The organism is Stenotrophomonas sp. STEN083 (assembly GCF_056759195.1).
Genome location: NZ_JBRRCU010000016.1, coordinates 1 through 57,671, shown reverse-complemented (window position 1 = coordinate 57,671; position 57,671 = coordinate 1). Strand labels below are relative to the sequence as shown.

Below are 57,671 nucleotides of genomic sequence, written 5' to 3'. Positions count from 1 at the left end.
TCAGGTTCAGGTCGTTGGAGGACTGCGAAATCATGTGCACGCGCTCCTTGCCGAACGTGGCCCACACGTCGGAGAGCTTGTACAGCAGCGAGCGCATGCCGCGACCAACCAAGGTGATGGCTGCGCACGGCACGATCACCTTGACCTTGCAGATCTGCGACAGGTCGGCCGACAACGCGGCCAGCACATCGGTGTTGACCAGATTCTCGGACGGGTCCAGCGACACGGTGACGTTGGTCTCGGCCGAACCGATCAGGTCCACCGACAGGCCATGCTTCTTGAACAGGTTGAACACGTCGGACAGGAAGCCGACCTGCTGCCACATGCCGATGCCTTCCATCGAGATCAGCACGATGCCGTTGCGACGGCTGATTGCCTTGACGCCCGGCACCGGCTCGGCGGCACCGTCGATGCTGGTGCCCGGCATGTGCGGGCGCTCGGTATCGAGGATGGCCATCGGCACGCCGGCATCGCGGCAGGGCTTGATCGAGCGCGGGTGCAGCACCTTGGCGCCGGTGGTGGCGATTTCCTGCGCCTCGTAATAGTCCAGGCGGGTCAGCAGGCGTGCGTCCGGCACGTCCTTGGGATTGGCGCTGAACATGCCCGGCACGTCGGTCCAGATTTCAACGCGGCTGGCGCCGAGCAGCGCGCCAAAATAGGCGGCCGAAGTATCCGAGCCGCCGCGGCCGAGGATGGCGGTGCCACCGTCGCCGTGGCGGGCAATGAAGCCCTGGCTGATCAGCATGCGGGTGGGCTGCGCCGAGAAGCGCTGCTTGAAGTCACCGCCGCCCTGCCACTGGCAGTTCACCGACAGGCGTTGCGACCACTCGGTCTGGTTGGGTGCGGGCGGCAGGGCGTTCAGCCATTCGCGCGCGTCCATCCAGCCGAAATCCAGGCCGTTGCTGCGCAGGTAGGCGGCACCGACGCTGGAGGACAGCAGTTCGCCCTGGCCCAGCACTTCGGCCTGCCAGTCCAGCGGACGGCTGGCCGCGCGCGGGTCGTCGAGCAGCGCCTGCAGCGCGGCCAGGCGTTCAGCCAGCACTTCGCTGCCCAGTTCCAGCTCGGCGAGGAATTCATTGTGGCGGGTGACCAGCGCGGCCACGCGCTCGCGGCTGTCGACGGCGCCGTCGGCAATCGCGGTCAATTCGTTGGTGACGCCTGACAAGGCCGACACCACCACCAGCACCCTGCCACCGGTCTCGTCCGCACGTTTTTTCGCCAACTGACCGATCGTGTTCCAGCGATGACGACGCGACACCGAGGTGCCACCGAACTTCAGGACGATCCAGCGATCAGCAATTGGGGAAGCAGACATTGGCTTTGAGGATTCACAAGTGGGAGAAAGACCCGGCAATGCGGGCGGAACCCCCGATTCTATGCCAAGGCCGTTGTGCCGGGACGGCTGAGTTACCAGCGATACCATCGCCGCCCGGCCTCCCCTCCCGGGATGCAGAAAGTAGCATTTGCAACGATTCGGGTCATCTTTGGGTGAATGGGGCCGGGTTGAGGGCTATGGCTATGGCTATGGCTATGGCTTTGGCTGCGGCTCCCGCTTTGGCTCCTGCCTTTAAAGGCCGTCATTCCCGCGCAGGCGGGAATCGCTCCTGCTCCTGATCTGGCTCTGGCTCTGGTCTTGGCAAAGGGCAAAAGCACAGAGCGATTACCGCCAACGCGGGAATGACGATTCACTATGTTGAGGAATGCCCCAAAAGCCTTGCCACCTCTAGCACTTTCACCCCACGCCCCTAAGCTGAATCCAGCCCCGCCACACCCCACACCCCACACCCCAAAATCAAAACCCAAAGCCAAAGCCACCCCAAAACCCATGCCTCCACGCCGTTATCTGCAACTGGACGTCTTCGCCGCCCGCCCCGGCAGCGGCAACCCGCTGGGTGTCATCCTCGACAGCGATGGCCTGGATACCGCCGCCATGCAGGCCCTCGCCGCCTGGCTGAACCACTCCGAGACGGTCTTCTTCCTGCCGCCGGACGAGGGCGCCAGCTACCGCATCCGCATCTTCACCCCCAGCAGCGAGTTCCCCTTTGCCGGCCACCCCAGCGTCGGCGCGGCGTGGGCCGCAGTCACTTCGGGCTTGGCAATACCAATTGGCGGCCAGTTGATACAGCAATGCGCTGCGGGTCTGCTGCCAGCGCAGGTAAGCGGACCTGAAGACGCTCCCACCATCCTGTTGGCCAGCCCTCCCGCCAAGCAGCTGCAGACCACGCCGGGCGCTGTACCAGGTCAACTGCAGGCATTGCTCGCTCCCGGCAACACCCCCGAGCTCTGGGACAACGGCCCACGCTGGTGGCTGTTGCCAGCCCGCGATGCCGCCAGCCTCCGTGCACTGGTTCCAGACATGCCCGCAATCCGTGCCTGGAGCATCGCCACCGGTGCGACCGGCGTTGCGGTGTTTGCGGCCGAAGCCGGCCCAGACCACGCCTTGGTGGTCCGTGTATTCTGCCCGGCAGATTCGGCGAGCGTGCCCGAGGACCCAGTCACCGGCAGTGCCAACGCGCTGATCGCCGCGTGGCTGCAGCAGCGCGGGCAGTTACCGGGAAATAGCGGCAACTACGTGGCCAGCCAAAGCCGCGAAGTGGGGCGCGATGGTCGCGTCCAGATATCAATCGACGCGCAAGGTACGGTCTGGATCGGCGGTCAGGTACAACCGGTTATCGCCGGACAGGTGCACTGGTAAGCTGCCCAGCCGTCGCTCGGAACTGATCCGTAATGTCTGTTCGTCGCTATCTGCAGTTGGACGTGTTCGCCGCCCGCCCGGGCACCGGCAACCCGCTGGGTGTCATCGTCGACAGCGAAGGTCTGGATGATGGCGCCCTGCAGGCCATCGCCGCCTGGCTGAACCTGTCCGAGACCATCTTCTTCCTGCCGCCCGACGAAGGCGCCAGCTATCACATCCGCATTTTCACTCCCAAGGGTGAACTTCCATTCGCCGGCCATCCCAGCGTCGGTGCCGCCTGGGCCGCCGTGGAGCTGGGTTTGGCCACGCCCGACGACAATGGCCAGCTGATCCAGCAATGCAAAGCCGGTCTGCTGCCGGTACGGGTACAGGGCGGCCGCTGGTTCCGCCAGATCCACGTGCGCAGCCCGCAGGCAGAGCGCCGCGATACCACCCTCGATGCCCTGCCCGAAGGCCTGGCGGCGTTGGCCAAACCCGGCCACAGCCCGGAACTCTGGAACAACGGCCCAGACTGGTGGCTGCTGGAAGCCGGCAGCGAGGCCGCCCTGCGCCGCTACAAGCCGGAGCTGGCCGCCATCGGCGCCATGCCAGGCCGCGGCAAGCTGGCGGTATATGCGCCGGCTGACCGACCGGATGTGGGCTACCAGTACGTGGTGCGTGCCTTTGCACCCGGCGTTGGGGTCAACGAAGACCCGGTAACCGGCAGTGCGAATGCACTGGTTGCCGCGCAGTTGTTGGCGCAGGGCCGGATCAAACCCTTCCAGCAGTACCAGGCTAGCCAGGGCCGCGAACTCGGCCGCAATGGTGAGGTGCGGGTGGAAGTGGATGCAGAGTCCAACATCTGGATTGGTGGTGAGGTGCAGCAGGTTATTGCTGGGCAGATTGAGTGGTGACGGGCATCCAACAGGACGCAGCGATCCGCTTTTTCTTCTCCCGCCTGCGGGAGAACAAAGGGCCCGCCCCCGCGAAGGCGGGGGTGCCCCGTAGGGGCGGATGAGGGGAAGCGTGCGAAGCACGCATGCCTTTGCTGTTTTTCTTTGTGATCCCTCAACCGCGCAAAAGCCAGAGCAAGCGGACTTCGTCCGCCCCCCTCACCCCAACCCCTCTCCCGCAAGCGGGAGAGGGGCTAAGGCAAAAGCCAACTGCAACTGCCAAAGCAACGGCCACGGCCAAAGCAACAGCAACAGCAACAGCCTCACAGCATCCGGACATCCCATGACCACCCGCCGCTTCCTGCAACTCGACGTCTTCGCCCCCCGCCCCGGCACCGGCAATCCACTGGCTGTGGTACTCGATGCCGATGGCCTGGACGATGCCGCCATGCAGGCCATCGCCCGCTGGACCCGTCTGCCTGAAACCACCTTCATCTTCGCCCCGACCAAACCCGGCACCAGCTACGGCATCCGCATGTTCGCGCCGCAGAAGGAGGTGCCGTTTGCCGGCCATCCCAGCGTCGGCAGCGCGCATGCCGTGCTTGAAAGCGGCGTAGCAACAGCCATCGACGGACAACTGGTACAGGACGGCATTGCTGGCCAGTTGCCTTTGCAGATCAACGAACACGACGGCATCCGCACCATCGCCATCCGCACCCCGCGCGCCTCGGTGGCCGAGATCGTCACTGCGGACGATCCACGCCTGCAGCCTGCCATCACCGGCTGGTCGCTGGGCATGCTGCCGCCGGCCTTGATGGATGGCGGCCGCCGTTGGTGGGTTGTCGAAGTCGCTGATGAAGCCGAACTTCGCGCAATCAAACCGAATTGGGAGGCGATCGCCACGCTCGCTGAATCCACCGGCGCGATGGGCGTGTTCGCCTATGCACGCGCTGCTGGCGACAACTACCAACTGGTGGTCCGCGCCTTCGTAGGCAACGGCCGTCGTTTTGAAGATGCTGCTTCCGGTGCCGCCAATGCGGTGTTGGCCGCCTGGCTGGACGAGCGCGACGCCCTGCCCGGCGTGGACAAGCGCTATACCGCCAGCCAGGGCCGCGAAGTCGGTCACGATGCCTTGCTGGAATTACGCATCGACGCACACGGCGATGTCTGGTCCGGTGGACAGGTGCAGACGGTGATCCGCGGAACCATCGATTGGTGATGCGGTCAGAGTCTCACCAATAGCCGATCACGACACGGAGTTCGGAATGCGCAGATGGATCTCACTGCTGATGCTGTTGTTCGCCTTCACCGCGTGCGCTGCGCAACCTTCGGCGCAGCCGACAAAAGCGCTATTCGTTGGCAACAGCCTCATCTACGTGGGTAACCTGCCAGCGACCTACGCTGCGCTCAGCGCCGCCAATGGCCATCCGCTGCAGAGCCAGATGATCGTCAAAGGTGGCGCGCTACTCGACGAACGGGTTGCGGATGGCTCGGTTCAACGTGCATTGGCCGAGCATCGCCCGCAACTGTTGGTCCTGCAGGAACAAGGCGGCGCCCTGCTGTGCTGGCCCGACGAAGCCGCCTGTGCAAAATCGCAGGCGGCGATCAGGACGCTGGCAAAAGCCGGTAGCGACGCAGGCGCACGCGTACTGCTGCTGGGCAGCTACCAGGCACACCCGGCAGCATCAGCTCGCCTGATCGCCAAGGAAGCGGCAGCTGCAGAACAGGCCGGTATTACCTATGTGGCAATCTCCGAGGCACTGCGTAGCACCTCGGCCGCAGCCCCCGACCTGCAGTGGTATGACGCCGACGGCATGCATCCCGGCCCGGTGCTGACCTTGCTTGATGCCATCCAGCTGTATCGCGCCCTCCACGGCCGCTTGCCCGAGCATGGCTTCTCGGTGGAAGCACCGATCTACCTACCCAAAAGCGGGCTCGATGCGGGTTTGCGCAATGCCGACGCCAGTGCACCGCTTGCCGACACACCCACCCATATCACCTATCCAGATGCGATGATCCAGCGCATCAACGCTTTGCTCTCACCCACACAGCCCTGACAACGAGTTAGCCATGCCGCATCTCACTATCGAACACAGCAGTAATCTCGCCACCGCGATTACCCCGGCACTGCTGCGCGCCGTCAACCATGCCCTGCTTGGCACTGGCCAGTTCGAAGAGGCGGATATCAAATCGCGCGCAGTGGCGTTTGACTGCTTCGCGGTCGGCACCAGCGGCAGCCCGCGAGGCTTTGTGGCTGCACGACTTGCGATACTCAGTGGCCGCAGTGCGGATATCAAACGCGATGTTGCCAAAGTGCTGCTGTCAGCACTCGAATCACTCATTGCCGCTGGCGAGCTGGAACTGCAGATCAGTGTCGAGATTGTGGATATTGATCGCGACAGCTACGCGAAGACATCGACGGCCTGACACTGCGGAAGCCGCCGCCACAAGACATCATCGCAACTCAGCAACAGCCCCCAAGCGATGCCGAACACGACGCGGATATCCGGCTGATTCAGCCAAACCCCTGAACCTGGAACCCAAACGGACACCTGCCATGACTGCCACACGTTTCCATTCGGTGTCGCCATTCCTCGGTGTTGATGACCTGCCCGCAGCCGTCGCGTTCTACCGCGACAAGCTTGGCTTCTCGTTGGCGTGGGAATGGGGTGAACCCGCTGAAATGGCCTCTGTCTGCCGCGACGAGGTTGAGCTGACCCTGGTCACCCGCAGCGATGCAAAGCCCGGGGGAATCAGCCGCCTGTATCTACATATCGATCAGATCGACAGTTACCACACACTGCTGCAGGAAACGGGCGTGGCCATCACCGTTGCCATAGCCGACCGACCGTATGGCATGCGCGATTTCAACGTCATCGACCCCGCAGGTAATGTGCTGTGTTTCGGGCAGGCGTTGCCTGCGAGCTTGTAGGAGCGGCGTAAGCCGCGAAGCTCGTACTGGGTCTGCCAGCCCATTGCCTGCAATTGCAGGTGGAATGATTGCGGATGGAATTTCAGCTGAGCGGCGTACGCCGATCCTACGACCGCGATTTTCTTGCCAATACGTAACCCAGCCAGGCGAACGGGAGGTAGGCCAGCAGCACGTCCAGCACTTCAAACCAGCGTGGTGCTGGCAACATGAAGCAACTGGCTATGCCGCCTGCCAGAAACAAGAGGCCGATCAGCAAGGCCGGTAGTTTGCTGGTGCGACCGACGATCCAAGTTGCCAGCAATGCTCCGGCCAGTGTGCCCAATGCATGGGCCAGGAAAGGAAACAGGAAATGGCGGGCCTCGAACAAGGGCATTGCGGCCTGCAGACCTTCAGTCGTGCTGGTGTCCGCTCCTGCAGGCGGTGGAACCAGGTGTCCGCCGAGCACGATCAGCCCCATGTTCACCGCGCTGCCAGCGATCAAACCCAGCACTACCGCCAGCAAGCCTTTCAGAAATGCACGCATCACCTGCTCCCCACCCGTCCGATGATGGGCTGAGTATGATCCAAGCCTCGCCTTGCCGCTCGCCTGGAGTTCCACGTGTCCCACCGTCCCCTGCAGACTTACCGGGGCAGCTGCCATTGCGGCGCTGTCAGCTTCCGCATTGAAACCGACTTCCCGGAGCTGACCACCTGCGACTGCTCGATCTGCCGGCGGAAGAATGCGCTGATGGTGAAAGTGCATGAGTCGGCGTTCGAGTTACTGTCCGGGCAGGAGGTTTTGGTGGAGTATCAGTTCCATACCCTGACCGCGCACCACTATTTCTGCGGCACCTGCGGTATCTATCCGTTCCATCGCAAGCGGGTTACCCCGGACTACTACGGGGTGAATGTGTTCTGCCTGGAGGCGTTTGATCCGGCGGGGATTCCGGTTCGGGCGACCGTGGGTGCGGGAATGGCCTGATCAGGTAACTGAAGTTCGCCCTCGCCCTAGCTTTTTGTTTTAGCTTCGGCCTCGGCTTCGGCTTTAACTCTGATTTTAATTCTGGTTTCAGCTTCGGTTTTCGCCTTTTGGCTTTTGGCTTTTGGCTTTTGGCTTTTGGCTTTTGGCTTTTGGCTTTTGGCTTTTGGCTTTTGCTCCAATGCCGTCATTCCCGCGGAGGCGGGAATCGCTCTGCTTTTCGCATTTTGCTCTGGCTCTGGCTCTGGCTCCGGCTCCGGCTCTGGCTCTGGCTCCATCCCTTCTCCCGCCTGCGGGAGAAGGTGCCCCGCAGGGGCGGATGAGGGCAGCATTTGGCTTTGGGCGTATCGCTCCTACCCTAATTGCGGCATGACCGAGGCAAAGCAGAACTGCACGGCGCTCCGCACCGCCCTCTCACCCCAACCCCTCTCCCGCAGGCGGGAGAGGGGCTCAAGCAAAGCCTCAAGCAAAACCAAAACCAAAAGCAAAAGCAAAGCCCAAAGCAAAGCCCAAAGCAAAGCTAAAGCGGCTCAACGCCAGTTGTAGTTGAACGAAACACCAATAATGCGCGGATCGTTGTAGACCGCCGCCATATAGTTCTCGATCACACCCTTGAGGTTCTTCTCGTTGGTGATGTTGCGGGCGAACGCCGCCACTTCCCAGGCACCGTAGCCGCCGGTATAGCCCACGCGCAGACCGCCTTCGAAGTTGCCCTTGGAGTAGAACTCCTTGCTGTCGTACAGCACGAACTGGGTTTCGCCCTGCTTGTTCCAATCGGTGGCGAAGAACACCGCGCCATCATCACCCACCGGGATGTCGTAGCGCGCGGCCAGATTCAAGTTGTACTTGGGCGCGTTCGGCAGTGGGTTGCCGTCGATCTGGGCGTAGACATTGCTGCCGATCTTGATGGTCGGGTCATTGACCGTACACACGACAACCCCATTCAACGCACAGACCTGCGCATACACGCGCTTGTCCTGGATCTCGCTGTGCAGCAGGCTCAGGCCGGCCGTCAGCGACAGGTTCGGGATCGGGCGCCAATCCATGTCGGCTTCCAGACCATATGCACGCGCCTTGTCGGCATTGAACAACACGCCGTTGCCGTTGGAATCGTTGCCGTTGAGCTGGATGTCGTTGACCGTGTAGGTGAAGCCACTGACATTCAAACGCAGGCGGTTGTCGAACAGGCTGCTCTTGATGCCGGCTTCCCAGGACAGGATGGTTTCCGAATCGGCAGTGGTGAAATCGGCATTGAATACCGCCGAGCGGCCCTGGATGGTCGGCCCACGGAAGCCACGTGCCACGCGTGCGTACAGGCTCAGCTCTGGGCTGACTTCGTACATCGCGCTCAGGTCCCAGCTCGGCTGGGTATCCGACATCTCGACGTTGTGGCGGCCCTTGTAGGTCACCAAGCCTGCGGCGGTGTCGGCGGTCTTCAGCAGACGCGTGCTCTTCTCGTCCTTGGTCGCGCGGACACCCGCGGTCAAGGTCAGCGCGTCGGTGGCCTTCCAGCTCACCTGGCCAAAGCCTGCCCACGAGGTATTGATGTTGCGCAGGCGCACCCAGTTGTTCGGATTGCGGGTCGGCGCGTTGAGGAACCAGGCGCGCTGGTAGAAATCGGTGGTATCACGTCCATCGAAGTAGAATGCGCCAACCTGCCACGACAGCGGTTCCGTTTCATTGGAGGCCAGACGCAGTTCCTGGGTGAACTGGTCCAGGTCCTGCACCTGGCCCATCGACTGGCCGTAACCGTTGGGCAGGCCATTGACCGGGTAGTTGGCCGCGGCACCGCCATCGGTATCACCGCGGCTGTAGCCGGAGGTGGTTTCGTAGGCGCTGATCGAGGTCAGCGTGGTGTTGCCGAAATCATAGGTGGCCTTCAGCGAGCCGCCGTGGGTCTTGTAGGCCTGCGGGTTGTTGTCGGCCTCGTCGAAGGCAACCTTGTCGCGCGGCACGTCGGTTCGATTGCTACCCTTCACCAGCGCATTGCGCAGGAACAAGGTCGAGGTGCCTTCATAGTCGCGGGTGTGCACGGAACCGAGCAGCGAGAACTGTTCGTTCGGCTTGTACAGCAGCTGCAGGCGCAGGTTGCGATCGTCGTAGCCGCCCATGGTGTCGTTCTTCGGCGTCAGCGTGCCGTCGGCGCTGGGCCCGCGATAAGTGTTGTCCACCCAATCGTCACGGTGCTGGTACAGGGTGGACACGCGGTAGGACAGCACGTCGTTGATCGCGCCACCCATGCCGCCGTCGATGGCGACGCTGTTGTAGCTGCCGTAGCTTACGTTGACCCGGCCGCTCGGGTCCTGGCTGGGCTTGGCGGTATCGAACTTGACGATGCCAGCGGTGGTGTTACGGCCAAACAAGGAGCCCTGCGGGCCGCGCAGCACTTCCACCTGATCCACGTCGTAGACCGGGTTTGACTTGAGCACCACGTGTTCCAGCACCACGTCGTCCTGGATGATGGAAACCGGCTGCGAGGCACCGAGGTAGAAGTCGATATTGCCCAGTCCACGGATGTAGAAGCGCGGGAAGATGCGCCCGGTGGTGGTTTCGGCATAGAAGCTGGGGACGCGTCCGGACAGCGCCAGCAGCGTGTCGTCGGCACCTTCGGTATAGCTACGCAGGGCTTCGCCCTGCACCACGCCCACCGACACCGGCACGTCCTGCAGGTTCTGCTCGCGGCGCTCGGCGGTGACGGTGATGGTGTCCAGCGCCGTGGCGGCGCTGCGTGCCTCGGCCGGCGCGGCGTCCTGGGCCAGCGCGGTCTGCGCGGCCAGCGGCAGGATCAGCAGCGCGCAGGCCTGGGCCAGCAGCGAGCGACGCGGAAAATCGTGGGTAACGCGGGTAACTGCAGAAGTGGTGCGGTGACGCTGCATGGAATGGCCTTGGTTGGCAGTTGATGATTGCGCACGGCCCGGATAGGGCCGATGGCGCGGCATGAGGCGCGCAGATCATCACCGCACAAGGTTGCAATTCGATGGCATTGCCAAGTTGGAAGCCCATGAAGCAGAACGCCAGCGCAGGAGCAATCGGCTCCCACGCTGGCGATGACACACTTCAATCAGTTCCTGCGCTGCAAGCGCTCAGCGCAGTTGGTCCTTCAGGAACAACCAGGTAATCAAGGTCGCATCCGGCCCCTTCGGGTCGGTGAACGGCAGGCCTGACTGGCTGCCGCTCCAGGCATGCCCCATCCCATGCACGAGATAGTCCTGGACCAGAGTCTTGCCGCCGTAGGTGTAGTTCTTGACCGTATAAGCGCGACCACCCGGCACCTGCCCCGCAACGGTGCTGGTCGGCACGTATTTGACCGAATCATTGTCCAGCCCGTCATCGGCCAGATCATTGGTCTGCAGGAACTGACGCACTGCCTGCTGCCCGTTTACCGGATTGACCGTTGCATCGGCGCTGCCATGGAACACCAGCACCGGCAGCGGGCGCGGCGACGGCGAGCCCGAGCACTGCCAGGCAAGCTTGCCATTGCTCTCCGGCGAATAGATGCTGCCCGCCAACAATGCATAGGCGCTGCCGGATACGGTGGTGGCGCCCTTGTACATGCCGCCGGAATGGATGGCACCGGCTGCGAACACATCCGAATAGCAGGCGAGCATGATCGAGGTCATCGCGCCGCCAGCGGAAATGCCGGTGACGTAGACCCGGCGCGGATCGACGGCGTAGCCGGCCTTCACCGCATCGACGATCCCGGCCAGGATCGAGGCCTCACCACTGCCACGTGCCTGGTTGATCGGCAACTGCCAGTTCCAGCAGCGCGTCGGGTTGGACGTAACGTTCTGCCGCGGATAGACCACGATGAAGCCCTCGACGTCGGCGACATCATTGAAGCCCGAGGCTTCGCCCATCAGGTTGGGCCCATTGACGCAGCCATGCAGCACCAGCAGTACCGGCAGCGGCTTGCTTGCCTCATAGCCAGCCGGAACCCAGACCTGATACTCGCGGCTACCGAAAAGGTTGCCATACAGACCGAAATCCCAATGGCCTGCAGTGCTTTGCGCAAACGCGCTGCCCGTCGCCAGCCAGCTACACAGCAGCAGTAGAACAGCCTTGATTGAAACGATTCCAGATTTCATAGCCAGATCCTCATGCGTGAGTCGTGGATGAAGTCGTACCGGAAGTCCTCGCGAACCAGCCGCCAGGGTGTTGCACCGCCGCCGTCAAACCCAGCCGGTGGCGTAATAGATGCCGATCACCACGAACACCGCCAGCGTCTTGATGATGGTCACAGCGAAAATGTCCTTGTAGGCCTGCCGGTGTGTCAGCCCCGTCACCATCAGCAAGGTGATGACGGCGCCGTTGTGCGGCAGGCTGTCCATGCCGCCGGAGGCCATCGAGGCGACACGGTGCAGCACTTCCATCGGGATGCCTGCCGCCTGCGCGTTCTCGATGAAAGTCTCTGACATCGCTGCCAAGGCGATGCTCATGCCGCCGGAGGCAGAGCCGGTGACGCCGGCCAGGCCGGTCACGGTAACGGCTTCGTGCAGCAACGGGTCCTTGATCGAGCCCAAGGCATTGGCCACCACCATGAAACCGGGCAACGCTGCGATCACTGCGCCAAAACCATACTCCGAGGCAGTGTTCATCGCCGCCAGCAAGGCGCCGCTGATCGCGGTCTTGGTGCCATCGGCAAACTGGGTCACCACCGGGCGCCATGCCAGCACCATCACCGACAGGATGCCCACCAACAACGCGCCCTCTACTGCCCAGATCGCAGCAATTTTGGGGACCTCCTGCACAACCGGCGCGGACTTGCCGAGGATGGACGGCACGAAGCTGTGCTCGGCGCCATACCAATGCGGGATACCCAGTGTGAACAGCTTGTTTGATACGAACACCAGCAACAGCGGCAACACCGCGATGCCCGCATGCGCCAGGTTGGTACCAGTGAACGGCGTCGGCTCATTGACCAACGTCGCCGGATCGCCATAGCCCTCACCCTTACGCACGGCAACACGGCGGCGCCATTCCAGGTAGGCCATGCCCACCGCCAGCACGAAGATGCTGCCGAGGATGCCGAGCACCGGAGCGGCCCAGGTATCGGTGCCGAAGAACGTTGTCGGAATGATGTTCTGGATCTGCGGGGTACCCGGCAGCGCATCCATGGTGAAGCTGAAACCGCCGACCGCCAGCGTCGCTGGAATCAGCCGCTTGGGGATATTGCTCTGGCGGAACATCTCGGCGGCAAACGGATAGACCGCGAACACGACCACGAACAACGACACGCCACCGTAAGTGAGCAGGCCGGACACCAGCACAATCGACAGCATCGCCCGTTGCGGGCCGAACAACCGGATCGCCGCGCCAACAATCGATTTGGAAAACCCGGACAACTCAATCAGCTTGCCGAACACCGCGCCCAGCAGGAACACCGGGAAATACAGCTTCAGGAAACCGACCATCTTGTCCATGAACAAGCCGGTGAACATCGGCGCCACCAGCGACGGGTCGGTCAGCAGCACCGCACCGAGTGCGGCGATGGGCGCGAACAGGATCACGCTGTAACCGCGGTAGGCCACCAGCATGAGGAAGCCCAGCGCTGCAAGTACGATCAGTAACGACATACGGCGCTTCCGAATGAGGAGGCGCTCAGTATCCTGATCTGATCGCCGCTGCCGACTGGACCTAGGTCCACTCGCTGGTACACAGACACCCCGCTAGCCTTGGCTCCGAGGGTGGCATACGGCCATCTACAACGTACTTGCCTGGGGAGGACCGAATGAAGCGGAATTGTTTGAGCCTGATGATCGGCGCGCTGTTGGCCTCCGGGCCGGTATTGGCACAGGAAGCACAACCGGCTGCGGCGATGGAAGGCAAGGCCGCTTCGGCCACCAACCTGGACAGCATCACCGTCACCGCACGCAAGCGCGAGGAAACCCTGCAGGAAGTGCCGGTCGCGGTCACCGCCTTCACCTCCGAAGCGCTGGACAAGTTGAACGTGCAGGACATCGCCGATCTCGACTCGCAGGTACCCAACCTGACCATCTATGCGGCGCGCGGCGCCAGCAGCACGGTCACCGCGTACATCCGCGGCGTCGGCCAGTCCGATCCCACCTGGGGCGCGGACCCGGGCGTTGGCATCTACCTGGATGACGTCTACATCGCGCGACCGCAGGGTGCGCTGCTGGACGTGTTCGACGTCTCCCGCATCGAAGTACTGCGCGGCCCGCAGGGCACGCTATACGGCAAGAACACCATTGGCGGCGCGATCAAGTACATCTCACGCGGCCTGCCGACACAGGTCGAGGGCTATGCCCAGATCACCGCCGGCAACTACAACCAGCTTGATGCCAAGGCGGCGATCGGCGGCCCGCTGGGTGGCGCCGACAGCGGCCTGCGCGGGCGCATCGCGGTGGCCAGCATGAACCGCGACGGCTTCGGCGAAAACACCTTCAATGGCCAGCCGATCAGCGACAAGCAGATCAATGCCGCGCGCTTGAACCTGGGTGCGTACGCAGGTGATGACTTCGATGTGCAGTTCGCCCTGGACTGGATCGACGACCAGTCCGGCATGCGTGGCTCGAAGATGCTGGCACCGAACCCGTTCACCCCGGCCTACCCGCCGATGGATGACCGCTACGACATCCGCTCGGGCATGCAGAACCTCAACAGCGTCGAGACCAAGGGTGCCTCGGCCACGGTCAACTGGCGGCCGAACGACGACATTGCACTGAAGTACGTGGTCGCCAAGCGCGAGTCAGACAGCCACTCCAACATCGACTTCGACACCACGCCGGTCAAGCTGGCCGACGTCGGCGGCTTCTACGAGGACAGCCAGGTCAGCAACGAGCTGCAGTTGAACTACGATGCCGGCGGCCGTGTGCGCGGCGTGGTTGGCTTGTACCAGTTCAGCGGTGAAGCTGGCGGTCAGATCCGCAACAACTTCTTCAACCTGCAGTTCGGCGATACCCGCGGCAAGGTGCTGACCGACAGCATCGCGCTGTACGCGGACTGGACCTTCGACCTGACCAACAAACTCAAGCTCGATGTCGGTGCCCGCTACACCGATGAGGACAAGCGCGCGATCGTGTTGAACCGTTTCTACTCCGATGCGACCTTCACCCGTCCGATCGCGGTTGCCGCGGACTTCGACAAGACCACCAACTTCAAGAACGTCTCGCCGAAGGTGTCGCTGGATTACCAGATCACCCCGGACATCATGGTTTACGGCCTGGCAACACGCGGCTTCAAATCCGGCGGCTACAACATCCGTGCCAATGCCGTGGCCGTACCGCGCTCGGCCGAGCCGTTCGATGACGAGACCGTCGACAGCTTCGAGATCGGCAGCAAGATGGGCTTCCTCGATTCGCGCCTGTTCCTGAACCTGTCGGCCTTCCACAACAAGTACAAGGACATCCAGCTGTCGGTGTTCACCGGCATCGACACCAATGGTGACGGCGTCAACGATGCCTTCTTCGGCGACTTCACCAATGCCGGCAAGGGCACCGTCAATGGTCTGGAAGTCGAATACCAGTTCCTGCCGACCGCCAACTGGCTGATCTCCGGCAACCTGGCCTGGCTGGACACCAAGTACGACGAATACATGGACCGTGGTGTCAACGTTGCCGACCAGATGAAGTTCACCAACGCACCGGATTTCTCGGGTGCGCTGAACGTGGAATACCGCACCGAGCTGGCCAATGGCAGCAACCTGTCCGCACGCGTGGGTTACAGCTACCAGAGCGAAGTGTGGCCGACTACCGACCTGAGCCCGGTGATCCGCCAGGACGGCTACGGGCTGGTCAATGCCGGCGTGATCTGGAAGCTCAATGACGCCTGGACCTTCTCGCTGCAGGGCACCAACCTGGCCGACAAGGAATACCGCACCACCGGCTACAACATCCCGGCGGTCGGCACCCTGATCGGCTTCTATGGCCCGCCGCGCCAGTACAGTCTCAGCGTCCGCTACGATTTCTAGGAAACACCTGCATGACCCAGTCTTACGATGATCTGTACTGGAACAGCAACGATGGCCTGCGCCTACACGCGCGCGACCATGCACCGGCCGCGGGACAATCGCCCCGCGGCACGGTGGTCTGCGTTCCCGGCCTGACCCGCAACGCCGCTGATTTCGATGCGCTGGCCAAAACGCTGACTGATGTCGGCTGGCGCGTGCTTGCGGTCGACCTGCGTGGCCGTGCGGGTTCGGCACGTGCGCCCGACCCGACCAGCTACAACCCGCGCACCTACGCCGATGACATGGTGGCGCTGCTGCGTTCGCAGAACATCGCCAAGGCGGTGTTCATCGGCACCTCGCTGGGCGTGCTGGTCACCATCACCCTGGCCTCGCGCGCACCGGAGCTGATCGCTGCAGCGGTACTCAACGACGCCGGCCCCAAGGTGCCACGCGAAGCTTTGGCGCGGATCGGAAAATATGCAGGCAAGCCCTTGCCACCAATGGATCTGGAGCAGGCAGCCGCCTACGCCGAATCCATCGGCAAGGCATCCTTCCCGCGCTTCACCGCCGAAGACTGGCGGGCGATGGCCTCACGCAGCTTCCGCCAGCGCGACGACGGCCTGCTGGAACTGGACTATGACCCGGCCATCATCCGCACCACCCGGCCGTGGGTGCTGTGGCTGCTGCGGCCGGTATTGTGGCGCGCGGTGCGCGGACTGACCTCACGGGTGCCGGTACTGGTGGTGCGTGGTGCACTGTCCGATATCCTGCCTGCCGATGTTGCCCAGCAGATGGCGGCTACGTCGCCAAACGCCAGCCTGGTCGTCGTGCCGGATGTTGGTCACGCACCGACCTTGTCCGAGCCCGAGGCGCGTGATGCGATCATGGCCCTGCTTGGACGCCTGCAATGAGCGCCGGTGACACGACCAGGGAATTGCCGGAAGCCCTGCAGGCACTGCAGCAATGGGCCGCAGCCGAACGCCTTGGCAAGCCCACCCACATCGCGCAGGCGCGCATCGTTGCCTTCGCCGAGGCCACCGGTGACCACAACTGGATCCACGTTGATCCGGTCCGTGCGCAGGCAGGTCTGCCGGGCGGGACGACCATCGCCCATGGCTTCCTGCTGCTCTCGCTCACGGTCGAAGAAGATGTGGCCGCCCTGGTCGGCTTCCCCGGCATCGCCCACGTACTGAACTACGGTTTGAACAAAGTGCGCTTTCTGGCGCCGGTTCCCAGTGGCTCCGACATCCGCGTGCGCTCACGCTTGGTTTCACTGGAGCCGCGCCAGCCCGGGCAATGGCTGCTGACCCAGCACAAGAGCGTGGAACTGCAGCCCGGCGGCGAGGTGGCATTGGCCGCTGAGCAGCTGTCACTGATCGTGATCGCGCCCTGACGCATACCAGCACAGCAAGCAGCCGGCCGGCATCCAGCACGCCGGCCACGGTTCTCTCTACACTGGAGCGATGTTGACGCCCTCCATCGTCCTGTTCGCCTGCATCGCGTGGACCGTGCTGCTGTTCGGCGTCGCCCTGTGGGGTGAGCGCCAAGGCCATCGTCTCGGCAGGATCTGGCCTGCCATCTACGCATTGTCGTTGGGCGTGCACTGCACCGCGTGGACGTATTACGGAGCCGCCTCGCAGGGCGTGCAATGGGGCTTCCCGATTCCGCCGACCTTGATCGGCATGGCGCTGATCTTCGCCTTGGGTCTGCCCTTCCTCGCGCGCCTGGGCCGGCTGGCAAAACAACACAACAGCGCCACCATCGCCGACTTGGTGGTCGCGCGGCTGCGCACCGATCAGGGCCTGGGCGTGACCATCACCCTGGTTGCGCTGTTCGGCATCGTTCCCTATATCGCGCTGCAACTTAAGGCTGTCAGCCAGGGACTCAGTGCGTTGCTGGGCGACCAGTTCGCCGCCAGCGGCTGGCAGCTGGACATGTCGTTCTGGTTTGCGCTGACGATGGCTGCGTTCACCATGCTGTTCGGCGCGCGCAAGGCCTCGGCCACCGAGCACAACCGCGGCATCGTGGTGGCGCTGGGGCTGGAGTCGCTGCTGAAGCTCGCAGCATTGCTCGCGATTGGCTTGTATGCGGCAATCTCGGTGCATCGCGCCGGCACGCTGCTGCTGGAAAAGATGGCGCATCTGCCGCCACCAGCGGTTATCCCTGATTTCATCACCATGGTCGCGTTGGGCGCGATGGCGGCGTTCACCCTGCCCCATCAGTTCCATGTCGGCGTGGTCGAGCTGCGCCAATCCTCCGACCTGAAAACTGCCCGCTGGTTGTTCCCGCTCTACCTGCTATTGATCGGCCTGCCCTCGGTGCCGATGGCATTGTCTGGTGCCGCGCAGCTCGGAGCCTCGGTATCGCCTGATTTGTACGTACTGGCCTTGCCGCAGCAACGCGGCCATCACCTGCTGGCGCTGCTCGCCTACCTGGGCAGCTTGAGCGCAGCCACCGGCATGATGATCCTGTCCGGCCTGACCTTGTCGATCATGCTCGGCAACCACGGCTTTGGCTCGCATCTGCTCGGCGGGATGAACGGCGGCGGCAACGATGCCGGTGCCGATCTGCGCCCGCGCGTGCTGGCCTTCCGTCGCGCCGGCATCCTCGCCGTGTTCCTGATGTCGTGGCTGTACAGCCGCGCCATGAGCGGCACCGAGGCACTCAGCGATTTCGGGTTGATGTCGTTCACCGCCCTGTCGCAATTGGCGCCGGCGGTGCTGCTTGCGGTGTATCGGCCGCGCACGCCCTCGCCTGCGATCATGGCGGGCATCGTGCTGGGCTCGCTGGTCTGGCTGTGGCTGGTGTTGCTGCCGATGGTGATCCCGGCACCCGATCCAACAACCGGCGGCGAAGGGTTGCACTGGCTGGCGCTGTTCTCGCTGCGCATGCAACCCGGCCACATCGCCATCAGCATGAGCGCCAGCCTGGCGGTCAACCTGATCACCGTTGCGCTGGTGTCACGCGCGATCCGCCCATCGCTGCCACTGCAGAAAGACGCCGTGGCCGCGGCATCCATGCGCAAGACCGCCGGCCGCTTCCTCGGGCCGGAGCGGGCGCGGCAATTGATGGATGGGCATGCCGGGCAGATGCTGGATGACGACCGGGTCACGGCCATCGAACGCGAGCTGACCGCCGTGGTCGGCGCAGGCATGGCGCGGCTGTTGGTCGAGGCCGCGCGTGACGGCGGCGCCGCGCCGCTGGATGCGGTCACCCGTGCCGTCGGTGAAGCAACGCAGGCACTGCGTTTCAACCAGCGCCTGCTGGAAGCCGCATTGGAAAACATGAGCCAGGGCATCAGCGTGGTCGATGCCCAGCTGCAGCTGGTGGCCTGGAACAGCCGCTATGCCGCGCTGTTCAAATTTCCGCCCGAACTGCTGCAGGTCGGGCAGCCGGTCGCCAATCTCACTGCATGGGCCTTGGGCGAACTGAAGATCGGCGAGGCCCCGGGTGACAACGTCGGCAAGGCGCTGAACCGTCGCATCGCGCATATGCGCCGTGGCACGCCGCATCTGTCCGAACGGATCTTCCCCGACAACACCATCGTCGAAATCCGTGGCAACCCGATGCCCGGCGGCGGCTACGTCGCCACCTTCACCGATGTCACCGCCTTCCGCATGGCCGAGGATGCGCTCAAGCGCAGCAACGAGACCCTGGAGCTGCGCGTGCAGGACCGCACCGCGCGACTGGAGCAGGCCGTGCACGAAGCCGAACGTGCGAACGTGGCCAAGACGCGCTTCCTGACCGCGGTCGGCCACGACCTGATCCAGCCGCTGCACGCCGCGCAGCTGCTCACCGATGCGATGTCACAGCACATCGAATCGGAGTTCCTGGACAGCTTCCTGCGCCAGATCCGCGGCGCATTGGACTCGACCGACGACCTGCTGTCGGGCCTGCTGGATATTTCGCGACTGGAAGCGGGTGGGCTGGTCGCCGACCCGCGTCCGTTCGCCTTGTCGACCGTACTTGATCCCTTGGCACAGGAATTCGCCGTGCTGGCAGCCGCGCGCGGCCTGCAGTTCCGCTACGTGCGCAGCCGTGTCTGGGTACACAGCGATCCGCTGTTGCTGCGCCGCGTGCTGCAGAACTTCCTCGCCAACGCCATCCGCTACACCCGCAGCGGTGGCGTGCTGCTCGGCGTGCGTAGCCATGGCGAAAAGCTGGTAATCAGCGTGCACGACAGCGGTCCAGGTATCACGCCCGAGCAGCAGAGCGTCGTGTTCGAGGAATTCCATCGGGGCGACCGCAGCAATGGCCAAGGCCTCGGCCTGGGCCTGGCGATTGCGCACCGTATCGCTGGCCTGCTGCATGCACCGCTGGCACTACACAGCGTGGTCAACCGCGGTTCGGCGTTCTCCATCACGGTGGCACGCGCAAGCCCGCCGCCGGCCACACGCAACGACGCGCCCTCGGGCGGCACCAGCACCATCAAAGGCACCCGCGTGCTGGTGGTCGACAACGATACGGACGCGCTGCAGGCGATGCGGCAGCTGCTGCTTTCATGGGGTTGCGAGGTAAGCGCGTACAGCGACGCCAGCGAGATCGGTGCATCCGCACAGGAGGCGGACCTGTGGTTGTTCGACTACCACCTCGACGACGGTGACACCGGCGTCCAGCTGTGGAAGCGCCTGGACGGCGCACGCAGGCAGCGGCCGACCGTCATCCTCAGCGCAGACACCGGCAGTGATACCCGCGAGGCAGTACGCGAAGTTGGGCTGTCGCTATTGAACAAGCCGTTCAAGCCACTGGCGCTGCGCTGGGCGATCAACCACCTGCTGGCTACGCGCAGCACCGTCGCAAGCTGACCCGAAGCAGGCACCGCGGGATCCGCTGATGGGCCAGCGCCGTATCGCGAATCAGGCGTCCTGCGTCTCTTCAATCTGCCGCGACGGATCGTTCAGACCCATCTCGTGCAGTACGCGGATCGCCTGCGCGCGGTTGCGTACACCGAGCCGGCCCATGATGCGGGTCATATGTGCCTTGATCGTGCGCAGCTGCACGCCAAGTCGATCGGCGATCTGTTTGTTGAGCAGCCCTTCGGCCACCAGGCTCAGTACCTTGTACTGGTGCGCGGACAAGCTGGCCAAGCGCGCCGCCAGATCCGCATCCTTGCTGAAAGGCGCAACCCGCGCCACGGTTTCGCGCAGCATCGCCGGTATCCAGCGCTCACCATCGAGCACGGTCTGCAAGGCCTGCTGCAGGTCCACCAGCCCTGAGCTCTTGGGCAGGTAACCGGCAGCACCCAGATCGATGGCGCGGCGGATCACATGCGGCTCTTCATTGGCCGAGACGATGATGATCGCCAGCCCCGGCTGCAGGGCGCGGATCGTCGCCAGACCGGCAAGGCCGTGGTTGCCCGGCATGTGCAGGTCCAGCAGCATCAGGTCGATCTGCTGGCCCTCGATCGCCTCCAGCACACTGTCCAGCGAATCGGCTTCGCTGATCTGCAGGTCATCAACCGCCTCTTCGGCCGCCCGGTGCAAGGCGGCGCGGAACAAGGGGTGGTCATCGGCAATGAGCAGGGTCGGCATGTCCAGGCGAGGTTAGCAAATTAGCCAGCGACCGGGCACGGGTACCTAGGTACGCTGGCACATACACACTGGCTTGTTAGTGTGTGGCAATGAACATCCCCCGCCCCGTTACCCTGCTTTGCGCCGCGCTGCCGCTGTTGGGCTGCGTTTCCGTCGCCCAGGCCGCCACGCCCGGCCCTGCCGCTGCCGCACCCGTGTTCGAGCAATGGCGCGAAACCGAGCACCGCGGCAGCGATGATCTGCTGACCGCCGGCCTGGGACTCGATGGCCTGCGCGTTGCCACCGCTCCGGCATTCGCCAGCGCGGCCCAGCCGACCGCCGAAGAAGCACGCCGTCGCGCCATCTGGAGCAGCTGGCGCGGCATCGCCGACCTCACCCCCGGCGGTGGCTTCGGCGATGTGTACGGCAACCTGCAGGCTGCGCCGGGCCGGGAGTTCTCGGCCTATGCGCGCATCCCCGGCACCCGCCAGCCGCATCGCGTGCTGGTGCAGGTTCCCGACAATTTCGATCCGGCAAAGCGCTGCCTGGTAGCGGCGGCCTCCTCCGGTTCGCGCGGCATCTACGGCGCGATTTCGGTTGCTGGCAGTTGGGGCCTGGCCCACGGCTGCGCCGTCGCCTATACCGACAAGGGCACCGGCAGCGACTATTACGATCTGGACGCCAGGAGCGGCTTCCAGGCCGACGGCACGCCTGCGACGCATGGCGCACTGGCCTTCGCTCCGACCGATACCAACGCGGCGCATGGCATCGCCTTCAAACACGCCCATTCCGGTGACAGCCCGGAAGCAGACTGGGGCCGGCATCTGCTGCAGGCGCTGCAGTTCGGCCTGCAGGCGCTGGACCGCGCCTATCCGCAATCCGCACCGTTCACCCCTGCCAATACCCGCACGCTGGGCGCAGGTGTTTCCAATGGCGGTGGCGCGGTGCTGCGCGCAGCGGAGATCGCAGGCGACTGGTTCGATGCGATGGTCGCAGGCGAGCCAAATGTCTCGGTGGCCGGCTCACCGCCGCTCTATGACTTCGTCACCCAATCCGCACTGTTGATGCCCTGCGCGCTGCTTGCGCTGGATGATCTGCCGCAGCCGCCGGTGCAGGCACAGGCAGCACCGGCATGGACGCAGCGCTGTGCCATCCTGAAATCGGCCGGGCTGGTGCAAGGCGATGACACCGCCGCACAGGCACAGTCGGCACGCCAGCAACTCGCCGACGCCGGGCTCAGCGATGGCGCGCTGCGCGCCGGTGCATTCTCGACCGGCTTTGACCTGTGGCGCGCAATCGCGGTGACCTATGCATCGGCTTATGGGCGCTACGGCGCGGGCGAACATCCCTGCGCTTACAGCTACTCTGCTGTCGGTGCGGATGGCAAGCCCGTTGCTGCGACCGCCGAGCTGCGCGCAAGCTGGTGGAGCGAAGGCAGCGGCATTCCGCCCGGCAGTGGCGTGGTGCTGGTGGACGGCAATGCCGCCCAGTCGGCGGATGATCCACTGCGCGGGCTGAACTGCCTGCGCACACTCGGCACGGGCGACAGTACCGATGCCAAGCGCGTACGCGCAGGCATCGCCAACGCTGCCGCCAAGGCGCCGCGTCGCGGCCTGCCGATCGTGGTCATCCACGGCACCGACGATGGGCTGGTGCCGATCAGCATGACCAGCGACCGCTATGTGCCACTTGCACGCAAGGCGGGTGCGCAGATCAGCTATTGGCGGGTGAGCAATGGCCAGCACTTCGACTCGCTGCTGGCCTTCCCGGACTACCGCAAGCGCTATGTGCCGCTGCTTCCCTACATGTTCGCGGCGATGGATCAGGTGTGGGATCACCTTGAGAATCCAGCACACGCACTGCCGCAGGATGCCTTGATCCAACCAACGCCGCGTGCGGAAACGCCGTTGCAGCGCGCGCAGCTGTCCGTTCCCGCAACCTCCGGCCGCTGACGCGCTGGCAACCAGGATATACAGATGTCATTTGCAGCCGACGCAAGTTCCGCCGAATCCAGCGCCTACGCCTATCCGCTGCTGATCAAGCAGCTGCTGCACACACCGCTGGCGATCAATCCCGATCAGGAGATCGTCTACGGCGACAGGGTCCGCTACAGCTACCGCACGTTGCAGGCGCGCATCGGCCAGCTGGCTGGGTTGCTGACGTCACTGGGCGTGAAGCCCGGCGACACCGTGGCAGTGATGGACTGGGACAGCAACCGCTACCTGGAGAGCTACTTCGCCGTGCCGATGATCGGCGCGGTGCTGATGACGGTGAACATCCGTCTGGCCCCGGAGCAGATCGCCTATACCCTGAATCACAGCGGTGCGCGGGTGATCCTGGCCAACCGCGAGTTCCTGCCGGTGCTGGAGAGCATTGAAGAGCAGCTGCCGGACCTGCGCACGCGGGTGCTGCTGGACGATGAAGCAGGCCCGCTGCCTGCAGGTTTCGTCACCGAGTACGAAGCAGGTCTGCGCAGCGCCGAGCCGGTCCGCAACTTCCCGGACTTCGACGAAAACACCCGCGCCACCATGTTCTATACGACCGGCACCACCGGTCTTCCCAAGGGCGTGTTCTTCAGCCATCGCCAGCTTGTCCTGCACTCATTGGCGGCGATGGCCGCGCTGGGCAGTGCGCCCAAGCAGGGCCGGCTGCATCGCGACGATGTCTACATGCCGATCACGCCGATGTTCCATGTGCACGCCTGGGGCATGCCATATGTGGCCACGCTGCTGGGCATCAAGCAGGTCTACCCGGGCCGCTACCTGCCGGGCAAGCTGCTGGAACTTATTGCGCGCGAGAAGGTGACGTTCTCGCATTGCGTGCCGACCATCCTGCACATGCTGCTGGGCGATCCTGCCGCAGCAGATACCGATCTACGCAGCTGGAAGGTCATCATCGGCGGTGCCGCACTTCCACGTGCCTTGGCGCAGCAGGCCTTGGCGCGCGGCATCGATATCTTTGGCGGCTACGGCATGTCCGAAACCTGCCCGCTGCTCACCCTCGCCCAGATCGATGTGGATGCCCTGGCTGGCACCGATGAGGAGCTGTCGCTGCGTACCAAGGCCGGTATTCCGGTACCGCTGGTGGAGTTGCGCATCGTCGATGAAGCCATGAACGAAGTCGCCCACGACGGCATCGCTACCGGCGAAGTGGTGGTGCGCGCGCCGTGGCTCACCCAGGGTTACCTAAACAATCCAGAGGCCTCGGAAACCTTGTGGGCAGGCGGCTATCTGCATACCGGCGACATCGGCAACATCGATGGCGGCGGCTACCTGCGCGTCACCGACCGCATCAAGGACGTGATCAAGACCGGCGGCGAATGGATTTCCTCACTCGCGCTGGAGGACATCATCGCCATGCACCCGGCGGTCAACGAAGTCGCGGTGATCGGCATTGCCGATGCCAAATGGGGCGAACGCCCGTTGCCGTTGGTGGTCAGGCACGCAGGCGGTGAGGTCAGCGAAGCCGAGATCATCGAGCTGGTCGCCGCACGCAGCCGCGCAGGCGATATCTCCCGCTACGCAATCCCCGACCGCGTCAGCTTCGTCGATGCGATAGAACGCACCAGCGTCGGCAAGATCAACAAGAAGAAACTGCGCAGCCTGCATGACCTACCTGCCGATACAGGCGGCAGTTGATCCTGGAACAGCACGGACGCCTTTCTGCGATAGATTCAACTACAGCGCGCCGCGGCATGTTTAGTCTTCACAGCTGAGTGGCTACTTTGGGTCACATGGCGCCCACCGGCTAAAAGCTGTCGCTGACATCAGCGATCTTGGCTCGGCCGAGCGGAACCGGATCGCCAGAACCCAAAAAAACAAAGCACCGCGCGCGACAGGCGCTCCAGGGCATGGGAGCTGCGGGTAGACTATTTCTTCGGCGCGCTGAAAATGAAACCGCCCTTGGCGGTACGGGTCACGACGTACCTCTGTCCAACGACGGCCACACTCTTACTCGCAAAATCTCGCAAGGAGTTCTTTTCGGACACGGTTAGCATCCGAGCGTGGGATGAGGTATCGGGCTTCTGATTCGGTGAGGTGCTCGAATCCAAAACCGAAAACCTGCCTCCACCAATTTTCAAGATCATTGTCATGAGTACGTCTCAATTCGGCCAGAGTTGCCGGCTGCAGTGCAAGAATAGCCGAAACAGCCTTGCCCGTAAGTGAAGTGACGCCCAAGACCCGCCCGCCCGCGGCCAACACGTGTCCCCGTAGGTTGGCCAAGGTCGCCCCTTGTCCGATGAAATCGTCGACCAACACGTAGTTCTGGTCCGGGTCAGATATCCCTTCGAACAGAGGCTGGAAGGCCAGCCGGTAGTAGCCATCCTTCTTAGTCCGTCCCACGACGTTGGATTGGATGACACGGGTTTCGATGGGCCAGCCGAGGGCAGCACCGACCTGCTGCGCGAGGACAAGGGGGATGGCATTCGTGCCATGGGCTTCCTCAGCCACCACCGGCAAGAGCACCGGCTGGGCCTGCCCAAAGCCACTCAGTTCGGTGAGGATGACCTGGTTGAGAGTGGCCTGCACGAGCTCGACAGCCGCATCCAGATCGCCCGCCTTAGCATCCGCGTAGCGTGGATGCCCACGCACCTTCATTTCGTCGGATTGATGAATTAGCACGCATGCCTCATCCGCGCCCCATGGGGCGCGGCGAGGACAGAAAGGAGCGACGGGGGGCGGATTCATATGGAAGCTATTGTGCCAGTACAAACCGCATCCGCTGCGTTCAAAACATCAAAACGGATATCCCAACGCAGAGGATCAAGCAGACCACCGAGCTTCCGGCATAGCGGTCCGAGGGACGGGCGACATCCGCTCTGGGTCAGAATGAGACAATTGGCGTGACCGCTAAGCCAGCAAAAGGCATTTGAGTTTCGGGAGTCGATAGATGGATTCGCGAGAACCACAGGTCAGTCCGGTAGACCTCACTTTTTACTACTGTTCTGGTCTTTTGGCACAAGAGTCTCGCTCTATGCCTAGGCCTACAGAGGTCGTGCTCAGCCGCCCTCCGGCGTAGCCGCCTTGTAAACCGGCTCGCCATCAACCCAGGTCGACAGCACCTTCAGGTCATCAAGCTGGTCGGCGGCGACTTTCAACGGGTCGCGATCCAGCACCACGAAGTCCGCTCGCAGCCCGCGCTGCAGCTTGCCGACCTGCGCTTCGTCATGGCCAGCCCAGGCCGCGTCGCTGGTGAAGCCACGCAACGCTTCAGCAGCGCTCAGGCGCTGCTCCGGCTGCCAACCACCCGGCGGCTGGCCATCGCGGTCCTGACGGGTCACTGCCGCATACAGGCCCAGCCGCGGATCGACCTGCTCAACCGGGAAGTCAGAACCCAGCGCCAGACGCGCGCCGCTATGCAGTAAACGCTGCCACGCATAGGCACCGAGGATGCGCTCCGGCCCAACCCGCTGCTCGGCCCAGCCCATGTCCGAGGTGGCATGGGTCGGCTGCATCGAGGCGATCACACCGAGCTTGGCGAAACGCGGGATGTCCTGCAGCGACACCACCTGCGAGTGTTCGATGCGCCAGCGGTGATCCGCGCCCTTGTGCGAGCCCAGCACCTTCTCGTAGGTATCCAGCACGATGCGGTTGCCGCGGTCACCGATGGCGTGGGTGGCGACCTGCACCTTGCAGCCATCGGCCTTGCGCACCGCCACTTCGAATTCCTCCGGCGAGGTCATCAGCAGGCCGTGGTTATGCGGGTCGTCGCTATAAGCGTTGAGCAGGGCTGCGCCACGGCTGCCCAGCGCACCATCCATGTACAGTTTGACCCCGCGCATCTGCAGGCGGCCGCCAGGATGGGCGTACAGGCCGGTCTTGCACAGGTCCTCCAGCGCTTCGTTGTTGCCATCGGCATAGGCGTCGATGCGCAGCGGCAGCTTGCCCTGGTCGGCCAGACGCTTCATCAGCGTCAGGTCCTCGCGCGACACGCCCATGTCATGCACACCGGTCAGACCATTGCTGACTGCCGCCTGCAGCGCAGCCTGCAAGCGCTTTTCGCGCGAAGCGTCATCCAGTGCCGGAATCTGCGAATAGACCAGCGACGCCGCACCATCGACCAGCACGCCGCTCGGCTTGCCAGCGGCATCGCGGAGAATGCGCCCGCCCTCCGGCTGCCAGTCACCGGACAACGACTTGCCCGCCTTCTCGGCGATACCGATGGCGGCGCTGTTGACCCAGCCGGCATGGCCGTCGATGCGCTCCAGATAGACCGGACGCTGCGGGAACGCCGCATCCAGATCGGCGGCGGTGGGGAAATCTGTGTTGTCCCAGCGGTTCTGGTCCCAGCCGCGGCCCAGCAGCCACTCACCGGGCGCCAGGGTCTTCTCGAAAGCCTTCAACCGCTCCAGCACTTCGCCACGATTGCGTGCACCGGTGAGGTCGGCCTGCATCAAGGTGTTGCCCAGGCCCATGATGTGGGCATGGGCATCGATCAGCCCGGGCACCACGGTCGCGTCACCCACATCGATACGCGGTGCCTGCGGATACAACTGCAGCAGCGCATCGGCGCTGCCCACATCCAGTACCTTGCCACTGTCACTTTCCCAGGCGATGGCGCCGACCACCGGCTGCGCTGGGTCGCCGGTGCGGATGGTATCGGCCACCAGCAGCTTGACCTCGGCCTGGGCCGGAATTGCATGCAGGCAAGGGAGCAACAGGGCTACACAGGCAATACGACGCATCAGGCACTCTCCGCAACGGAATGCGTGGACTATGCCGTCATCGGCCAAGCCTGACAAACCGTGCCCCGCACCTCATAAGGGCAGAAACACCCGCTGCGCTCAGTCGGCGCTTACATCGACGCGTACGCGGATCTGCTCGCCCGGGTGGTAATCGCGATGCGTGCGGTATTGCCGGCCAGCGTATTCGTAGGTGACGTTGTAACCGTCCACCCGCTCGCTCTCGCTGCCATAGCCAGTGGGCTCGCACACGCGCACGTCACCTCGCTGGTAGGTAGGCCGGTTGCTGGCCTCATAGATGGCGCGACCGGCAGCGCCGCCGGCAATGGTGCCGACCGCGGTACCCAGGTAACGACCATCCCCGCCGCCGATACGGCTGCCGAGCACCGCACCAGCCAGGCCACCGATCACCGTCGCCCACTGGCGACCGCTTTCGTTGCCCTGCCGGTACTGGCCATTGTCGTAGCCACGCTGGTCATAGCCATCATTCCGATAGCCGTTGTTGTTACCGTAGCCGTTGTTGCCATAGCCGCCGGCCTGATAACCATTGCTGTTATCCACATAACCGCCATCGTTGCGCTCATAGCAGCGCTCGTTGCGGCCCTGGCTGCCGTTGACGATGACCGGATCCACCCGCACCACCCGCGCGTAGTCGTACACCGCACCGTTACCGGCGTTGTCACCGCCGCGGTACTGGCCATCGTCATAGCGCGGGTCCGGCCGGTACTGGCCATCATCGTAAGAACCGTTGGGGCGGTATTGACCGTCGTCATAACGCTGCGCGGACGCGCTGAACGCGACCAGACCACCGGCAACAAGGACAGCGGCAACAGCTAGCGAGCGACTCATGGCAGTAACCACTCCGGCTGGAATGAGGAACGAGGGATGAGCGATGCTCAGGCGCGACGGGTGAAACGATCCTGAACCGGCCCGGCCAGCGTTCAGCGCTGGCCGGGCTGGAGTCCGATCAGGCCGAAAACTCGGTATCCAGGCTGATCGGCACCGCACTTAGCGCCTTGGAGACCGGACAATTCTGCTTGGCGTCATCGGCAATTGCGCGGAACCGGGTCTCGTCCAGGCCCGGCACCACCGCCTTTACCTTGAGCCGGATCTGCGACAGCTGCGGGCCACCCTCCATTGACAGGTCGACATCGGCACGCGTGTCCAACGAGGTCGGCGGGAAGCCGGCTTCGCTGAGCTTGGCCGACAGCGCCATGGTGAAGCAGCCGGCATGTGCGGCAGCAATCAGTTCTTCGGGATTGGTGCCCTTCTCATCGCCGAAGCGGCTGTTGAACGCATAGCGGGTGCTCTCCATCAAACCGCTCTGCGGCGTACTCAAGCGGCCCTGCCCGGTCTTCAGATCGCCTTCCCAGTGTGCGGTGGCGTGACGCGAAATACCCATGGTCGAACTCCTCGTGGTGGATGACCCGGCCAGCCTAAACCACAGCGTGTTAGCGGTTTGTGCGCCGCAGCCGGCGGCGTAACGGCGTGCCCGCCGAGCGCGGGCAACACCGCGTTTGATCGCAGTCCAACCCGGTTTTTGCATGACTTCCAGCACCGAATTGTTGTCCAAATGCGTCCAGAACCAATTTTTATGGGCTTTTTCTTCGATTACCTATTGGCGTCACGCAATTCATGCCCTACATTTCGCTTGCCGACGGGGTCGGCACGACCAACAACCAACCGTTCACGGAACAGGAAATCATGGCAAAGACCGCTAAAAAGGCTGCCCCGAAGAAGGCAGTGAAGAAAGTAGCTACGAAGGCTGCAACCAAGGCTGCCGCCAAGCCGGCCGCACTGAAGCCGATCAAGGAAGCACTGACCAAGTCCGGTCTGGTTGCCCACATCGCTGAAGCCACTTCGGTCGCTGCCAAGGACGTGCGCGCTGTGTTCGCCGCCCTGGAAGGCGCCGTTGCCGCCTCGGTCAACAAGAAGGGCGCTGGTTCCTTCACCCTGCCGGGCCTGCTGAAGATCTCCACCGTGAGCGTTGCTGCCAAGCCGAAGCGCAAGGGCATCAACCCGTTCACCAAGGAAGAGCAGTGGTTTGCCGCCAAGCCGGCCACCACCAAGCTCAAGGTGCGTCCGCTCAAGAAGCTCAAGGACGCTGCGCTGTAATCAGCGCGCCCCTTGGCGAATAAACGGGACGGCTCTGCCGTCCCGTTTTTTTTGCCTGATCGAAACGTGGAAAACGTTCCCATGGGTCGCAGCGTTCCGCCTGTGGCATGGGAAAAACACTGGAACACAGCGTCATGGTCCAACGCCTCGTACCGGCGCCGGAGCGGGCCTATGGTGGCCACTCCCACCGCTTCCCCACGTAGTCCACCATGTCCATCAGCAAGCATCGCTACCGAATCTCCGTCACGCCGATCGAGACTGACGGCCAGCAGTGCAGCGGCCGTTGCTCGATCGAATTTGAACAACGCAGCCAATACAACTGGATGCGCCAGCTGGAATCCGCGCAAGGCCAACGTCGACTGTCCTGCAATGAGGACGCTGGCGTGGTGGTTGTCACCGGTCTGCTGGAGACCCTGGCCGAATCTTCAGCCAAGCCCGACAGCCTGTTGAGCGCGCTGCAGCCGGAGCTCGGCCAGTTGCTGCACAAGCTCAAGCAGCTGCAGACGCCGGCGGAGTAAGCCGCTGGCAGCAAGCCGACCAGCACTTGCAGACACCCTCCATGATTGCGCGGGAGCGGAAGTCGCTTGCGCAGGCCAAGCGTAATATCGGCCTGCTGGCGCGAGCATCGCAACCGGAAAACAGCACTTCAAACGCTGATGTCGCGCCGGCACGCTTATCCGTCGCAGTGGCAAGGAGACCAGCCGGGCAGCACTTCCATCCAACGGGACCGAGCCTGCTAATTAGCCGTTCACCCGATCCGGTTATCTTGCTAGTCCAACCTGCCGCCATCACCGAGTACACCCGATGAATCTGCGTTCCCTGCTCCTCCCCAGCATCGCCCTGCTCGCCATGGCCGGTAGCGCCCATGCCGCACCACAGATCAATGGCAAGCAGTTGACCGTCGGTGCCGCCGATGTGCAGCAGTACCTGGACGGCAGCTTCCCGCGCACTCAGAAGGCACTGGGCGGACTGCTGGCGCTGACCGTGAGCCAGCCACACCTGACCCTGCCACAGGGCAGCCGCCTGGACCTGGGCTTCAACCTGGCCATGGCCGCAGGTGGTTCGTCGATGCCGGTGGGCGATGTACAGATAAGCAGCGGCCTGCGTTATGACACGCAGACCCAGGGCTTCCACCTGGATCAGCCCACCGTTGATGGCTTCCGCCCCAGTGCTGGTGGTGGTGAGTTGGATTCAAGCACCCGCAGCCTGCTCAACAGTTGGCTGGCCGACTACGCCCGACGCGAGCCGATCTACAAGATCGACCCGGCCATCGCCAAGGTGATGGGCGTACTGCAGGTGAAGTCGGTCGGCATCCAAAACGGTCGGATCGCGGTGGACTTCAACCAGAACCTGGGCAGCTTCGTGCCGCAGGGTTTGCTGGGGAATTGAGCGGCCCTTCTGTAGAAACGAAATAGGCCGCGATTGCGGCCTATTTACTTTGTTTGTAGGAGCGGCGTAAGCCGCGAAGCTAGCGAGGTGTCAGCCACCGAGCAGAGTCTTCCCTGCGGAGCTGCGCCATGATCCATTAGCAGCACCTGAGCTGGCAGTGGCTTCGCGGCTTACGCCGCTCCTACAAAACCATGCCGATCCATGCAGCGCCCCAGAGACTCAGCGCTTCGGCTGCAGCATCGTGCCGGTGCACTTGGGCGAGCCGCAACGGCATTCCCAGATCTTCTTCAGGCGCGGAGTGTGACGTTCGGCCAGGGTGATGCCGTAGTTGTAGGTCAGCTCTTCGCCGGCCTTGATGTCGCGGATGGCTTCGATGAACACCTTGTCGGCGGTGCGGTCATCGCCTTCGGCCTCTTCGATCATCGCCTCACAGCTCGGATCGCAGCTGTGATTGATCCAGCGTGCATCATTGCCCTTGTAGTTGGCATCGATGACGTAATCGTCGTTCAGGGTGAACAGAAAGGTGTGGCCGGTTTCCACATCGCCTGCGTCATCCGCGTCCACTTCGGCATGGGTACGGCGCTTGCCCTTGTATTCGATGACGCGCTCGCCCTTCTTGATCGCTGCCACGGCGAACACGCCGTTGCCGTGGATGGAGGATTTGCGTGCCTGGATCTTCTTGGGCATGTACATGGCCGGGACTTGAGTGAGGCGGTGATTCTCGCCCATCGGGCAGGACAACCCAAGCGGGGATTGGTGTGGGCCTCGGATTGCAAAGAGAAGGAGCGCCGGCAAAGGTCCAGATTGAAGCGATGCCGTGCTTAGCTCCCTCTCCCCTTGCGGGAGAGGGTTGGGGAGAGGGGTAGCTGTTGGCGCAAGACCAAAAGCATCACCAATGCCGAAACCTACCCTTTCGTGCGAGCCCACGAAACAGCAGCGGCTGCGCCGCCCCCTCTCGTGCCTTCGGCATCCTCTCCCGCAAGGGGAGAGGAAACAGCTGCAGGCCCGTGATTGGCTGGGGGTTTCTGCCAGCTGAACAGCAAAACTTGGCCCCCCGGACCAGAAAGCGTACAATTTTGGTCCACATTGATTCCCCGCCCCCGCAATGCTCCGCGTCACCAAGCTCACCGATTACGCCACCGTCGTCCTGACCGTGCTTGCCGCACGGCCAGCCGAAGTGTTGAGCGCGACCGATCTGGCTGAAGCCGCCGGATTGGAGCCGCCCACCGTCAGCAAGCTGCTCAAGCCGCTGGCCCAGGCCGGTCTTGTTGAAGGCCTGCGCGGCGTGCATGGCGGTTACCGGCTTACCCGCCCCGCCTCCGAGATCACCCTGATCGAGATCCTGGAAGCAATGGAAGGCCCCTTGGCCATCACCGAATGCAGCCAGGAGCAGAGCCAGTGCGGGCTTGCCGGGCAGTGCGGTGTGCGCTCCAACTGGCGGCTGATCAATGACGTGGTTTCCGATGCCCTGCGCGGCGTCACCCTCGCGCAGATGCTGCACCCCTTACCGCTTGCCGACCGTCGACGCATCAGCGCCGACGTCGTCTCCTGAACAACCGTAGGCAGCCCTAATGGCCACCGAAATCATCGAACCGGTCGACACCGTCGACAGCCCGAACCGTGAAATCCATGAGCAGCTGGGTCGTAAATACGACGCAGGCTTCGTCACGCTGATCGAATCCGAATCGTTCCCCCCCGGTCTGGACGAGGACGTCATCCGCGCGCTCTCGGCCAAGAAGGAAGAGCCCGAGTGGATGACGCAGTGGCGCCTGGACGCTTACCGCCACTTCCTGACCATGCGCCAGCCGGACTGGGCCAAGCTCGAGATCGCACCGATCGACCTGCAGGCACTGAGCTACTTCTCCGCGCCCAAGGGCCCGAAGTACCAGTCGCTGGACGAAGTGCCCAAGGAACTCCTGGACACCTACGAAAAGCTTGGCGTGCCGCTGCATGAGCGGGCGAAGCTGGCCGGCGTGGCAGTGGATGCGGTATTCGATTCGGTCTCGGTCGGCACTACTTTCCGCAAGGAACTGGCCGACAAGGGCGTGATCTTCTGCTCCATCTCCGAAGCCATCCGCGAATACCCGGAGCTGGTACGCAAGTACCTGGGCTCGGTGGTGCCGGTGGGCGACAACTACTTCGCCGCGCTCAACTCGGCGGTGTTCTCCGATGGCAGCTTCGTGTTCGTGCCGGCCGGCGTGCGCAGCCCGATGGAGCTGAGCACCTATTTCCGCATCAACGCCAGTAACACCGGGCAGTTCGAGCGCACCTTGATCATCTGCGAGGACAAGGCTTACGTCTCGTATCTGGAAGGCTGCACCGCGCCGATGCGCGATGAGAACCAGCTGCACGCCGCGGTGGTCGAGCTGGTGGCGCTGGAAGATGCCGAGATCAAGTATTCGACCGTGCAGAACTGGTACCCGGGCGACGAGAACGGCGTCGGCGGCATCTACAACTTCGTCACCAAGCGTGCCGAATGCCGTGGCGCGCGCTCCAAGGTGACCTGGACCCAGGTGGAAACCGGCTCGGCCATCACCTGGAAGTACCCGTCCTGCGTGCTGCTGGGCGACGACTCGGTGGGCGAATTCCACTCGGTCGCGCTGACCCATCATCGTCAGCAGGCCGATACCGGCACCAAGATGATCCACGTCGGCAAGCGCACCAAGAGCAAGATCATCTCCAAGGGCATCAGCGCCGGCCGTGGCCAGAACACCTATCGCGGCCTGGTCCGCGTTGACCGCGGCGCCGAGGGCGCGCGCAACTACACCCAGTGCGACTCGTTGCTGATCGGCAAGAAGTGTGGCGCCCACACCTTCCCCTATATCGAGGTGAAGAACCCCAGCGCCACCGTCGAACACGAGGCCACTACCTCCAAGATTTCCGACGACCAGCTGTTCTATTGCCGTGCCCGCGGCATCGACCAGGAAAACGCGGTGTCGATGATCGTCGACGGCTTCTGCAAGCAGGTCTTCAAGGAACTGCCGATGGAGTTCGCGGTGGAAGCCAAGAAGCTGCTGGAAGTCTCGCTGGAAGGATCGGTCGGATGAACCGCCTGCCGCTGCTCCTGCTGGCCGTACTGCCGTTCGTGGCCTCCGCCGCGTCGCCGGGCAAGGCCTGTGATGACGCCCGCACCCAGTTCGAGCTCAACGAGTGTGCGGCGGCCGAAGCCACCGCAGCCGACGCCGAGCTCAACGCCGTGTACCGCCAGGTGCTGCAGAAACTGCAGGGTCAGCAGGTCGCCATCGACAAGCTGCGCGCTGCCCAGCGCCTGTGGATCCCGCTGCGCGACGCCGATATCGAAGCGCGCTACCCGGTTGGCAAGGACGAGAACCCACGCGTCCTGTACGGCTCGATGTACCCGATGCTGTATTCGGCCAACAAGGCCGAACTGACCCGCAAGCGCACCCAATGGCTGCGCGCCACCTTCCTCGATCGCGCCGAAGGCGAGCTCTGATCGCCCCGCACCCTACATATTGAAGAACGCACCCTCATGCTGAAGATCGAAAACCTCCACGCAAGCATCGGCGACAAGGAAATCCTCAAGGGTCTGTCGCTGCAAGTGAAGCCGGGCGAAGTGCACGCCATCATGGGCCCGAACGGCGCCGGCAAGTCCACCCTCGGCAATGTCCTGTCCGGCCGCGACGGCTATGACGTCACCGCTGGCAGCGTGCAATTCGAAGATGGCGACCTGCTGGAACTGGCCCCTGAAGAGCGCGCCGCTGCCGGCCTGTTCCTGGCCTTCCAGTACCCGGTGGAAATCCCCGGCGTCAACAACACCTACTTCCTGCGCGCAGCGCTCAATGCACAGCGCAAGGCACGTGGCGAGGAAGAACTGGACTCGATGCAGTTCCTCAAGCTGGTCCGGCAGAAACTGGCCGTGCTGCACCTGAAGGACGAGCTGCTGCACCGTGGCGTCAACGAAGGCTTCTCCGGTGGCGAAAAGAAGCGCAACGAGATCTTCCAGCTCGCCGTGCTTGAGCCGAAGCTGGCGATTCTCGATGAAACCGACTCCGGCCTCGACATCGATGCACTGAAGAGCGTGGCCGATGGCGTCAACGCACTGCGGTCGCCGGAGCGTTCGTTCCTGGTCATCACCCATTACCAGCGCCTGCTCGACTACATCAAGCCGGACGTGGTGCATGTGCTGGCCGACGGCCGCATCGTCAAGACCGGTGGCCCGGAACTGGCGCTGGAGCTGGAAGCGCACGGTTATGACTTCCTGAAGGACCGCGTGGTCCGCGAGGCAGCCAAGTAATGAATGCCCTGCTCGATTCGTTGCGCGAATCCTTCGCAACAGCCCGCACATCCATGTGCGGGGATTCAACGAAAATCGCCGAACGGGAGTCGATTCTTGAGGCCGCCCTCAAGACCGGCCTGCCCGCCGCCCGCAACGAGGCCTGGAAATACACCTCTCTGCGCCAGCTGGAGCGCCGCAGTTTCACTGCCGCACCGCTGCAGGCCCCGGACATCGATACCGCGCTGCTGGCCGACATCCCGTCGCCGCGCCTGGTCTTCGTCAATGGCCGCCACAGCGCTGCGCTCAGCGATCTGTCGTCGCTGGATGCCGGTGTGCAGGTGCGCACCTTGTCTGCCGTGCAGGCCGAAGAGCCCGAGGCGCTGCGTTTCCTTGGCCGTCGCTTCGAACGCGCCGAGGAAGTGTTCGCCCAGCTCAATGCCGCACTCGCCGATGAAGGCGTGCTGGTGCAGGTGGCCGACGGCATCGTCAGCCACACCCCGCTGCACCTGGTGTTCGTCAGTGCGGCAGATTCCAGCGACCACGCCTGGCATCACCGTCACCTGATCGAACTGCGCCGTGGCGCCGTGTTCGGCCTGGTCGAGCACCATCTGCAGGCTGGCGACAGCGCACACCTGGACAACACCTTGGTGCACGTCCACATCGCCCAGGACGCGGTGCTGTCGCATGCCCGCGTGCAGGCCGACAGCGCGCGCGCCACCTCGCTGCTGCGCACTGATGCGGTACTGGCCCGCGATGCCGAGTACCGCCGCATCGACCTGGAACTGGGTGCAGCGCTGAGCCGTCATGAGCTCAACGTGCGCCTGGAAGGCGACAACGCCAAGCTGACCGCCAATGGCGTGCTGCTGGGCACCGGTCGCCGCCATATTGATACCCGCCTGGGCATCGAGCACATCGCCAAGGACACCAGCGCCGAGCTGGTCTGGCGCGGCGTGGCAGCCAACCGCAGCCGCGTGGTGTTCCACGGCGGCATCGGCATCCGCGAAGGCGCCGATGGCACCGATGCCAACCTGTCCAACAAGAACCTGCTGCTGTCGGCCGATGCCGAGATCGATACCCAGCCGACGCTGGTGATCGACGCAGAAGAGGTCAAGGCGGCGCACGGCGCTACCGTTGGCCAGCTCGACGCCAACGCGCTGTTCTACCTGCGCTCGCGTGGCCTGCCTGCCGAACAGGCGCGCGCCATGCTCAGCGCCGCGTTCTGCCACGAGCCGCTGTCCGCGGTGGAAGGCGTTCTTACCGAAAAGCTGGCCCGCCACCTGGACCAGGCACTGCAACAGGCAGGCATGGCATGAATCTCAGTTCCCCGCGTCCGATCCACCACCCGGCCACCGCCCCCGACTGGGAGCGCGTGCGCGCCGACTTCCCGCTGCTGATGCGCGAAGTCAACGGCAAGCCGCTGGTGTATTTCGACAATGCCAACACCGCGCAGAAGCCGCTGTCGGTGATCGGCGCGGTGGACGAGTTCTATCGTCGTTACAACGCCAATGTCAGCCGCGCGGTGCATGCGCTTGGCACCGAGGCCACCGACGCCTACGAAGGCGCACGCACCAAGCTGGCACGCTTCCTCAACGTGCGCAGCGATGAGCTGGTGTTGTGCAGCGGCACCACCTTTGCGATCAACCTGGTCGCGTATTCGTGGGCATTGCCGCGCTTGAAGGCCGGCGATGTGATCCTGGTGTCGCGCATGGAGCACCACGCCAACATCGTGCCGTGGCAGCTGGTCGCCGAGCGCACCGGCGCCAGCATCCGCGTGGCGGAGATCAGCCCCGATGGCAGCCTCGACCTGGACGCGCTGCATGCAGCGATGACCGCGGAAGTGAAGCTGCTGGCGCTCACCCACGTGTCCAACGTGCTGGGCACCATCAATCCGGTGCGCGAGATCTGCCGCGAGGCCCGCAAGCGCGGCATCGTCACCGTGATCGACGGCTCGCAGGCCGCGCCTCACCTAAGCGTGGACGTGGCAGCGATCGGCTGCGATTTCTACGCTGTCACCGGCCACAAGATGTGTGGCCCGACCGGCACCGGCGCGCTGTGGGCTCGCCGTGAGCACCTGCAGGATATGCCGCCCTTCCTCGGCGGTGGCGAGATGATCAAGGAAGTGAGCTTCGACGGCACCGTATTCAACGATGCCCCGCACAAGTTCGAAGCCGGCACCCCGAACATCGCCGGTTTCATCGGCTTGGGCGTCGCAGTGGACTACCTGGAGGAACTCGGCCGCGAGCACATCGAAGCCCGCGAGCAGGAACTGCTGGCCCACTTCTCCGAAGAACTGCAGCGCGTTGAAGGCCTGCGCATCTTCGGTACTGCGCCGAACAAGGCCGCGGTGGTGTCGTTCCAGATCGAGGGCGCACATGCGCACGACCTGGCGACCCTGCTCGACCTGCAAGGCGTCGCCGTGCGCTCCGGCCAGCACTGCGCGCACCCGCTACTGCAGTACTACGGCGTAGCCGCCACCTGCCGCGCCTCGCTGGCGTTCTACAACACGCATGAAGAGATTGAATCCTTCATGGCGGCGTTGAAGAAAGTGCGCACCTTGCTGGGCTGAGAAATCCAGCTGTTGCAGGAGCCGCATAAGCCGCGAAGCCGAAAGCACTGCAGGTCGAAATTCAAACAGCGAAAGCGCCCTCACCCCAACCCCTCTCCCGTAAACGGGAGAGGGGCTATAGAGCAGCGCTGCTGGATTGTGGGTGTGGTTGCCTTTGTAGGAGCGGCGTAAGCCGCGAAGCACGCATAGCTGCAGTGCTCATGAATTCCGGAATCTGACGATCCACCAGCTTCGCGGCTGACGCCGCTCCTACAAAAGTCCCGCTGCACAGCACTGCTCACACATGCAATAATGCGAACAATTCGCATTTGCACAAACGATGAGCCCCGCGTCGTCCTCCCTTCTTGCCACCTTGTTCCGCGACCATCACCGATGGTTGCTGGCGCGGCTGTGCAGGCAGGTTCGTTGCCGCTGGGATGCAGAAGACCTCACCGCCGAGACCTTCAGCCAGGTCGCAGCATCGCGCACGCCGCTGACCAGCATCGATGAGCCACGCGCGTTCCTGACCACCATTGCCAAGCGCCTGCTGTTCCATCTGCGTCGGCGCCGTGATCTGGAACAGGCCTGGCTGGAGCAGTTGCGGCACAGTCCTGAAGCGTTTTCGCCCTCGCCCGAGGAACGTGCACTACTGTTGGAAACCGTGCTGCTGGTCGATCGCAGCATGCAGTCACTGCCCGCACCCGCCCGCGCCGCCTTCCTCTACAGCCAGCTCGACGGCATGGGCCACGAGCAGATCGCACAGCAGCTCGGCGTGTCGGTTCGCACGGTCGGCCGCTACCTGCGCCAGGCCTGGATCTGCTGCCTGCAGGACCTGCAGCACACGGACCTGGCCCCATGAGCGAGCAAGCGGCGATGCAAGCCGCCATCGACTGGATGGTGCTGCTGCAGTCCGGCAGCGCCGATGTGGACAGCGAACAGCAGCTGCAGCGCTGGCTCGACGCCTCGCCCGAACACCGTCAGGCCTGGCAGCAGTTGCAGGAGATCCAGGGCCGCTTCCAACGCCTGCGCGAGGTTGCCCAGCGTCACCCCGGCCAGGATCAACAGGCGCGCGAACTGCTGCTGCGGCCGTCGCGGCGTGTCGCCCTGCGCTCGCTGGCGGCCTTTGCGCTCACCGCTGGCGGCGCCGCGTTGCTGGCCGACCGCAAGTTCCCGCTGCGCGAACTCAGCGCCGACCTGCGCACCGCAACCGGGCAACGCCGCCGCTTTGCACTGGATGACGGCAGCACCCTTACGCTGGATGCGCGCAGCGCGATGGATCTGGATTTCGCTGCCAACCAGCGCCAACTATGGCTGCGACGCGGGCGCGCACTGCTGGACATCGCCGCCGATCCTCGCCCCCTGTTGCTGCACAGCCTGCACACCAAGCTCAGCCTGCTGCGCGGCAGGCTGATGGTGGAACGCTACGAGGCATCGACCCAGGTTGCCGTGCTCAGCGACCACGTATTGATCGAGGACCAGCACGGCCACAGCCAGCGCCTGCTTGCCGGAGAAAGTGCTCGCATCGATGCCAGCGGCATCACCGCCCTTGGCAGCAACCCACCGCAGCTGACCGATTGGCTGCATGGCCGGGTCAGCCTCGACAACGCTCCCTTGCTGGAACTGGTCGAGCGCCTGCGCGCCTACCGCAGCGGTTTCCTGCGGGTGTCGCCGAAAGCCGCGGTGCTGCGCGTGCAGGGCGTATTCGGGCTGGATGACAGCGACCGTACCTTGGCCGCGCTGGCCGAAACCCTGCCCTTGCTGATCCGCTCCTACGGCCCGGTCACCCTGATCGAAAAAAAATAGCGTGAGCGTGTCCGGTTTTTCGCCCTCGATACACATCCCTATCCGAAACCCTCTTTCGGAAGCCGTATCGATGTCCGCCTCCCCCCTGCTTCGCCCTTCCTGCCTTGCCCTGGCCTTGTCGCTGGCCTGCGCCGTTCCGCTGGCCAACGCGCAAACCGCAGCCGCTGATGCGGCAGTGCTCGACTACCAGATCGCCGCCGGCCCGCTAGGCGCCAGCCTCAACCGCATCGCCGCCAGCGCCGGCCGCACCTTGTCGGTGGACCCGGCACTGCTGCAGGGCAAGCAGGCCAAGGCCGTGCATGGCCAGTACTCGGTCGAACAGGCCGCCGCACAGGCGCTGCAGGGCAGCGGCCTGCAGCTGGCCACCACTGCCAGCGGCGCGCTGACCGTACAGCGCGCGCCGGCCAATGGCGTGGAACGCATCGGCACGCTGCGGGTGCAGGGTGACCAGGGAAACCGAACCCAGCTGGGCGATGACAGCCGCAACTCGGCCGACACGCCTTACACCTCCGCGCAGTCCGGCACGCACCTGTCGCTGCAGCAGATCGAGCGCTCGCGCGGCACCCAGGCCGGTGACATCTTCAAGGGCGTGGCCGGTGTCATCAACGGCGACAACCGCAATTCCGGCGCGCTCGACCTGAACATCCGCGGCATGCAGGGCTTCAACCGCGTGCCGGTGCTGATCGACGGCAGCCAGCAGCAGGTCACCGTCTACCGCGGCTATGCCGGTGTAGCCGGGCGCAGCTACATCGACCCGGACATGATTGGCGGCATCGACATCCAGAAGGGCCCGACCGGCGGTGCCGAAGGCGTCGGCGCGATCGGCGGCGTGGTCAGCATGCGTACCCTCAATGCCGAGGACATCATCAGCGGCGACAAGGACTGGGGCATCCGCCTGAAGGGTGGTTTCAGCGACAACTCCACCTCGCCGCCGCCAGCATTCACCACCGGCGGCTTGCGTAATGGCGGTCGTTTCGTCACCGGCTGCGGTGGTGGCGAAATCTGCACACCCAAACCCCTGCCCACCGAATTTGCCGACGACACCGGCATGGACCGACCGTCCACTGGCAAGCCGACCGGTGGCAGTGGCAGCATTGCCGCCGCCAAACGCTGGGAGCACTTTGAAGTGGTGGGCGTGTTCGCACGCCGCAAGACCGGCAACTACTTCGCCGGCGAAGGCGGCCCGGACGCCCCGCAGCCGATCTTCAGCGACGAGCGCGTCACCAACATCTTCGGTTGGTGGACCGATTACACCAACGTCAGCTTCAGCGGGCTCAACCGCTTCCGTGCCGGCGAAGAAGTGCTCAACACCTCGGTCGACAACCAGTCCTGGTTGTTCAAGGCAACCTGGAAACCCAGCCCCGAGCAGGCGCTGGAAGTGGGCCGCATGAAGTACCAGAGCCGCTACGGCGAGCTGATGCCGTCGGCCATCCTGCGTGGCGAGGGCGCGCTGCAATCCGCGCTCAGCGATGTCGATGCCGACACCTGGACCGCACGCTACCGCTGGCAGCCGGCCAACGATTTGATCGACTTCAAGGCCAATGCCTGGCGCACCGCCCTGGACAACACCATCCGCAACGTCTACTCGTTCCCGACGCTGCCGCCCGAGTACACCTATATCGAGACCACCTACCGCCAGGCCGAGCGCTGGGGCATCGATGCCACCAATACCTCGCGCTTCATCACCGCCTGGGGCGACGTCGCCCTGCAGTACGGCTTCACCCACGGCAAGGAAGACGTCCATCCGATCAGCGCCAAGCAGAGCTTCAGCAGCAACAATGCCAAGCGCGAGGAAAGCAGCCTGTTCGCCAGCGCCGAGTGGGTGCCAACCGATTGGCTGAAATTCGATGCGGCGGTACGCCACACCCGCTACAAGAGCTATGACCGCGAGATCACCCGCCTGCCATCGCAGACCCGTCCCATCACCTATACCGACGTCCACCTGCAGGGCAAGGCCAGCGGCAATGCGCCGATCGCGGCGATCACCTTCACCCCGTTCCAGGGCGTGCAGGTCTACGCGCGCTATGCCGAAGCACTGCGCATGCCCGGTCTGTTCGAGACCAGCTCCGGCCCGGTTCCGACCACGTTCGCGATGGACCTGCGCCCGGAACACGCCAAGAACCGTGAGTACGGCATCAACCTGCTGCGCGACGGCCTGTTCGCCGAAGGCGACCAGGCACGCCTGAAGCTGGCCTACTTCGACAACCACGTGAAGGATTACCTGACCCGCACCACCGTGCAGTTGCAGGGCTGGGTGTCGTCACCGGTAATCGAGAACATCGACAACGCCGACTTCAAGGGCTACGAGATCACCGCCGAGTACCGCACGCCGCGCTTCTTCAGTGAACTGTCCGGCAGCTATTACACCTATACCAACTTCTGCCACAGCGACCGCGCCTATCCGACCAAGTCGGAGCGCTGCCATCCGGGCGGCGTCACCGACAGCTATGCCAGCAACCATGTCCCGCCGCGCGCCTCGGGTGCGCTGACGCTGGGCACGCATCAGCTGGACCAGCGCCTGACCGCCGGTGGCCGGGTCAGCTACACCGGCAACCGCCCGACCCTGCCCCGTGCCAGCAGCATCATTCCGGTAGTGGACTGGGGTTCCTACGTGTTGGTCGACGTGTTCGCCAACTACCGCATCAACGACCACGTCGCGCTCGACCTGAGCGTGGACAACCTCACCGACCGTTACTACATGGACGCGATGACGCTGGGCCTGATGCCCTCGCCGGGTCGCACCGTGCGTATGGGCTTCACCGTCAACTTCTGAGGAACCTGCATATGTCCGCTTCCCCAATGCTGCTGGAAATCAGCCGCAGTCAACGCCTGAAGGCCGCCACCCATGGCACTCACGAGCGTCTGGACCAACGCATCATGCGCGGCGAACCCTTCGCATCGCTTGAGAACTACCGGCGCTTCCTGCGCGTGCAGTACCGCTTCCACCGTGACCTCGCGGTGCTGTACTCGCTGCCGGCGTTGCAGGGCTTGTTGCCGGATCTGGCCGAGCGCCAGCGCCTGCAGGAACTGCAGCAGGATCTACACGACCTCGGTGAAACCCTGCCCGCCGATGACAATTCCGCCTTGAGCAGCGACATCGACCCGGCCACCGCACTGGGTTGGCTGTACGTGGTCGAAGGCTCCAACCTCGGCGCAGCCATCCTGTTCAAGCTGGCTGCAAAGATCGGCCTGGATGCCAATCACGGTGCCCGCCACCTGGCCGGACACCCGGATGGCCGCGCGCGCCATTGGCGGCGTTTCACCGAGGCGCTGGATGGCAACGCCTTGGATGCCGAGCAGGAACAACGTCTGGTGGCTGGAGCCACTGCGGCGTTCCAGCACGTGCATGGCTACGTCGAGCAGGGCTTTGCCGACTGAGATGGAGGCAACGCTGAGCACCGCACCAACCCCGCCACGGCGCAACCGCGCCATGCGCGTGGGCTATCTGTTGCTGGGCATGCTGATGGTGGCACTGGGCATCATCGGCGCATTGCTGCCGGTGATGCCCACCACCATTTTCATGATCCTGGCCGCCGCCTGTTTTGGCCGTTCCTCACCGCGCTTCGAGCGCTGGCTGCTGCAGCACCCGCAGTTCGGCCCACCGCTGCGGCTGTGGCGCGAACAGGGCGCGATGTCCAAGCGCGCCAAAGCATTTGCCTGCGGCGGCATGGCGCTGGGCTTTGCGGTGTTCTGGTACTTCGCGCATCCATCGCTGCTGCTGTGGCTGGCGGTTGCGATCGGCATGGGCGGCTGTGCGCTATATCTGCTGACCCGGCCGCTACCGCGCGGTGTGGCCGCGGTGCCGTCCCCGCAATCGGAAGAACGCGGCATCCGCTCGGTCGCTGCAACCGTGACCGTGTTGCTGCACATTGGAATGTTCGCGCTGTTGCTGTGGAGCCGCGCGCCGAGCATGGATCCGCCGTTGGAGGAGCCCGTCGAACGCACGCAACTGGTGATGTTGCCGCCACGTGCACCGGAGCAGCCGCTGGAAGAAATCGTTGCCCCAACACCTTCCGCTGCGGCCTCGGCGGAGAAACAGAAACCGGAACCGCCGCGCCCGCTGCCGCCGTCGCCACCGCGTGCCACCGCCAACTGGGTGGTTCCACCGCCCGCGCCTCCACAACCGGTGCAGCAGGCGCTGGCCCCGCAACAACAGGAAGCGTCGATCGCCGCCGCACCGCTGACCCCGCCGCTTCCGCCCGGGCCGAACGCAGCAAACCCCGGCAAGGACAGCTGGGAAGGCCGGGTCATGGCCAAGCTGGAACGGCATCGCCGCTATCCCAATGCCGCCCGCGCGCGCCGCGAACAAGGCGTCGCCCACGTCCGCGTCAGCCTTGCCCGCGATGGCTCGGTGCTGTCGTTGGCGTTGGAGCAGACCTCCGGCTCGGCCATGCTTGATCAGGCCGCACTGGATACCTTCCGCCGCGCCACGCCATTGCCGGCGGTGCCGGAAGCACGCAAAACACCGCTGGAACTGTCATTCCCGGTCGAGTTCTTCATGCGTTGAGTGCAAGGCAAACGCTTCACCTGTAGTGCCGAGCCATGCTCAGCAGGGGCTTCACCGGTAGAGCCTCAGCCGAGCATGGCTCGGCACTACACAAGCGAAGCCTCTGCTACATCACCTTGCGAAGAGGCACCCCCTCCCCAGCCCTCCCCTTGCCTGAGGCAAAGGGAGGGAGCACAGCCCAGGACACCTCCCATCGTCCGTTCCAGCTCCCAGCGCTAGAATGCAATCCATGAACACGCTGACCTTCCGCAATGCCACCGCCGCCGACATCCCGGCCCTGATCGATCTGGTCACCTCCGCCTACCGTGGCGACGCCTCGCGCGTCGGCTGGACCACCGAAGCCGATATCCTTGATGGTCAGCGCATTGACGCCGCCGGCATCCAGGGCGAGCTTGACCGCCCGCGCAGCGTGATCCTGCTCGCTGAACAGGACGGCCAGTTGCAGGCCTGCTGCCATGTCGCCGATGAAAACGGCCACGGTTACTTCGGCATGTTCTCGGTCAACCCCAACGCCCAAGGCGGCGGCATCGGCAAGCAATTGATGCAGCGCGCGGAACAGCATGCGGCCGAACAGTGGCAGCTGCCGACCATGCAGATGACGGTTATCGATTGCCGCGACGAGCTGATCGCTTTCTACGAACGCCGCGGCTACGTGCGCACCGGCATCAAGAAGCCGTTCCCGTATGGCGACGAACGTTTCGGCATTCCCAAGCGCGACGACCTGCAGTTCGAGATCCTGGAAAAGCCGCTCGGGGCCGCCGCATGAGCGAGACCTGGACCTTCATCTGTGCCAGCGAGGAACTGCTGCCGGGCGAATTGAAGACCGGCTTCGATGAGGTCACCGGCTCACCGATCGTGGTGTTCAACCTGGACGGCGAGCTGTACGCGCTGGAAGACCAGTGCACGCATGAGGAATTTGAACTGTCCTCCGGCACCTTGGACCCGGACGAAGGCAGCATCGAGTGCATCCTGCACGGTGCCCGCTTCGACATCCGCGATGGCCGCGCCCTGTGCGCACCGGCCTATACGGCGGTGCCGAAATTCCCGGTCAAGCGTGAACACGGTGGCATCTGGTCGCGCGACGACCGCGACTGAACCAGCCGGCCCTACCGTAACGAGGGAGTCAGCGCTGCGACTCCCAGCCTTTGCCGACACGCACCCGAGGCCTCCAGACCCGGCCGCGTCCCCGCGACAGCTCAGCTGGCACGGCATCCAAAGGCCATTCTTCCCCGGCAAAAGCATCCCGCCTGTACCCGGGCAAGACCTCGCTGTACCAAGCATATCGGCATTGCAAACGCAAACAATTCTCAATAAGATGCGCATCTGTCGCGATAACGCGAAATTAACGGTCTGCGCTCTTCCCCATGTCCTCCCCGTCCACCAAGGCTCAAACGCTGACTGTCGCCACCGTGCGGCGGGGCCTGCCTTGGCTGATGCTGGTGTTCGGCATGTTGCTGGTCTGGGCCGTGGCATTCCAGGCCAAGGCGGTGGTCACCGCCCCGCTGGCGTTGGAAGCGTTCGATCAGGTACTGGTTTCGCCTGAACCCGGTCATCCACAGCAGCCGCTGGAGATGGCCGCCATCAGCGAATCCGGCGGCGAGTCCTCCCGTCTGACCCGGCCGCGCCCGGCAGCGATGCTGTCCAGCCCGGTTCCGCTGGCTCTGTTCACCCCCAGCCGCGTCTTCGTGACTGCCGCCAGCGACACACTGCTGCAGCACGCGGTCGAACGCGCCCAACGCTATCCGTTGGCGCCTTACCTGCTGCTCAATCCCGGCCACGCCCCGCCGCGCGGCTGACCAGCTGATACGGACGCGCTCTGCGATCCGTCGTTCTGTTGCTCATCGTTCCACGCCTGCGCCATGCCGCCTGGCTCGCTCCAACGATCCCTTCCCCTACCTCCGCGTCAGCAGACCGCGGCGGTCGCCTTACTTCTCCCTTTTCACTAACGATCATCACCATGACCCATATCAAAAGCCGCAAGCACAGCAGCACCGCGCCGCGCATCAGCGTCCTGGCTTCGACCACTGCCAGCCTGATCACCGGTCTAAGCCTGGCAACCCTGCCTGGCCTGGCCAGCGCCCAGGATGCCAAGACCCTGGACCAGGTCGAGGTGCATGCGATGAACGGCTACAAGGCCGAGAAGTCCGCCTCCAACAAGTACACCCAGACCCTGCAGAACACCCCGCAGACCATCCAGGTGATCACCAGCGACCTGTTCAACCAGCAAGGTGCCACCACCCTGACCGAGGCGCTGCGCAACAGCGCCGGCGTGGGCACCTTCTATGCAGGTGAGAACGGCAACACCAGCACCGGTGACACCATCTACATGCGCGGCTTCGACAGTTCCAGCAGCATCCTGGTCGACGGTATCCGCGACCTGGGCTCGATCTCGCGCGACGTGTTCAACACCGAGCAGGTCGAAGTGCTGAAGGGTCCGGCTGGTACCGATATCGGCCGCACCGCGCCCACCGGGGCGATCAACATGATCAGCAAGCAGGCCAACCTGCGCGATGCGATCGCAGGCAGCCTCACCGCCGGCACCGATGGCCAGCAGCGCGCTACCGCCGACTGGAACCAGACCCTGGGCACCACCGCTGCGCTGCGCCTGAACGCGATGTGGCAAGACAGCGATGTCGCTGGCCGTGACCACGTCAACAACAAGCGTTGGGGCTTCGCGCCGTCGTTCGGCTTCGGCCTGGGTACCGACACCCGCTACTTCCTCAACCTGCAGTACCTGAAGCAGGACAACATCCCCGACGGTTTCGTGCCGACCATCGGCCTGCCGGGCTGGACCCCGCAACCGGGCCTGGACCAGCTTGCAGGTCACCCGGTGAACCCGGAGAACTTCTATGGCACCCGCTACGACCACGATGACGTGACCTCGCAGCAGGCGACCTTCCGCTTCGAACATGACTTCTCCGACACGCTGAAGCTGACCAACACCGCGCGTTGGGGCAAGACCGAACAGGACTATCTGCTGACGGCATTCATGTCGACCGGCGGCAATGCTAACGACCAGCAGGCAGGCAACATCAAGTGGACGGATATCAATGACCTGTCCACCTACACGATGAATCGCAGCAACCTGACCTACAAGGATCAGGAAAACACGATCCTGACCGACCAGTTGAACCTGCGCATCGACTTCGTGACCGGCCGCGTGCAGCACAACGTCAGCACCGGCGTGGAGTTCACCCAGGAACAGCAGAAGAGCTGGGGCAAGGCCGGCACCGCTGGCGCTGGCTGGGGCCCGGCAAACCTGTACAACCCGGACTGGAATGCAACCGGCCTGACCACCCGTCGCACCGGCGTCCATACCGACGGCAAGACCACCACGTCCTCGCTGTACGTGTTCGACACCCTGAAGTTCAGCGAGAGCTTCATGCTGACCGCTGGCCTGCGTGCCGATCACTACAAGACCGAGTACAGCAGCTCGGCGCTGTGCACCGCCACCAACTGCGCCGGTCGCCCGGTTGGCACCCTGATCGCGCTGCCGTCGTTCGATGATTCGGACACCTTGATCAACTGGAAGGTCGGTGCGCTGTACAAGCCCAACGACGCCGTCAGCGTCTACGCGAACTACGCCATTTCGCAGCAGCCCCCGGGTGGCAACAACTTCCAGCTCAACGAAACCGCTGGCAACGTCAACAACATCAACATGGATCCGCAGGAAGCCCGCACCATCGAAGTGGGCACCAAGTGGGCGTTCCTGGATGACGCACTGGCGCTGAACGTTGCCCTGTTCCGTACCGAAGTCACCAACGAGATCACCGGCAGCGCTGCCGATGGTTACTTCCAGAACGGCCAGAAGACCGTGGAAGGCATTGAAGTTTCCACCGTCGGCAAGATCACCGACAACTGGTCGGTCTCGGCCGGCTATACCCACATGAACACCCAGGTGGACACTGGCAGCAAGGTGACCGCCGATGGCACCAACAACCTGACCTACACCCCGGATGATGCGTTTACCGGTTGGACCAGCTACGTGTTCCCGTTCGGCCTGACCATCGGTGGCGGCGTGCGTTACTCCGGCGAGATGCATCGTGGCACCGACGGTGCCAAGGGCACGCCGGCCTTCGTAAAGTCCTACACCGTGTATGACGCAGTGGCGTCCTACGCAGTCAACGACAACCTGGTGCTGCGCTTGAACGCCTACAACCTGTTCGACAAGCAGTACGTCGCCGCGATCAACAAGAGCGGTTACCGCTACACCCCGGGTACCCCGCGTACCTTCATGTTCAGCGCGGACTTCCGCTTCTGATCGGATGGGCGCAGGGGCTTACACTCCCCTGCGCCCTTTTCGGAAAGACCGCCATGTTGCTGCACATACCCAATGTACTCAGCGTCGAGGAAGTTGCCGGTTTCCGCCGTGCACTGGAAGCGGCAGACTGGGCTGATGGCCGCGAGACCGTTGGCCATCAAGGTGCGCAGGTCAAACGCAACCTGCAGCTGCCCGATGCCTCACCACTGAAGGCCGAACTGGGCCAGCATGTCTTGGGCGCGCTGGAACGCAATCCGCTGTTCTTCGCCGCGGCGCTGCCGCTACGCATCCTGCCGCCACGCTTCAATCGTTACACCGGCGGCGGCGAATACGGCTTCCATGTCGATGGCTCGGTAATGAGCGTCGGCCACGGCGCACAACGCACGCATATCCGCTCGGACATCTCCTGCACCCTGTTCCTGTGCGAACCGGAGGATTACGACGGCGGCGAACTGATCATCAGCGACACCTATGGCGAACACGAAGTGAAGCTGCCGGCCGGTGACCTGGTGGTATATCCGTCCAGCAGCCTGCACAAGGTGCAGCCGGTAACACGCGGCGCGCGGTTGGCCTCGTTCTTCTGGGTGCAGAGCATGGTCCGCGACGATGCCCATCGGCGCATGCTCTGGGAAATGGATACCTCCATCCAGCAGCTGACCCAGGATTGCCCGCAACACCCGTCCTTGGTCAGCCTGACCGGGATCTATCACAACCTGCTGCGGCAATGGGCTGAGACCTGAGTTCCGGCGCTGCCCTGAGCTGAAAAGCGATGACAAGGTCGTAGCCCGGGTAAGCACAGCGCACCCGCGGCGCTTGGCGGAAGTCTGAAAGTCAGGGGAATTCGCGCTCTCGGGTGCGCTGCGCTTACCCGGGCTACAGAGCCACGCCGACGGAAGCGCTTGCCGGATGACGATTGACATTCGTCAAGTTGCTATCAATTCTCATTTGCAAAAGTTAACTAATCGTATCTACAATGCCGCACCGCGAACGTCGGCCCCTGTCGCCGCGTCCGCAATCCGGGGATACGAATGCAGCAGCAACAGCGCCAGCACGCACAGAACAACGCCGCTTCCGGCGCTGTCAGCCTGCGTCCGCTGGCTTTGTGCATGCTGTTGCTGCTGTCGCTGCTGGCCGCCTTATGCCAGAGCGGCACCCAGTTTTCCCGGCTCGGCGTGGCCCAGAACGGCCATGCCTCGGCGCCAGCTGAAGAGCGTCAAGGCGGCGAACGCCACCTGGAAGAAGAAAGCCCGGCCAAGCTGCGCCGGATAGTACAGCTGCGTGCACCGCGCGCAGCCCAGCCCCTGCCCAGCGTCCAGCAACTGCTGTTTGCAGCGGACGACTTCAGCCCCATCCGCACGGTCTTCCCTGCATCCGAGCCGGTTATCGGCCATGCACTGGCCAGTCCGCGCCAACAGCGTGGGCAAGCGCCACCGTTGAGCTGACGCTCCGCATGTAGTCGTTTCCGCTTCACCACTCTCTTCTTCCCAGCTAGCCCCTGCCTGCGTCCGCGCCTGCGGTGTTGATGGCTGCAACCTGTATTCCTTGATCGAGGTATTCCCATGGCCCTGCGCCAGCGTCACCGTGTGTCCGTTTCCCGCCACCTGCTCAGCCTCGCCGTGCTCGGCGCCATCAGCGCCAGCGCCCATGCCAACGATGCGCCGACCACGCTGGACAAGGTCGTCGTCACCGCCAGCGGCTTCGAGCAGAAGATCACCGATGCCCCGGCCAGCATCTCGGTCATCACTCAGGAAGAACTGGCCAAGCGCCCGTACATCACCCTGCTCGATGCCGTGCGTGACCTGGAAGGCGTGGACGTGGGCGAGACCCGCGACAAGACCGGCCAGGGCAGCATCTCGATGCGCGGCATGGGTTCGGACTACACGCTGATCCTGATCAACGGCCGCCGCCAGAACAACCACGGCGACATCTACCCGAACAACTTCGGCGGCAACCAGTTCAACCACATCCCGCCGCTGGATGCGATCGAGCGCATCGAAGTGATCCGCGGCCCCGCCTCCACCCTGTACGGCGCCGATGCGATGGGCGGCGTGATCAACGTCATCACCAAGCGCACGCTGGACAGCTGGCACGGCTCGGCCACGCTGGCCCGCAGCTTCGAGACCGATGACCAGTTCGGCGACGACCGTACCGCCGACCTGTTCGTCACCGGCCCGCTGCTGCCGGGCAAGCTCAACCTCAGCGCGCGCGCCAGCTGGTATGACCGCGATGCCTCCAACCCGGTTTATTCGTCGGTAACCGACCCGGCCGGCAACCAGCACAACCGCTCACTGGGCTTTGGTGCCGGTGGCAAGACCGTGGACAACACCAACAAGGCTGGCGGCATCACCTTGGCGTGGACCCCGACCGAGGCGCAGACCATCACCCTGGACTACGACACCTCGCGCCAGGAATACGACAACTCGATCAAGGTCAACGATGCCGGCGAAGAGGAATACCCGGTCGGCACCGTCGACAGCATCAGCAGCATCTTCACCGCCGGCAACTTCTGCCTGGGCGCCGCCGGCGCCAACGCAAACGCATGCCGCAACAACGGCGGCACCTGGTCGCGCCGCGCCAACCCGCGCGCCGGTTACGGTCCTACCCAGGAATTCACCCGCGACGCCTGGGCACTGACCCACGAAGGCAAGTGGGGCTTCGGCAACAGCTTCGTCTCGCTGGCACACGTGGCTACCAACAACGAAGGCCGCACCATGCCATTCACCGTGGCCGAGCGCGAGCACCTGCTGCAGATGGTCGATGGCACCGGTCCTTATGCAGGCATGAGCCTGGCCGATCGCCGCGCGTTGGCCGGCTCCACCTTCCTGCCGCGCCCCAAGCGCGTGCTGGAAAGTGCGCAGTACACCTTCGACGCCAAGATCGACATGCCGTTCCAGGCAGCCGGTGAGCACATCGCCGTGTTCGGTACCCAGATCATCCGCGGCGAGCTGACCGACGGCGTGTTCGGTACCGAAGTAGGTGACCCGGGCCGCAAGCAGGAGCACAACATGTACTCGCTGTTCGCCGAGGACACCTGGACCGTGATCGAGCCGCTGGCCATCACCTACGGCCTGCGCTTCGACGACCATGAAGTATTCGGCGACCACCTGAGCCCACGCCTGTACGGCGTGTACACCGTCAACCCGCAGTGGACGGTCAAGGGCGGTGTCAGCACCGGCTTCAAGACCCCCAAGACCACCCAGCTGTATGACGGCGTCACCGGCTTTGGCGGCCAGGGCACCTCGCCGATGTTCGGCAACCCCAACCTGAAGCCGGAAACCAGCACCAGCACCGAACTGGCGGTGTACTGGCAGCACCCGGATGGCCATAACTTCAATGCCACCCTGTTCCACAACAAGTTCGACGACAAGATCTCCACCCAGCCCTGCGGCACCGGCCTGTCGTTGGTCTGCACCAGCACCGGCGAATACGCAGATCTGGGCTATGCGACCAGCACCAAGACGGTGAACATCGACGAGGTGGTGATCCAGGGTGCGGAAGTCGCCGGCCGCTGGGAAATCAGCGACCGCTTCGGCCTGCGCGCCAACTACACCTATACCGACAGCGAGCAGAAGAGCGGTGCCGACAAGGGCCGTCCGCTGGGCCTGAGTGCCAAGCACATGGCCAACGCCACCTTCGACTGGCAGGTAAGCGACCGCTTCAACCTGTTCGTGACCAGTGAAGCCCGTTCCAAGCGCTACCGCGGCGTCAGTGCGATCACTGGCCAGGAGCTGTACTACAAGGACTACACCGTATTCCATCTCGGTGCCTCGTTCCAGGCCACCCAGTGGATGAAGATCAACGCCCGCATCAACAACCTGCTGGACCGCGACTTCACCACCTACCAGACCGTGTTCAACGATCTGGATGGCAGCGGCATCTACGGCGACGCCACCAACGAAGTGCTGTTCGAGGACGATTACAACAACAAGGACAAGGCACGCAGCTTCTGGCTGAGCGTGAACCTGAGCTTCTAAGCACGGCGCCCCCTCCCTTGTGCGCAACACAGGGGAGGGGCTACGCGTGTCAACGCCGCACATCCTCAAGCGTTACCAGCACGAGCAGAACTACCCCCTCCCTTTCACGAAGTAAAGGGGAGGGTTGGGGAGGGGTAGCTTTTGATCTTGCTCCAAGCTTCAAGCTTGCGGCCATAACCACGGCAACAGCCAGATCAAAAGCTACCCCTCCCCGGCCCTCCCCTTGCCTGCGGCAAAGGGAGGGGGTGAAGCATCTTCACAAATTGCGAATCATTCTCATTAGTGCTCTAATCGTCGTCCTTCAATAATCCCGATTCCCGTGTCCGCAGACCGCAGCACCGCCACCACCGTGCAACAACAAGCCAGCCGTGGCTTCTGGTTGCGTACCCTGCATCAGTGGCACTGGATCAGCTCGGCGGTCTGCCTGATCGGCATGCTGTTGTTCTCCCTCACCGGCATCACCTTGAACCACGCGTCCAAGATCGAAGCCAAGCCACAGGTTCAGAACCAGCAACTGGAACTGCCAGCGCCCGTGCTCAAGGCACTCGGGGAGCGCGAAGACGGCAATGCGCCGCTGCCAGCGCGCGTAGCCGACTGGTTGTCCAATCGTCTGGAAGTGTCCATCGGCAGCCGCGAGGCCGAGTGGTCGCCGGAAGAAATCTATCTGTCCATGCCCGGCCCCGGCAGTGATGCCTGGCTGAGCATCGACCGCGAAACCGGCGCCGTGGAGTTCGAGAAGACCCGCCGCGGCTGGGTTTCCTATTTCAATGATCTGCACAAGGGCCGCAATGCGGGCCCGGGCTGGGGCTGGTTCCTCGACGTGTTCGCGGTGGCCTGCCTGGTGTTCTGCATCACCGGTCTGTTCCTGTTGCATCTGCATGCGCGGCAGCGGCGCATGACCTGGCCGCTGGTCGGCCTGGGTTTGCTGATCCCGCTGTTGATCGCCCTGCTCCTCATCCATTGACCGTCTTTCTCTCCGGAGTCGCACCATGCGCGTCACCCTGACCATCGCCTTGAGCGGTTTGATCGCCACCGCTCCTGCCGCCTACGCCGCCAGCCTCGACGTCAACGTCGAAGTGCCCAAGCTCAACGTGGCCGAATACCACCGCCCGTATGTCGCGGTGTGGATTGAAGGTGCCGACCAGCAGGTCGCCGCCAACCTGTCGGTCTGGTACCAGCTCCGCGACACCGCCGAAGGCCATGGCACCAAGTGGCTGCCGGACCTGCGCCAGTGGTGGCGCAAGAGCGGCCGTACCCTGCAGGTGCCGGTCGATGGCGTCACCGGCCCGACCCGTCCGGTCGGCAAGCACCAGCTCAGCTTCAGCGACCGCCAGCCGCAGCTGCGTGCCCTGCCCGCCGGCCAGTACTCGCTGGTGGTGGAAGCCGCGCGCGAAGTCGGCGGCCGTGAACTGGTCAAGATCCCCTTCACCTGGCCGGCCCGTACCGCGCAGAACGGCCGTGCCCAAGGCACCTCCGAGCTGGGCACCATCACCCTCGCCGTCAAGCCCTGATCCCCATTACCAACGGAGCCAACCGATGAAGCGTTCCCTCCTGCTTGCTGCCACCATCGCCGCCGTGCTGCCCTTCTCAGCTGCCGCCCACAAGGCCTGGCTGCAGCCGTCGCAGACCGTCATTGCCGGTACCAACCCGTGGATCACCGTGGACGCCGCCGTGTCCAACGACCTGTTCTACTTCAACCACGTGCCGCTGCGTCTGGACAACCTGGTGATCACCGCACCGGACGGCAGCACCGTGCAGCCGCAGAACGCGGCCACCGGCAAGTACCGCAGCGTGTTCGACGTCGAGCTGACCCAGCAGGGCACCTACCGCCTGGCCACCGTCAATGCCGGCCTGTCGGCCAACTGGCAGGAAGACGGCAAGCCCAAGCGCTGGCGCGGTAACGCCGCCACCTTCGCCACCGAAGTGCCGAAGGACGCCAAGGACCTGAAGGTCTCCGAGACCGCCGGTCGCATCGAGACCTTCGTCACCAACGGCAAGCCGAACGACACCGCGCTCAAGCCGACCGGCAAGGGCATGGAACTGGTTGCCCTGGGCCACCCGAACGACCTGTTCGCCGGTGAGCAGGCCAAGTTCAAGCTGCTGGTTGATGGCAAGCCACACGCTGGCCTGGAAGTCGAGATCACCCGTGGCGGCACCCGTTACCGCAACGCCCAGGAAGAGATCAAGGTCACCACCGACGCCAACGGCGAGTTCTCGGTGACCTGGCCGCAGGCTGGCATGTACTGGCTGGAAACCGGCACCGAGGACAACAAAACCTCGATCCCGCAGGCCAGCGTCCGCCGCCTGAGCTACGTAGGCACGCTGGAAGTGCTGCCGCAGTAAGACTCTAAAAGCCCCTCTCCCGCGTGCGGGAGAGGGGTTGGGGTGAGGGCAAGGCCGAAGCCGTGCTCCTGAAGCTACGGTAGACCCACAAAAGCAAAAGCTCCCCTCATCCGCCCCTTCGGGGCACCTTCTCCCGCCTGCGGGAGAAGGGACCAACTGCACCCAGACAGTTTCCGATACCGATGTCTTCCAACTCCGACATCGCCGCCCTTGGCGGCCACACCATGGGCACCAGCTGGAGCGTCAAGCTGGTGGCTTCGCGCAGCCGCGACCTGCATCCGCTGCATGCCGGCATCCAGGCCGAACTCGACCGTGTGGTCGCGCAGATGAGCACCTGGGAAGCCGACTCGGACATCAGCCGCTACAACCGTGCCGCCGCCAACAGCTGGCACGCACTGCCCGACGATTTCTGGAACGTACTCAGTACCGCGCGCGACATCGCCGAACGCAGTGCAGGCGCCTTCGATCCCACTATCGGCCCCTTGGTCGCGCTGTGGGGCTTTGGCGCCGATGCGGGCGCGCAGGTTGTACCCGATCCCGCGCGGCTGGCCGAGGTCGCCGCTCGCTGTGGCTGGAACAAACTGCAGTTGGATCCACAAACGCAAAGCGCGCTGCAACCCGGCGGCCTGCAACTGGATCTATCGGCCATCGCCAAGGGTTACGGCGTGGATCTGGTCAGCCGCTGGCTGCGCCGCATCGGCATCAGCGCAGCCTTGGTCGAAGTCGGCGGCGAACTGCATGGCTACGGTTTGAAATCCGAGGGCCAGCCCTGGCGCGTGCTGGTCGAATCCGCACCTGAAGAAGATGCAGGCGCAGAGTATCCGCCACGCGTGCTTGCGCTCGACGATCTGGCGGTAGCCACTTCCGGCGACCGCTGGCATCAGTTCGAACGCGATGGTGTCTCTTATAGCCACACGCTGGACCCACGCAGCCATGCGCCGGTCAGCCGCGCCGCTGCAGCGGTCACGGTGATCGCGCGCGACGCCATGCACGCCGATGCCTGGGCGACTGCGCTCACGGTTATGGGTGCCGATGAAGGCCTTGCCTTTGCCAACGACCATGACTTGGCTGCACGCTTCATCATCCGCAGTAGCAATGGCCTGGTCGAAACCATGACGCCCGCCTTCCAGCGTTACCTGGACGCAAGCACGCAATGAACCCCAATCGCTCCACCCGCTCCCTGCTCGGCAATCTCGCCGTTGGCCTCGGCCTGCTGCTGATCGCGCTGTTGCTGCTAAGCCTGCATCTGGGCGAAAGCTGGTGGCCGGCCGCGCCACTGGCACCGCAATGGTGGATGGCACTGGCAGCGTTGTCGATCTATGCGGGGGCTTGCTTCGCATTGTGGTGGTGCACCCGCCAACGCGATGACGATAGCGGCGACAGCAAGGAGCCACCGATTCTGGTGGTCTGGTCCAGCCAGACGGGCTTTGCCCAGCAACTGGCACAACGCACCGCCGCACATCTGCGTGCCGCCGGTCACAAGACCCGACTGCGCGCCATCGATCAGGTTGATGCAGCCCTGCTCGGCAGCAGCCGCCAAGCCTTGTTCATCGCCGCCACCACCGGCGAAGGCGATCCACCCGATCATGCCCTCGCCTTCCTCAGCCGGGTGATGCCGCAGCCGCTTGAGCTGCCGCAACTTCAGTACGCAGTGCTGGCGCTGGGCGACAAAACCTATGAGCACTACTGCGCGTTCGGCCATCAACTCGATGAGTGGCTGCGCACGCACGGCGCACAGCCACTGTTCGATACGGTAGAAGTAGACAACGCCGATGCCAACGCACTGCGCCATTGGCAGCAGTTGCTTGGCCAGCTTGGCGGCGAAGCGGCCAATGCCACCGATTGGAGTGCGCCGGCCTATCAGTCATGGCTGCTACGCAGGCGCGACGTGCTCAATCCCGACAGCGTGGGCGGCAAGGTATTCCACCTGCAGCTGCAGCCCGCGGATGGAACGCTGCCGACCTGGCAGGCCGGTGATATTGCCGAGATCGGCCCACGCCAGTCGGCTGATGCGGTGACAAAGTGGATGCAGGCAAACAGTTTCGATGCTGCAAGTGTGCTCGCTGACGGCCGCAAACTCGTTGATGCCCTCGCCCAGTCCCATCTTCCTGACAGCACCGACAGCCGCGACGCCAACGCATTGGCCGCCAGCCTCAAGCCACTGCCGCACCGCGAGTACTCGATTGCCTCGATGCCAGGCGAAGGCAGCCTGCAACTGATGCTGCGCCGGCAACTGCGCCCGGACGGAACGCCCGGCTTGGCCAGCGGCTGGCTCTGCGATTACACCGCTATCGGCGACGGCATTGATCTGCGCCTGCGCAGCAACAGCAACTTCCATCCACCGGGCAATGATGCTCCGCTGATCCTGATCGGCAACGGCACCGGCATTGCGGGTCTGCGCGCACATCTGCGTGCGCGCATCGATGCCGGCGCGCAACGCAATTGGCTGCTGTTCGGTGAACGCAACGCAGCCCACGATTTCCATTTTGGTGCCGAGCTTCAGCAGTGGCAGCGCGAAGGCGGAATCGAGCGACTGGATACGGTGTTCAGCCGCGATCACGGCAACTTCCACTACGTGCAGGACGCATTGGCCGCGCATAGCGATGTACTGCGGCAATGGCTGGACGACGGCGCCACCATCCTGGTCTGCGGCAGCCTGCAAGGCATGGCCCCGGCCGTGGACAAAGTGATCATCGACGCGATTGGTGCCGAAGCGCATCAAGCATTGCGCATCGCCGGCCGCTATCGCCGCGACGTCTACTGATCCGTCGGCATTGCAACGCACCGGTAGTGCCGAGCCATGCTCGGCAGAAGCATTACAAGCAATCCCAAACGTAGTGGGGGGCCCGGCGGGGCCCCGGGGGGGGCGGGGAGGGGCCAACCCCCCCGGGGGGGGGCCGAGAAAGGGACCCCCGGGGGGGGCAGGTTTGGCACCCCCAAAC

51 protein-coding genes (1 of these 51 running past the window's edge) are annotated in these 57,671 nt (G+C 64.0%); 39 read left to right on the top strand and 12 right to left on the bottom strand.

Going from position 1 to position 57,671, the window contains the following annotated elements:
• On the bottom strand, positions 1–1,315 hold the 5' portion of the coding sequence (locus ACVOK8_RS07405) for a bifunctional aspartate kinase/diaminopimelate decarboxylase (RefSeq protein ID WP_481566268.1). It extends 1,295 nt beyond the left edge of the window; 1,315 of the gene's 2,610 nt are visible here — the first part of the coding sequence; the start codon lies at positions 1,313–1,315; the stop codon falls past the left edge of the window.
• A 510-nt stretch (positions 1,316–1,825) separates the two neighbouring features.
• Here ACVOK8_RS07405 and ACVOK8_RS07400 point away from each other — a divergent pair.
• The 6 genes from ACVOK8_RS07400 (at position 1,826) to ACVOK8_RS07375 (ending at position 6,499) form a co-directional block, all read left to right on the top strand.
• The gene (locus tag ACVOK8_RS07400) at positions 1,826–2,695 is read left to right on the top strand and encodes a PhzF family phenazine biosynthesis protein (protein ID WP_481566267.1); all 870 of its coding nucleotides are present in this window, start codon (positions 1,826–1,828) and stop codon (positions 2,693–2,695) included.
• 32 nt (positions 2,696–2,727) lie between these two features.
• Complete coding sequence (locus ACVOK8_RS07395) at positions 2,728–3,588, top strand: PhzF family phenazine biosynthesis protein (protein WP_481566266.1); 861 nt, start codon at positions 2,728–2,730, stop codon at positions 3,586–3,588.
• A gap of 322 nt (positions 3,589–3,910) precedes the next feature.
• Positions 3,911–4,786, top strand: a complete 876-nt coding sequence (locus tag ACVOK8_RS07390; RefSeq protein WP_481566265.1) for a PhzF family phenazine biosynthesis protein — start codon at positions 3,911–3,913, stop codon at positions 4,784–4,786.
• A 46-nt stretch (positions 4,787–4,832) separates the two neighbouring features.
• Positions 4,833–5,624: a hypothetical protein gene (locus ACVOK8_RS07385; protein WP_481566264.1), complete on the top strand. Its 792-nt coding sequence runs from the start codon at positions 4,833–4,835 to the stop codon at positions 5,622–5,624.
• Positions 5,625–5,637: 13 nt separating this feature from the next.
• A complete protein-coding gene (locus tag ACVOK8_RS07380) occupies positions 5,638–5,994 on the top strand; it encodes a 5-carboxymethyl-2-hydroxymuconate Delta-isomerase (RefSeq protein ID WP_481566263.1) in 357 nt (118 codons plus the stop codon).
• 130 nt (positions 5,995–6,124) lie between these two features.
• Positions 6,125–6,499, top strand: coding sequence for a glyoxalase superfamily protein (locus ACVOK8_RS07375; RefSeq protein ID WP_481566262.1), 375 nt, complete (start codon positions 6,125–6,127; stop codon positions 6,497–6,499).
• A 106-nt stretch (positions 6,500–6,605) separates the two neighbouring features.
• Here the strand turns inward: ACVOK8_RS07375 and ACVOK8_RS07370 are convergent, their stop codons facing one another.
• Positions 6,606–7,022 carry a hypothetical protein gene (locus tag ACVOK8_RS07370; RefSeq protein ID WP_481566261.1) on the bottom strand — a complete coding sequence of 139 codons (417 nt, stop codon included), beginning with the start codon at positions 7,020–7,022 and terminating at the stop codon, positions 6,606–6,608.
• Positions 7,023–7,097: 75 nt separating this feature from the next.
• Between ACVOK8_RS07370 and ACVOK8_RS07365 the strand changes: the two genes are divergently transcribed.
• On the top strand, positions 7,098–7,460 hold the full coding sequence (locus tag ACVOK8_RS07365) for a GFA family protein (protein ID WP_481566260.1): 363 nt from the start codon (positions 7,098–7,100) through the stop codon (positions 7,458–7,460).
• 26 nt (positions 7,461–7,486) lie between these two features.
• Here the strand turns inward: ACVOK8_RS07365 and ACVOK8_RS07360 are convergent, their stop codons facing one another.
• The 4 genes from ACVOK8_RS07360 to ACVOK8_RS07345 all read right to left on the bottom strand — a co-directional run bounded on the left by ACVOK8_RS07360 (position 7,487) and on the right by ACVOK8_RS07345 (position 13,030).
• Entirely contained in the window at positions 7,487–7,735 is a 249-nt protein-coding gene (locus ACVOK8_RS07360) for a hypothetical protein (protein ID WP_481566259.1), read from the bottom strand.
• 252 nt (positions 7,736–7,987) lie between these two features.
• Positions 7,988–10,333 (bottom strand): TonB-dependent receptor, encoded by a 2,346-nt coding sequence (locus ACVOK8_RS07355; protein ID WP_481566258.1) that lies wholly within the window; start codon positions 10,331–10,333, stop codon positions 7,988–7,990.
• Positions 10,334–10,540: 207 nt separating this feature from the next.
• A complete protein-coding gene (locus tag ACVOK8_RS07350) occupies positions 10,541–11,542 on the bottom strand; it encodes an extracellular catalytic domain type 1 short-chain-length polyhydroxyalkanoate depolymerase (RefSeq protein WP_481566257.1) in 1,002 nt (333 codons plus the stop codon).
• An 84-nt stretch (positions 11,543–11,626) separates the two neighbouring features.
• Complete coding sequence (locus ACVOK8_RS07345) at positions 11,627–13,030, bottom strand: GntP family permease (RefSeq protein WP_481566256.1); 1,404 nt, start codon at positions 13,028–13,030, stop codon at positions 11,627–11,629.
• A gap of 155 nt (positions 13,031–13,185) precedes the next feature.
• Here ACVOK8_RS07345 and ACVOK8_RS07340 point away from each other — a divergent pair, with 155 nt between their 5' ends.
• The 4 genes from ACVOK8_RS07340 to ACVOK8_RS07325 all read left to right on the top strand — a co-directional run bounded on the left by ACVOK8_RS07340 (position 13,186) and on the right by ACVOK8_RS07325 (position 20,168).
• Positions 13,186–15,384, top strand: coding sequence for a TonB-dependent receptor (locus ACVOK8_RS07340; protein ID WP_481566255.1), 2,199 nt, complete (start codon positions 13,186–13,188; stop codon positions 15,382–15,384).
• Between the two features lie 11 nt (positions 15,385–15,395).
• Positions 15,396–16,274 (top strand): alpha/beta fold hydrolase, encoded by an 879-nt coding sequence (locus tag ACVOK8_RS07335; protein ID WP_481566254.1) that lies wholly within the window; start codon positions 15,396–15,398, stop codon positions 16,272–16,274.
• Positions 16,271–16,756 carry a MaoC family dehydratase gene (locus ACVOK8_RS07330; RefSeq protein ID WP_481566253.1) on the top strand — a complete coding sequence of 162 codons (486 nt, stop codon included), beginning with the start codon at positions 16,271–16,273 and terminating at the stop codon, positions 16,754–16,756. Before ACVOK8_RS07335 ends, ACVOK8_RS07330 begins: the two co-directional genes overlap by 4 nt.
• 70 nt (positions 16,757–16,826) lie before the next feature.
• Positions 16,827–20,168, top strand: a complete 3,342-nt coding sequence (locus ACVOK8_RS07325) for a hybrid sensor histidine kinase/response regulator (protein ID WP_481566252.1) — start codon at positions 16,827–16,829, stop codon at positions 20,166–20,168.
• Between the two features lie 51 nt (positions 20,169–20,219).
• Here the strand turns inward: ACVOK8_RS07325 and ACVOK8_RS07320 are convergent, their stop codons facing one another.
• Positions 20,220–20,894: a response regulator transcription factor gene (locus ACVOK8_RS07320; protein ID WP_481566251.1), complete on the bottom strand. Its 675-nt coding sequence runs from the start codon at positions 20,892–20,894 to the stop codon at positions 20,220–20,222.
• A gap of 89 nt (positions 20,895–20,983) precedes the next feature.
• On the opposite strand from ACVOK8_RS07320, the gene ACVOK8_RS07315 reads away from it, so the two are divergent.
• Both ACVOK8_RS07315 and ACVOK8_RS07310 read left to right on the top strand, forming a co-directional pair.
• Positions 20,984–22,825, top strand: a complete 1,842-nt coding sequence (locus ACVOK8_RS07315; protein WP_481566250.1) for a 3-hydroxybutyrate oligomer hydrolase family protein — start codon at positions 20,984–20,986, stop codon at positions 22,823–22,825.
• Between the two features lie 24 nt (positions 22,826–22,849).
• Positions 22,850–24,511, top strand: a complete 1,662-nt coding sequence (locus ACVOK8_RS07310; protein WP_481566249.1) for a fatty acid--CoA ligase — start codon at positions 22,850–22,852, stop codon at positions 24,509–24,511.
• Between the two features lie 312 nt (positions 24,512–24,823).
• On the opposite strand, the gene ACVOK8_RS07305 is transcribed toward ACVOK8_RS07310, so the two are convergent.
• From ACVOK8_RS07305 to ACVOK8_RS07290, 4 genes are all read right to left on the bottom strand, one after another.
• Entirely contained in the window at positions 24,824–25,495 is a 672-nt protein-coding gene (locus ACVOK8_RS07305) for a phosphoribosyltransferase (protein WP_481566248.1), read from the bottom strand.
• A gap of 377 nt (positions 25,496–25,872) precedes the next feature.
• Complete coding sequence (locus ACVOK8_RS07300; protein ID WP_481566247.1) at positions 25,873–27,558, bottom strand: amidohydrolase; 1,686 nt, start codon at positions 27,556–27,558, stop codon at positions 25,873–25,875.
• Between the two features lie 99 nt (positions 27,559–27,657).
• A complete protein-coding gene (locus tag ACVOK8_RS07295; RefSeq protein WP_481566246.1) occupies positions 27,658–28,404 on the bottom strand; it encodes a glycine zipper 2TM domain-containing protein in 747 nt (248 codons plus the stop codon).
• A gap of 118 nt (positions 28,405–28,522) precedes the next feature.
• Positions 28,523–28,957 carry an OsmC family protein gene (locus ACVOK8_RS07290; protein ID WP_481566245.1) on the bottom strand — a complete coding sequence of 145 codons (435 nt, stop codon included), beginning with the start codon at positions 28,955–28,957 and terminating at the stop codon, positions 28,523–28,525.
• A 302-nt stretch (positions 28,958–29,259) separates the two neighbouring features.
• Between ACVOK8_RS07290 and ACVOK8_RS07285 the strand changes: the two genes are divergently transcribed.
• The 3 genes from ACVOK8_RS07285 (at position 29,260) to ACVOK8_RS07275 (ending at position 31,059) form a co-directional block, all read left to right on the top strand.
• On the top strand, positions 29,260–29,670 hold the full coding sequence (locus ACVOK8_RS07285; RefSeq protein WP_481508646.1) for an HU family DNA-binding protein: 411 nt from the start codon (positions 29,260–29,262) through the stop codon (positions 29,668–29,670).
• 209 nt (positions 29,671–29,879) lie between these two features.
• Positions 29,880–30,188: a DUF3861 family protein gene (locus ACVOK8_RS07280; RefSeq protein ID WP_481566244.1), complete on the top strand. Its 309-nt coding sequence runs from the start codon at positions 29,880–29,882 to the stop codon at positions 30,186–30,188.
• A 286-nt stretch (positions 30,189–30,474) separates the two neighbouring features.
• Positions 30,475–31,059 (top strand): YceB family lipoprotein, encoded by a 585-nt coding sequence (locus ACVOK8_RS07275; protein ID WP_481566243.1) that lies wholly within the window; start codon positions 30,475–30,477, stop codon positions 31,057–31,059.
• Between the two features lie 219 nt (positions 31,060–31,278).
• Here the strand turns inward: ACVOK8_RS07275 and ACVOK8_RS07270 are convergent, their stop codons facing one another.
• Complete coding sequence (locus tag ACVOK8_RS07270; protein ID WP_303749196.1) at positions 31,279–31,746, bottom strand: SET domain-containing protein; 468 nt, start codon at positions 31,744–31,746, stop codon at positions 31,279–31,281.
• 418 nt (positions 31,747–32,164) lie between these two features.
• Between ACVOK8_RS07270 and ACVOK8_RS07265 the strand changes: the two genes are divergently transcribed.
• The 23 genes from ACVOK8_RS07265 (at position 32,165) to ACVOK8_RS07155 (ending at position 57,493) form a co-directional block, all read left to right on the top strand.
• Positions 32,165–32,611, top strand: coding sequence for an SUF system Fe-S cluster assembly regulator (locus ACVOK8_RS07265; RefSeq protein ID WP_057627263.1), 447 nt, complete (start codon positions 32,165–32,167; stop codon positions 32,609–32,611).
• A gap of 19 nt (positions 32,612–32,630) precedes the next feature.
• A complete protein-coding gene (gene sufB / locus ACVOK8_RS07260; RefSeq protein WP_481566242.1) occupies positions 32,631–34,106 on the top strand; it encodes a Fe-S cluster assembly protein SufB in 1,476 nt (491 codons plus the stop codon).
• Complete coding sequence (locus tag ACVOK8_RS07255) at positions 34,103–34,513, top strand: lysozyme inhibitor LprI family protein (protein WP_481566241.1); 411 nt, start codon at positions 34,103–34,105, stop codon at positions 34,511–34,513. The genes sufB and ACVOK8_RS07255 overlap by 4 nt, the downstream gene beginning before the upstream one ends.
• Before the next feature lie 36 nt (positions 34,514–34,549).
• On the top strand, positions 34,550–35,314 hold the full coding sequence (gene sufC, locus ACVOK8_RS07250; protein ID WP_481537070.1) for a Fe-S cluster assembly ATPase SufC: 765 nt from the start codon (positions 34,550–34,552) through the stop codon (positions 35,312–35,314).
• Positions 35,314–36,609, top strand: a complete 1,296-nt coding sequence (gene sufD / locus ACVOK8_RS07245; RefSeq protein ID WP_481566240.1) for a Fe-S cluster assembly protein SufD — start codon at positions 35,314–35,316, stop codon at positions 36,607–36,609. Before sufC ends, sufD begins: the two co-directional genes overlap by 1 nt.
• Positions 36,606–37,862, top strand: coding sequence for a cysteine desulfurase (locus ACVOK8_RS07240; RefSeq protein WP_481566239.1), 1,257 nt, complete (start codon positions 36,606–36,608; stop codon positions 37,860–37,862). Before sufD ends, ACVOK8_RS07240 begins: the two co-directional genes overlap by 4 nt.
• A 319-nt stretch (positions 37,863–38,181) precedes the next feature.
• Positions 38,182–38,700, top strand: a complete 519-nt coding sequence (locus ACVOK8_RS07235) for a sigma-70 family RNA polymerase sigma factor (RefSeq protein WP_481566238.1) — start codon at positions 38,182–38,184, stop codon at positions 38,698–38,700.
• Entirely contained in the window at positions 38,697–39,644 is a 948-nt protein-coding gene (locus ACVOK8_RS07230; RefSeq protein WP_481566237.1) for a FecR family protein, read from the top strand. The genes ACVOK8_RS07235 and ACVOK8_RS07230 overlap by 4 nt, the downstream gene beginning before the upstream one ends.
• A 70-nt stretch (positions 39,645–39,714) precedes the next feature.
• Positions 39,715–42,417, top strand: coding sequence for a TonB-dependent receptor (locus tag ACVOK8_RS07225; protein ID WP_481566236.1), 2,703 nt, complete (start codon positions 39,715–39,717; stop codon positions 42,415–42,417).
• A gap of 11 nt (positions 42,418–42,428) precedes the next feature.
• Entirely contained in the window at positions 42,429–43,022 is a 594-nt protein-coding gene (locus tag ACVOK8_RS07220; protein ID WP_481566235.1) for a biliverdin-producing heme oxygenase, read from the top strand.
• A complete protein-coding gene (locus ACVOK8_RS07215; RefSeq protein ID WP_481566234.1) occupies positions 43,012–44,151 on the top strand; it encodes a TonB family protein in 1,140 nt (379 codons plus the stop codon). The genes ACVOK8_RS07220 and ACVOK8_RS07215 overlap by 11 nt, the downstream gene beginning before the upstream one ends.
• A gap of 229 nt (positions 44,152–44,380) precedes the next feature.
• The gene (locus tag ACVOK8_RS07210; protein ID WP_481566233.1) at positions 44,381–44,917 is read left to right on the top strand and encodes a GNAT family N-acetyltransferase; all 537 of its coding nucleotides are present in this window, start codon (positions 44,381–44,383) and stop codon (positions 44,915–44,917) included.
• A complete protein-coding gene (locus ACVOK8_RS07205; protein ID WP_282272227.1) occupies positions 44,914–45,246 on the top strand; it encodes a non-heme iron oxygenase ferredoxin subunit in 333 nt (110 codons plus the stop codon). Before ACVOK8_RS07210 ends, ACVOK8_RS07205 begins: the two co-directional genes overlap by 4 nt.
• Positions 45,247–45,515: 269 nt before the next feature.
• The gene (locus ACVOK8_RS07200; protein ID WP_481566232.1) at positions 45,516–45,947 is read left to right on the top strand and encodes a hypothetical protein; all 432 of its coding nucleotides are present in this window, start codon (positions 45,516–45,518) and stop codon (positions 45,945–45,947) included.
• 161 nt (positions 45,948–46,108) lie between these two features.
• Positions 46,109–48,412 (top strand): catecholate siderophore receptor Fiu, encoded by a 2,304-nt coding sequence (locus tag ACVOK8_RS07195; protein WP_481566231.1) that lies wholly within the window; start codon positions 46,109–46,111, stop codon positions 48,410–48,412.
• Positions 48,413–48,465: 53 nt separating this feature from the next.
• A complete protein-coding gene (locus ACVOK8_RS07190; protein ID WP_481566230.1) occupies positions 48,466–49,152 on the top strand; it encodes a Fe2+-dependent dioxygenase in 687 nt (228 codons plus the stop codon).
• Positions 49,153–49,440: 288 nt separating this feature from the next.
• A complete protein-coding gene (locus ACVOK8_RS07185) occupies positions 49,441–49,854 on the top strand; it encodes a hypothetical protein (protein ID WP_481566229.1) in 414 nt (137 codons plus the stop codon).
• Positions 49,855–49,971: 117 nt separating this feature from the next.
• Positions 49,972–52,386, top strand: a complete 2,415-nt coding sequence (locus ACVOK8_RS07180; RefSeq protein WP_481566228.1) for a TonB-dependent receptor domain-containing protein — start codon at positions 49,972–49,974, stop codon at positions 52,384–52,386.
• 319 nt (positions 52,387–52,705) lie between these two features.
• Positions 52,706–53,350: a PepSY-associated TM helix domain-containing protein gene (locus ACVOK8_RS07175; RefSeq protein ID WP_481566227.1), complete on the top strand. Its 645-nt coding sequence runs from the start codon at positions 52,706–52,708 to the stop codon at positions 53,348–53,350.
• Between the two features lie 25 nt (positions 53,351–53,375).
• The gene (locus ACVOK8_RS07170) at positions 53,376–53,897 is read left to right on the top strand and encodes a DUF2271 domain-containing protein (RefSeq protein WP_481544434.1); all 522 of its coding nucleotides are present in this window, start codon (positions 53,376–53,378) and stop codon (positions 53,895–53,897) included.
• A gap of 25 nt (positions 53,898–53,922) precedes the next feature.
• Positions 53,923–54,729: a DUF4198 domain-containing protein gene (locus ACVOK8_RS07165; RefSeq protein ID WP_481566226.1), complete on the top strand. Its 807-nt coding sequence runs from the start codon at positions 53,923–53,925 to the stop codon at positions 54,727–54,729.
• Positions 54,730–54,905: 176 nt separating this feature from the next.
• The gene (locus tag ACVOK8_RS07160) at positions 54,906–55,886 is read left to right on the top strand and encodes an FAD:protein FMN transferase (protein WP_481566276.1); all 981 of its coding nucleotides are present in this window, start codon (positions 54,906–54,908) and stop codon (positions 55,884–55,886) included.
• Complete coding sequence (locus ACVOK8_RS07155) at positions 55,883–57,493, top strand: sulfite reductase subunit alpha (protein WP_481566225.1); 1,611 nt, start codon at positions 55,883–55,885, stop codon at positions 57,491–57,493. Before ACVOK8_RS07160 ends, ACVOK8_RS07155 begins: the two co-directional genes overlap by 4 nt.
• The last annotated feature ends 178 nt before the right edge of the window (positions 57,494–57,671 follow it).

Coding starts and splice junctions, on each gene's coding strand:
- ACVOK8_RS07400 (WP_481566267.1), top strand. CDS start 1,826: ATGCCTCCACGCCGTTATCTGCAACTGGACGTCTTCGCCGCCCGCCCC.
- ACVOK8_RS07395 (WP_481566266.1), top strand. CDS start 2,728: ATGTCTGTTCGTCGCTATCTGCAGTTGGACGTGTTCGCCGCCCGCCCG.
- ACVOK8_RS07390 (WP_481566265.1), top strand. CDS start 3,911: ATGACCACCCGCCGCTTCCTGCAACTCGACGTCTTCGCCCCCCGCCCC.
- ACVOK8_RS07385 (WP_481566264.1), top strand. CDS start 4,833: ATGCGCAGATGGATCTCACTGCTGATGCTGTTGTTCGCCTTCACCGCG.
- ACVOK8_RS07380 (WP_481566263.1), top strand. CDS start 5,638: ATGCCGCATCTCACTATCGAACACAGCAGTAATCTCGCCACCGCGATT.
- ACVOK8_RS07375 (WP_481566262.1), top strand. CDS start 6,125: ATGACTGCCACACGTTTCCATTCGGTGTCGCCATTCCTCGGTGTTGAT.
- ACVOK8_RS07370 (WP_481566261.1), bottom strand. CDS start 7,022: ATGCGTGCATTTCTGAAAGGCTTGCTGGCGGTAGTGCTGGGTTTGATC.
- ACVOK8_RS07360 (WP_481566259.1), bottom strand. CDS start 7,735: ATGGAGCCAGAGCCAGAGCCGGAGCCGGAGCCAGAGCCAGAGCCAGAG.
- ACVOK8_RS07355 (WP_481566258.1), bottom strand. CDS start 10,333: ATGCAGCGTCACCGCACCACTTCTGCAGTTACCCGCGTTACCCACGAT.
- ACVOK8_RS07350 (WP_481566257.1), bottom strand. CDS start 11,542: ATGAAATCTGGAATCGTTTCAATCAAGGCTGTTCTACTGCTGCTGTGT.
- ACVOK8_RS07345 (WP_481566256.1), bottom strand. CDS start 13,030: ATGTCGTTACTGATCGTACTTGCAGCGCTGGGCTTCCTCATGCTGGTG.
- ACVOK8_RS07340 (WP_481566255.1), top strand. CDS start 13,186: ATGAAGCGGAATTGTTTGAGCCTGATGATCGGCGCGCTGTTGGCCTCC.
- ACVOK8_RS07335 (WP_481566254.1), top strand. CDS start 15,396: ATGACCCAGTCTTACGATGATCTGTACTGGAACAGCAACGATGGCCTG.
- ACVOK8_RS07330 (WP_481566253.1), top strand. CDS start 16,271: ATGAGCGCCGGTGACACGACCAGGGAATTGCCGGAAGCCCTGCAGGCA.
- ACVOK8_RS07325 (WP_481566252.1), top strand. CDS start 16,827: ATGTTGACGCCCTCCATCGTCCTGTTCGCCTGCATCGCGTGGACCGTG.
- ACVOK8_RS07320 (WP_481566251.1), bottom strand. CDS start 20,894: ATGCCGACCCTGCTCATTGCCGATGACCACCCCTTGTTCCGCGCCGCC.
- ACVOK8_RS07315 (WP_481566250.1), top strand. CDS start 20,984: ATGAACATCCCCCGCCCCGTTACCCTGCTTTGCGCCGCGCTGCCGCTG.
- ACVOK8_RS07310 (WP_481566249.1), top strand. CDS start 22,850: ATGTCATTTGCAGCCGACGCAAGTTCCGCCGAATCCAGCGCCTACGCC.
- ACVOK8_RS07300 (WP_481566247.1), bottom strand. CDS start 27,558: ATGCGTCGTATTGCCTGTGTAGCCCTGTTGCTCCCTTGCCTGCATGCA.
- ACVOK8_RS07295 (WP_481566246.1), bottom strand. CDS start 28,404: ATGAGTCGCTCGCTAGCTGTTGCCGCTGTCCTTGTTGCCGGTGGTCTG.
- ACVOK8_RS07290 (WP_481566245.1), bottom strand. CDS start 28,957: ATGGGTATTTCGCGTCACGCCACCGCACACTGGGAAGGCGATCTGAAG.
- ACVOK8_RS07285 (WP_481508646.1), top strand. CDS start 29,260: ATGGCAAAGACCGCTAAAAAGGCTGCCCCGAAGAAGGCAGTGAAGAAA.
- ACVOK8_RS07280 (WP_481566244.1), top strand. CDS start 29,880: ATGTCCATCAGCAAGCATCGCTACCGAATCTCCGTCACGCCGATCGAG.
- ACVOK8_RS07275 (WP_481566243.1), top strand. CDS start 30,475: ATGAATCTGCGTTCCCTGCTCCTCCCCAGCATCGCCCTGCTCGCCATG.
- ACVOK8_RS07270 (WP_303749196.1), bottom strand. CDS start 31,746: ATGCCCAAGAAGATCCAGGCACGCAAATCCTCCATCCACGGCAACGGC.
- ACVOK8_RS07265 (WP_057627263.1), top strand. CDS start 32,165: ATGCTCCGCGTCACCAAGCTCACCGATTACGCCACCGTCGTCCTGACC.
- sufB (WP_481566242.1), top strand. CDS start 32,631: ATGGCCACCGAAATCATCGAACCGGTCGACACCGTCGACAGCCCGAAC.
- ACVOK8_RS07255 (WP_481566241.1), top strand. CDS start 34,103: ATGAACCGCCTGCCGCTGCTCCTGCTGGCCGTACTGCCGTTCGTGGCC.
- sufC (WP_481537070.1), top strand. CDS start 34,550: ATGCTGAAGATCGAAAACCTCCACGCAAGCATCGGCGACAAGGAAATC.
- sufD (WP_481566240.1), top strand. CDS start 35,314: ATGAATGCCCTGCTCGATTCGTTGCGCGAATCCTTCGCAACAGCCCGC.
- ACVOK8_RS07240 (WP_481566239.1), top strand. CDS start 36,606: ATGAATCTCAGTTCCCCGCGTCCGATCCACCACCCGGCCACCGCCCCC.
- ACVOK8_RS07235 (WP_481566238.1), top strand. CDS start 38,182: ATGAGCCCCGCGTCGTCCTCCCTTCTTGCCACCTTGTTCCGCGACCAT.
- ACVOK8_RS07230 (WP_481566237.1), top strand. CDS start 38,697: ATGAGCGAGCAAGCGGCGATGCAAGCCGCCATCGACTGGATGGTGCTG.
- ACVOK8_RS07225 (WP_481566236.1), top strand. CDS start 39,715: ATGTCCGCCTCCCCCCTGCTTCGCCCTTCCTGCCTTGCCCTGGCCTTG.
- ACVOK8_RS07220 (WP_481566235.1), top strand. CDS start 42,429: ATGTCCGCTTCCCCAATGCTGCTGGAAATCAGCCGCAGTCAACGCCTG.
- ACVOK8_RS07210 (WP_481566233.1), top strand. CDS start 44,381: ATGAACACGCTGACCTTCCGCAATGCCACCGCCGCCGACATCCCGGCC.
- ACVOK8_RS07205 (WP_282272227.1), top strand. CDS start 44,914: ATGAGCGAGACCTGGACCTTCATCTGTGCCAGCGAGGAACTGCTGCCG.
- ACVOK8_RS07200 (WP_481566232.1), top strand. CDS start 45,516: ATGTCCTCCCCGTCCACCAAGGCTCAAACGCTGACTGTCGCCACCGTG.
- ACVOK8_RS07195 (WP_481566231.1), top strand. CDS start 46,109: ATGACCCATATCAAAAGCCGCAAGCACAGCAGCACCGCGCCGCGCATC.
- ACVOK8_RS07190 (WP_481566230.1), top strand. CDS start 48,466: ATGTTGCTGCACATACCCAATGTACTCAGCGTCGAGGAAGTTGCCGGT.
- ACVOK8_RS07185 (WP_481566229.1), top strand. CDS start 49,441: ATGCAGCAGCAACAGCGCCAGCACGCACAGAACAACGCCGCTTCCGGC.
- ACVOK8_RS07180 (WP_481566228.1), top strand. CDS start 49,972: ATGGCCCTGCGCCAGCGTCACCGTGTGTCCGTTTCCCGCCACCTGCTC.
- ACVOK8_RS07170 (WP_481544434.1), top strand. CDS start 53,376: ATGCGCGTCACCCTGACCATCGCCTTGAGCGGTTTGATCGCCACCGCT.
- ACVOK8_RS07165 (WP_481566226.1), top strand. CDS start 53,923: ATGAAGCGTTCCCTCCTGCTTGCTGCCACCATCGCCGCCGTGCTGCCC.
- ACVOK8_RS07155 (WP_481566225.1), top strand. CDS start 55,883: ATGAACCCCAATCGCTCCACCCGCTCCCTGCTCGGCAATCTCGCCGTT.